This window comes from Psychrobacter sp. JB385, from assembly GCF_900163785.1.
Lineage (GTDB): Bacteria > Pseudomonadota > Gammaproteobacteria > Pseudomonadales > Moraxellaceae > Psychrobacter.
Window position 1 is genome coordinate 692,056 of record NZ_FUKN01000013.1, and the last position, 57,671, is coordinate 749,726.

44 protein-coding genes (2 of these 44 only partly in view) are annotated in these 57,671 nt (G+C 44.5%); 20 read left to right on the top strand and 24 right to left on the bottom strand.

Annotation, left to right across the window (positions count from 1 at the left end; translation table 11 throughout):
• The 4 genes from CZ794_RS10175 to CZ794_RS10190 form a co-directional block, all read right to left on the bottom strand.
• On the bottom strand, window positions 1–1,419 hold the 5' portion of the coding sequence (locus tag CZ794_RS10175; RefSeq protein WP_087041477.1) for an AMP-binding protein. 273 nt of this gene lie to the left of the window's left edge; only the first 1,419 of its 1,692 coding nucleotides appear in the window; its start codon is at window positions 1,417–1,419; its stop codon lies beyond the left edge, outside the window.
• Between the two features lie 483 nt (window positions 1,420–1,902).
• Window positions 1,903–2,694: an iron export ABC transporter permease subunit FetB gene (fetB, locus tag CZ794_RS10180; protein ID WP_087041478.1), complete on the bottom strand. Its 792-nt coding sequence runs from the start codon at window positions 2,692–2,694 to the stop codon at window positions 1,903–1,905.
• A 108-nt stretch (window positions 2,695–2,802) separates the two neighbouring features.
• The gene (locus CZ794_RS10185; protein ID WP_087041479.1) at window positions 2,803–3,627 is read right to left on the bottom strand and encodes an ATP-binding cassette domain-containing protein; all 825 of its coding nucleotides are present in this window, start codon (window positions 3,625–3,627) and stop codon (window positions 2,803–2,805) included.
• A 36-nt stretch (window positions 3,628–3,663) separates the two neighbouring features.
• A complete protein-coding gene (locus CZ794_RS10190; RefSeq protein WP_087041480.1) occupies window positions 3,664–4,233 on the bottom strand; it encodes a thioesterase family protein in 570 nt (189 codons plus the stop codon).
• Between the two features lie 186 nt (window positions 4,234–4,419).
• Between CZ794_RS10190 and xthA the strand changes: the two genes are divergently transcribed.
• The 3 genes from xthA to CZ794_RS10205 all read left to right on the top strand — a co-directional run bounded on the left by xthA (window position 4,420) and on the right by CZ794_RS10205 (window position 7,355).
• Window positions 4,420–5,244, top strand: coding sequence for an exodeoxyribonuclease III (gene xthA / locus CZ794_RS10195; RefSeq protein WP_087041481.1), 825 nt, complete (start codon window positions 4,420–4,422; stop codon window positions 5,242–5,244).
• A gap of 95 nt (window positions 5,245–5,339) precedes the next feature.
• Window positions 5,340–6,563: a bifunctional glutamate N-acetyltransferase/amino-acid acetyltransferase ArgJ gene (gene argJ, locus CZ794_RS10200; RefSeq protein WP_087041482.1), complete on the top strand. Its 1,224-nt coding sequence runs from the start codon at window positions 5,340–5,342 to the stop codon at window positions 6,561–6,563.
• Between the two features lie 393 nt (window positions 6,564–6,956).
• Complete coding sequence (locus CZ794_RS10205) at window positions 6,957–7,355, top strand: DUF4377 domain-containing protein (RefSeq protein WP_087041483.1); 399 nt, start codon at window positions 6,957–6,959, stop codon at window positions 7,353–7,355.
• 95 nt (window positions 7,356–7,450) lie between these two features.
• Here CZ794_RS10205 and CZ794_RS10210 read toward each other — a convergent pair whose 3' ends face one another.
• Window positions 7,451–8,884 (bottom strand): L-serine ammonia-lyase, encoded by a 1,434-nt coding sequence (locus CZ794_RS10210; RefSeq protein ID WP_087041484.1) that lies wholly within the window; start codon window positions 8,882–8,884, stop codon window positions 7,451–7,453.
• A gap of 569 nt (window positions 8,885–9,453) precedes the next feature.
• Here CZ794_RS10210 and CZ794_RS10215 point away from each other — a divergent pair.
• Window positions 9,454–10,902, top strand: coding sequence for a solute carrier family 23 protein (locus CZ794_RS10215; RefSeq protein WP_256958938.1), 1,449 nt, complete (start codon window positions 9,454–9,456; stop codon window positions 10,900–10,902).
• Window positions 10,903–10,998: 96 nt separating this feature from the next.
• On the opposite strand, the gene CZ794_RS10220 is transcribed toward CZ794_RS10215, so the two are convergent.
• Window positions 10,999–11,931, bottom strand: a complete 933-nt coding sequence (locus CZ794_RS10220) for a DMT family transporter (RefSeq protein ID WP_087041485.1) — start codon at window positions 11,929–11,931, stop codon at window positions 10,999–11,001.
• Window positions 11,932–12,230: 299 nt separating this feature from the next.
• On the opposite strand from CZ794_RS10220, the gene CZ794_RS10225 reads away from it, so the two are divergent.
• The gene (locus CZ794_RS10225) at window positions 12,231–13,259 is read left to right on the top strand and encodes a WG repeat-containing protein (RefSeq protein WP_087041486.1); all 1,029 of its coding nucleotides are present in this window, start codon (window positions 12,231–12,233) and stop codon (window positions 13,257–13,259) included.
• A gap of 134 nt (window positions 13,260–13,393) precedes the next feature.
• Here the strand turns inward: CZ794_RS10225 and CZ794_RS10230 are convergent, their stop codons facing one another.
• Both CZ794_RS10230 and CZ794_RS10235 read right to left on the bottom strand, forming a co-directional pair.
• On the bottom strand, window positions 13,394–14,437 hold the full coding sequence (locus CZ794_RS10230) for an alpha/beta fold hydrolase (RefSeq protein WP_087041487.1): 1,044 nt from the start codon (window positions 14,435–14,437) through the stop codon (window positions 13,394–13,396).
• Window positions 14,438–14,469: 32 nt separating this feature from the next.
• On the bottom strand, window positions 14,470–14,634 hold the full coding sequence (locus CZ794_RS10235; RefSeq protein ID WP_087041488.1) for a rubredoxin: 165 nt from the start codon (window positions 14,632–14,634) through the stop codon (window positions 14,470–14,472).
• Between the two features lie 353 nt (window positions 14,635–14,987).
• Here CZ794_RS10235 and CZ794_RS10240 point away from each other — a divergent pair, with 353 nt between their 5' ends.
• Window positions 14,988–15,554, top strand: coding sequence for an adenine phosphoribosyltransferase (locus CZ794_RS10240; RefSeq protein ID WP_087041489.1), 567 nt, complete (start codon window positions 14,988–14,990; stop codon window positions 15,552–15,554).
• Window positions 15,555–15,675: 121 nt separating this feature from the next.
• Here CZ794_RS10240 and CZ794_RS10245 read toward each other — a convergent pair whose 3' ends face one another.
• The gene (locus CZ794_RS10245) at window positions 15,676–16,194 is read right to left on the bottom strand and encodes a hypothetical protein (protein ID WP_087041490.1); all 519 of its coding nucleotides are present in this window, start codon (window positions 16,192–16,194) and stop codon (window positions 15,676–15,678) included.
• Between the two features lie 123 nt (window positions 16,195–16,317).
• Complete coding sequence (locus tag CZ794_RS10250) at window positions 16,318–17,259, bottom strand: transaldolase (RefSeq protein ID WP_087041491.1); 942 nt, start codon at window positions 17,257–17,259, stop codon at window positions 16,318–16,320.
• Between the two features lie 393 nt (window positions 17,260–17,652).
• Here CZ794_RS10250 and pheA point away from each other — a divergent pair, with 393 nt between their 5' ends.
• The 6 genes from pheA to CZ794_RS10280 all read left to right on the top strand — a co-directional run bounded on the left by pheA (window position 17,653) and on the right by CZ794_RS10280 (window position 24,678).
• Entirely contained in the window at window positions 17,653–18,834 is a 1,182-nt protein-coding gene (pheA, locus tag CZ794_RS10255) for a prephenate dehydratase (RefSeq protein WP_087041492.1), read from the top strand.
• A gap of 84 nt (window positions 18,835–18,918) precedes the next feature.
• Window positions 18,919–20,061 carry a histidinol-phosphate transaminase gene (gene hisC / locus CZ794_RS10260; RefSeq protein ID WP_087041493.1) on the top strand — a complete coding sequence of 381 codons (1,143 nt, stop codon included), beginning with the start codon at window positions 18,919–18,921 and terminating at the stop codon, window positions 20,059–20,061.
• Window positions 20,062–20,201: 140 nt separating this feature from the next.
• Window positions 20,202–22,505: a bifunctional prephenate dehydrogenase/3-phosphoshikimate 1-carboxyvinyltransferase gene (locus CZ794_RS10265; RefSeq protein ID WP_256958953.1), complete on the top strand. Its 2,304-nt coding sequence runs from the start codon at window positions 20,202–20,204 to the stop codon at window positions 22,503–22,505.
• A 220-nt stretch (window positions 22,506–22,725) separates the two neighbouring features.
• Window positions 22,726–23,676: an EamA family transporter RarD gene (rarD, locus tag CZ794_RS10270; RefSeq protein ID WP_087041495.1), complete on the top strand. Its 951-nt coding sequence runs from the start codon at window positions 22,726–22,728 to the stop codon at window positions 23,674–23,676.
• Window positions 23,677–23,768: 92 nt separating this feature from the next.
• On the top strand, window positions 23,769–24,155 hold the full coding sequence (gene folB / locus CZ794_RS10275; protein WP_087041496.1) for a dihydroneopterin aldolase: 387 nt from the start codon (window positions 23,769–23,771) through the stop codon (window positions 24,153–24,155).
• Window positions 24,109–24,678: a 2-amino-4-hydroxy-6-hydroxymethyldihydropteridine diphosphokinase gene (locus CZ794_RS10280; protein ID WP_256958939.1), complete on the top strand. Its 570-nt coding sequence runs from the start codon at window positions 24,109–24,111 to the stop codon at window positions 24,676–24,678. The genes folB and CZ794_RS10280 overlap by 47 nt, the downstream gene beginning before the upstream one ends.
• 130 nt (window positions 24,679–24,808) lie before the next feature.
• Here the strand turns inward: CZ794_RS10280 and cysE are convergent, their stop codons facing one another.
• From cysE to dnaE, 4 genes are all read right to left on the bottom strand, one after another.
• Window positions 24,809–25,723 carry a serine O-acetyltransferase gene (gene cysE / locus CZ794_RS10285; RefSeq protein WP_087041497.1) on the bottom strand — a complete coding sequence of 305 codons (915 nt, stop codon included), beginning with the start codon at window positions 25,721–25,723 and terminating at the stop codon, window positions 24,809–24,811.
• Window positions 25,724–25,971: 248 nt separating this feature from the next.
• Window positions 25,972–26,880 (bottom strand): RNA methyltransferase, encoded by a 909-nt coding sequence (locus tag CZ794_RS10290; RefSeq protein WP_087041498.1) that lies wholly within the window; start codon window positions 26,878–26,880, stop codon window positions 25,972–25,974.
• Entirely contained in the window at window positions 26,880–27,260 is a 381-nt protein-coding gene (locus tag CZ794_RS10295; RefSeq protein WP_087041499.1) for an Hpt domain-containing protein, read from the bottom strand. Before CZ794_RS10295 ends, CZ794_RS10290 begins: the two co-directional genes overlap by 1 nt.
• A gap of 73 nt (window positions 27,261–27,333) precedes the next feature.
• Window positions 27,334–31,023: a DNA polymerase III subunit alpha gene (gene dnaE, locus CZ794_RS10300; protein ID WP_087041500.1), complete on the bottom strand. Its 3,690-nt coding sequence runs from the start codon at window positions 31,021–31,023 to the stop codon at window positions 27,334–27,336.
• A 341-nt stretch (window positions 31,024–31,364) separates the two neighbouring features.
• Here dnaE and CZ794_RS10305 point away from each other — a divergent pair, with 341 nt between their 5' ends.
• Entirely contained in the window at window positions 31,365–32,495 is a 1,131-nt protein-coding gene (locus tag CZ794_RS10305) for a restriction endonuclease (protein WP_087041501.1), read from the top strand.
• Window positions 32,496–32,592: 97 nt separating this feature from the next.
• Here CZ794_RS10305 and ggt read toward each other — a convergent pair whose 3' ends face one another.
• A complete protein-coding gene (gene ggt / locus CZ794_RS10310; RefSeq protein WP_087041502.1) occupies window positions 32,593–34,545 on the bottom strand; it encodes a gamma-glutamyltransferase in 1,953 nt (650 codons plus the stop codon).
• 328 nt (window positions 34,546–34,873) lie between these two features.
• On the opposite strand from ggt, the gene CZ794_RS10315 reads away from it, so the two are divergent.
• The gene (locus tag CZ794_RS10315; protein WP_087041503.1) at window positions 34,874–36,871 is read left to right on the top strand and encodes a hypothetical protein; all 1,998 of its coding nucleotides are present in this window, start codon (window positions 34,874–34,876) and stop codon (window positions 36,869–36,871) included.
• A 44-nt stretch (window positions 36,872–36,915) separates the two neighbouring features.
• Window positions 36,916–38,517, top strand: a complete 1,602-nt coding sequence (locus CZ794_RS10320; protein ID WP_087041504.1) for a hypothetical protein — start codon at window positions 36,916–36,918, stop codon at window positions 38,515–38,517.
• A gap of 211 nt (window positions 38,518–38,728) precedes the next feature.
• Here the strand turns inward: CZ794_RS10320 and CZ794_RS10325 are convergent, their stop codons facing one another.
• Window positions 38,729–39,250, bottom strand: a complete 522-nt coding sequence (locus tag CZ794_RS10325; RefSeq protein WP_087041505.1) for a Spy/CpxP family protein refolding chaperone — start codon at window positions 39,248–39,250, stop codon at window positions 38,729–38,731.
• 228 nt (window positions 39,251–39,478) lie between these two features.
• Here CZ794_RS10325 and CZ794_RS10330 point away from each other — a divergent pair, with 228 nt between their 5' ends.
• The 4 genes from CZ794_RS10330 (at window position 39,479) to CZ794_RS10345 (ending at window position 49,393) form a co-directional block, all read left to right on the top strand.
• Entirely contained in the window at window positions 39,479–40,165 is a 687-nt protein-coding gene (locus CZ794_RS10330; RefSeq protein WP_062844450.1) for a response regulator transcription factor, read from the top strand.
• 14 nt (window positions 40,166–40,179) lie between these two features.
• Window positions 40,180–41,778, top strand: a complete 1,599-nt coding sequence (locus CZ794_RS10335) for an ATP-binding protein (RefSeq protein ID WP_087041506.1) — start codon at window positions 40,180–40,182, stop codon at window positions 41,776–41,778.
• 405 nt (window positions 41,779–42,183) lie between these two features.
• Window positions 42,184–48,132, top strand: a complete 5,949-nt coding sequence (locus CZ794_RS10340; RefSeq protein WP_087041507.1) for a YadA-like family protein — start codon at window positions 42,184–42,186, stop codon at window positions 48,130–48,132.
• Window positions 48,133–48,337: 205 nt separating this feature from the next.
• A complete protein-coding gene (locus tag CZ794_RS10345; RefSeq protein ID WP_087041508.1) occupies window positions 48,338–49,393 on the top strand; it encodes an energy transducer TonB in 1,056 nt (351 codons plus the stop codon).
• 73 nt (window positions 49,394–49,466) lie between these two features.
• Here CZ794_RS10345 and CZ794_RS10350 read toward each other — a convergent pair whose 3' ends face one another.
• From CZ794_RS10350 to maiA, 5 genes are all read right to left on the bottom strand, one after another.
• Window positions 49,467–50,612, bottom strand: coding sequence for a HupE/UreJ family protein (locus CZ794_RS10350; protein WP_087041509.1), 1,146 nt, complete (start codon window positions 50,610–50,612; stop codon window positions 49,467–49,469).
• Window positions 50,609–51,865 (bottom strand): lipopolysaccharide assembly protein LapB, encoded by a 1,257-nt coding sequence (locus tag CZ794_RS10355; RefSeq protein WP_087041510.1) that lies wholly within the window; start codon window positions 51,863–51,865, stop codon window positions 50,609–50,611. The genes CZ794_RS10350 and CZ794_RS10355 overlap by 4 nt, the downstream gene beginning before the upstream one ends.
• Window positions 51,866–51,940: 75 nt before the next feature.
• Window positions 51,941–52,216, bottom strand: a complete 276-nt coding sequence (locus tag CZ794_RS10360; protein WP_087041511.1) for a hypothetical protein — start codon at window positions 52,214–52,216, stop codon at window positions 51,941–51,943.
• 27 nt (window positions 52,217–52,243) lie between these two features.
• Entirely contained in the window at window positions 52,244–53,743 is a 1,500-nt protein-coding gene (locus CZ794_RS10365) for a DUF4331 domain-containing protein (RefSeq protein ID WP_087041512.1), read from the bottom strand.
• A gap of 155 nt (window positions 53,744–53,898) precedes the next feature.
• Complete coding sequence (maiA, locus tag CZ794_RS10370; RefSeq protein WP_201513022.1) at window positions 53,899–54,546, bottom strand: maleylacetoacetate isomerase; 648 nt, start codon at window positions 54,544–54,546, stop codon at window positions 53,899–53,901.
• A 68-nt stretch (window positions 54,547–54,614) separates the two neighbouring features.
• Here maiA and CZ794_RS10375 point away from each other — a divergent pair, with 68 nt between their 5' ends.
• On the top strand, window positions 54,615–55,607 hold the full coding sequence (locus tag CZ794_RS10375) for an IclR family transcriptional regulator (RefSeq protein WP_227681607.1): 993 nt from the start codon (window positions 54,615–54,617) through the stop codon (window positions 55,605–55,607).
• A gap of 60 nt (window positions 55,608–55,667) precedes the next feature.
• On the opposite strand, the gene CZ794_RS10380 is transcribed toward CZ794_RS10375, so the two are convergent.
• The 3 genes from CZ794_RS10380 to fahA form a co-directional block, all read right to left on the bottom strand.
• Window positions 55,668–56,720: a TRAP transporter substrate-binding protein gene (locus CZ794_RS10380; RefSeq protein ID WP_087041514.1), complete on the bottom strand. Its 1,053-nt coding sequence runs from the start codon at window positions 56,718–56,720 to the stop codon at window positions 55,668–55,670.
• Window positions 56,721–56,872: 152 nt separating this feature from the next.
• Window positions 56,873–57,448, bottom strand: coding sequence for a VOC family protein (locus CZ794_RS10385; RefSeq protein ID WP_087041515.1), 576 nt, complete (start codon window positions 57,446–57,448; stop codon window positions 56,873–56,875).
• A gap of 115 nt (window positions 57,449–57,563) precedes the next feature.
• Window positions 57,564–57,671, bottom strand: the 3' portion of a protein-coding gene (fahA, locus tag CZ794_RS10390; RefSeq protein WP_087041516.1) for a fumarylacetoacetase. Its footprint extends 1,182 nt past the window's final position; 108 of the gene's 1,290 nt are visible here — the last part of the coding sequence; the start codon falls outside the window, past its right edge — the gene reads right to left on this strand; it ends in the stop codon at window positions 57,564–57,566.

The following is a 57,671-nucleotide window of genomic DNA, read 5'->3' on the forward strand; positions in this document are numbered from 1 at the left end:
ATTAGGAAATACGTTAAACCCTGAGACCAAAATCATGTCTTTTTTGCGATCAAGTAAGGTGAAGTAGCCTTTTGAATCCATGCTGGCGATATCACCGGTTCTAAAATAACCATCACTGGTGAAGTCATCACTACTTTCTCTGTTGAGATAACCTGAGGTGACATTTGGTCCTTTGATACACATCTCACCTGCTTGGTTGACGCCCAAACGGTTGCCGTCCTCATCAATCAGAATGATATCGACACTGGGTACAGGTATGCCAATAGTGCCATTGAACTTACGATCAGTAATAAGGTTAGCAGTTCCACCCGCGACGCCTTCAGTCATTCCCCAACCTTCGACCATCGGACAACCTGTGATTTCTAACCAACGTGTTGCTGTTTGTTCGGTTGCTGCCATACCACCTGCTTGTGAGATGCGAAGCGAGCTAAAGTCCAGCTCTTTGAAGCTTGGCTGCTCCAATAATGCTTTAAATAGCGTGTTTACTGCTGGGAAAATATGGAATGGTTGCTTTGATAAGGTTTTGACAAAACCTGGCATATCACGTGGGTTTGGCACCAATATAAACGTGTAGCCTGAACGCATGCCTAACAGGCTGAGCGAAAAGGCAAAGATGTGATAAAGCGGTAGCGCCATGACCATGTTGATATAGACCTCATTGATTTCTGAGGTAACAGGGCGATACCAAGCTTCTGCCATCAAGGCGGCAGATACGATGTTGCGCTGAGTGAGTATCGTCCCTTTAGACAGTCCGGTAGTACCACCTGTGTATTGCAAAATAGCAAGCTGATCTAAGCTCATCTTTGGCGCATGGAAAGGGAGGTTTTTACCCCTCTTAAGTACATCAGGGAACTTGGTCACTTCGTGTTTTGGATCGTCAAGCTTGTATTTTGGGATCAAACGCTTGACCTGACGAACAATGGTATTGACCAACATACCTTTGAGTCCCATCATATCACCCAGTTTGGACAATACAATGCGCTTGATATTGGTTTCGTCCACGACTTGTTCGAGGGCTTGAGCGAAGTTGTCGACCACAAAAATAACCTGAGCGCCAGAATCGTTCAACTGATGGCGTAGCTCACGGCCGGTATACAATGGATTAACTGGCGTACAAACATAGCCTGCTCGCAAAATACCAATCATGATCGGTAAGTACTGTGGAATGTTTGGCATCATTAAGGCCACAACGCTGCCTTTAGGAATATTTTGCGATTGCAACCATGCTGCTACTGCAAGTGACGCTTTATCAACATCGCCATAAGTATGAGTGACGCCCATACAGATTGTCATAGGGTGCATACGAAAGCGCTCGAAACACTCTTCGTATAGCTCCATTATGCTGCTATATTTGTCTGGATTGACAGTTTTGGGTACACCATTCGGATAATGGGCAAGCCAAGGTTTATTTGGCGTCATGGTCAGCGTCCTTGAATTCAAAATAGATTAGAATTTGTGGTAAAGCAGTCATATCCGTGTCAATAAAACACATCAGCGCTGACGTAGCATTTATCGCTGATAGAAGTAGTATCCTTACTTATTGACTGGCTGCTATATTTTATTGCCGTACATAGGTCTTCTTGACCCAACCAACAATGGCACTGGTCAGAAGGTATAAACGGGTAAATTGGCGATAAAAAATACACCGTATCAAATATACATTATCTAATGTTTACCACTAAGGTATTAAAAAATAATACATTTAAGCAATACATTAGCATGAATAGATTTTAATGTAATACCAGTATGCAAGACTGAGCAGTGCACAAATAAAGCTGAAAAATTCAATTTCTTTTTTATCAGATTTGTAACGTGGGTACTTAGAGGTTCATTGTTAATAACGTAATAGTGTTTATTAATCAAAACTGTGACTATTGAACATAAAAATTATCTTAACCGTGATTAAGGCAGGATTAATTGCTTGTGTTTATTAAAGAATCGACGATAAATGAGTAAAGCGCTGATGGTGCAGCCAAGCATGCTACTCACACATATCAAAAACATGGTGACGATTTGATAGCGAACCGCTTGAGTCGGATCGGCACCTGCCAGTATTTGCCCTGTCATCATACCAGGTAGACTAACAATACCGACGACTAACATGGAGTTTAGCGTGGGGGTCATGCCATTAATGATTGCTGATCGTATAGGATCGTGTACGGCCTCGAAAGGACGGGCAGACAGACTTAGCATCATCTCAATACGTCCTTGCTGTTCATGAAAGGCATTAATCAGCTGATTGCTGGTCAATGAGATAGCAGTTAAAGAGTTGCCCAGTATCAAACCCAATATAGGAATGACAAACTGCGGAGTATACCAAGGCTGCACCTGTAAAATCATCACAATAGCGATGGCAGTCACCAATATGCCAGAAGCACTCACTGCGATCAGAGTATCAGCCAATAAACCTTTGTAATGGCGTTTGACACGGTTCTTAGCAGCGCTTCCTGCAATCAGCGTCATGATGGTTAAAATAACCAACACTTCGTACCATTGTTCGCGAGCAAAAATCCATGCCAGTATTAGGCCAATAAAACTCAGCTGTACGATCGTACGAACAGCAGCTATCAATAAAGTTTGGGTGAGCTGTAAGCGCAGGCGGCACGATAAAATGATGACGATAATAATGAGGCTGCTGGCAAGAGCGATGTCGCTATACGTTAGAAATATCTGCATGTCGGCCGTCGCGCTCATAGGTGCTCATCATAAAAGTAACTGGGAAAAGTAGAGTCGAGCAGAAAATAACCCATTTATATAAATGAGGGTTTGTATGAATGGGTAAGGGATATTTTGGTTATATCATTAAGAGATATCGCTCAATATACCTGCCTGCATGTGCCAATGTCTATCGGCCAATGGCATAATATCTTGGTTGTCATGTGTCACCCATAGCAAGGTGCGATGTGGGTCAGCTCGCAACCAGCCAATGAGCAAACGTACCAGCTGGGCTGATGTGTCACTGTCCAAGGCGGCTGTTGGTTCATCTAATAATAATACCTGTGGATTTAGTTGCAAGAGGCGCAACGTATTGACCAGTTGGCGCTCACCACCTGAGAGGTGAGTGGCTTCTTGGTATAAAAAATCAGTACGACGTTCTAAATGGTTGAGCTGTTCGACGTGCCAATCGATATCAAACTTACGATGCTGGTGTGCTTGCAGACGATAAGGCAATTGTAAGTTATCAATAACACGTCCTTCTAGCAGTTGAGGATGTTGTGCAAGCAGCGAAACTCGCGAGCGCCACTCTGTAGGGGCTATCTCATGAATACTCTCAAGAGTGCTAACATGACTAGGGCTGTTTGAGTGTCTTTGACCTTGTAATCTCACCTCACCACTGCTCATCGGTAACAGACCTGCCAACACACGCAATAATACAGATTTTCCACTGCCAGATGATCCTGTTAAGACCGTTATCTGTCCTGCTAGCAGTTTTCCGCTAACCCCATTTATTAAAGTGCGCTCCTGAGTGAGCATAGCGTGATCTGGCGCTGACCGATTTGTTATTTTCTTGAGCCAATAGCGGTATTTTTCAGACAATATTGAGTCAGTGGTAGAAGCACTTTTTTGGTTCGGATCAGATGTCGTAGCGCGCTTGCTATATACCCAAAGGTTATCGAATGCTAGCATGAGGCGCTTCTGATATATGCCAGCAGGGTCGCGTCATCATTCATGGGTCTGCTGAGTAATGGCGTTTTGAATCGCATCATGTAGTGCTTTTGGAACACGAATAGGGCGCATGGGAGCGTTATAAGCAGCGACATGGTCATTTTTAGACGCTGAGTCAGGTTTGACCTGATTTTGCACGCAAGCGATGACAATTTTAGCACGGCTTAATAGGCTGTCATTGACTTTGCTAGTGGTGTTATTGTCAGGTAAATGGCGATGGATGCTTTGGTAAAAAATCATGCTGGCAGGTTTGAGCTCAACTTTATCAATGCGCACATTGATGACTTCATCCAACAAAATGGCTCTTTTATATTGTAAGTCTGCTTGGCTCACAACAAAATGTTGTATATCACCAGCATCACTCTGCAAAAAATACCCATTTAGCCCAAGATGAGTAAACCAATCACGGCGGCAATTTTCAAAGAACACCAGATGATTGGCATGATAAACTATACCGCCAGCGTCAGTATGGTTAATATAGACGTTATAATCAGTCGCAAATAATGGCAGGGTAGCGTTGTCAGATTTTGAAGATGCATCTGTATGGTTATTTATAGGGGTCGTCATAGTGGGACTCAGTAAAGTTATTTAATAAAAAGCGATGTATGTGATAATAAGGGTTACTCTAACTTAAGATACAAAGGCGCGCAACAGAGAGGCGGCCTGTGTCTGTTATCATAGTCATTTATTTGTCATGTGTTCGTTTATACCTTCTCTAGTCAAATAGTCTAATCAATCAGTATAGGATGGTTTATGCCTCGTTTTGTCAGTTTTAATATCAATGGTATTCGCGCCCGCCAACATCAGCTTGAAGCTGTACGAGAAGTCATCGATCCTGATGTGATGGGTCTACAAGAGACAAAAGTACATGACGAGCAGTTTCCATTAAAAAACATAGAAAGTCTTGGTTATCATATTGAGTACTTCGGCCAAAAAGCCCATTATGGGGTGGCATTATTGTCAAAAGTCGCGCCTATTTTTGTACAAAAAGGCTTTCCTGGTGAAGATACAGAGGCACAGAAGCGCTTTATTCATGCCCGCTACGTGATAGAAGGTCGCGAGATTGATGTGCTTAACGGTTATTTTCCGCAAGGCGAGAGTCAAGACCATCCTACCAAATTCCCAATGAAGCGTGCTTATTACGCAGATTTGATGGCTTATATCGATACCTTAAAATCAGAAGGACGTTCACTTGTCATTATGGGGGATATGAATATCGCCCCAGAAGATATTGATATCGGTATTGGTGAAGCCAATGCAAAACGTTGGCTAAAAAACAGAAAAACCTCGTTTTTACCAGAAGAGCGTGCATGGTATAGCGACTTGATGTCGCGCGAGTTGACCGATACGTATCGTCTGCACTATCCAGAGAGTACAGACTTATATAGTTGGTTTGATTATCGCAGTGGGGGATTCAATGACGATCCTAAGCGCGGCTTACGTATCGACCATATTTTATGTACCGCTGATTTGGTCAAGGCGTGTGTCGATGCTGGTATCAGTTATGAGCTGCGAGGCATGGAAAAACCCTCTGACCATGCGCCCATTTGGTCAGCATTTGATTTAAGCAAACTTTAATATATACATGACTTTTAATAAAGCAGTACGCATACCGTATTGGCTAAAATTTTTTATACCCATAACACTAAAAATTGAGACATAAGGATTCAATAATGGCTGTCGGAAATGTTGCAGTACCTAATACCGTTTATCCTATTGAAGGCATCAAACTAAGCGCCACCGCCGCAGGTGTACGCTATAAGAACCGTGATGATCTTGTGATTATTGAGATTGCTGATACAGCCACCACTGCGGTTGTGACCACTAAAAATACGTTTTGTGCGGCACCCGTGCGTATATTGCGTGAGCATTTTGCCAACGCCGCTCCGCGCTATTTGATCACCAATACAGGCAATGCCAACGCAGGCACGGGCGCTGATGGTAAACGCCGTGCTATAGATATCTGTCAAGCGTTGGCAACCAAAACAGGCGTCGATACCAGCGCCGTATTGCCATTCTCTACTGGCGTGATTGGCGAGCCACTCAATAGTGATGCTGTGATTGCTGGTTTGGACACAGCGCTCGCCAATTTATCATCTGACAACTGGCTGGCGGCAGCGAACGGTATTCGTACTACTGATACTATTCCTAAGCTTGCGAGCCAAAAAGTCGATGTTGACGGTATCAGTTATCATATTACTGGTATGTCAAAAGGCTCAGGTATGATACGACCTAACATGGCGACTATGCTGGGCTATGTGGCAACAGACGCCAATATTGCGCCTGACTTATTACAAGAAATGCTAAGTGCCATCAATGAGCAATCCTTTAACCGCATCACCGTTGATGGGGATACGTCAACCAATGATTGCTGTGTATTGATCGCGACAGGTAAGGCCAGCTCGGATGTGATTGACAGTCCAACGCATCCGCATTATCAGGCAGTTTTTGCCGCCTTGACAGAGGTGTTTGTACGTCTGGCGCAGCTGATTGTACGTGATGGCGAAGGCGCGACTAAGTTTATGACGGTAAAAGTGACTGGCGGTAAGACCACGCAAGAGTGCTGCGATGTGGCATATGCAGTCGCGCATTCACCGTTGGTCAAAACAGCGTTCTTTGCCAGTGATGCTAACTGGGGACGTATCCTAGCAGCAGTAGGCTATGCTGGTATTGAAGATTTGGATACAGAGCAAGTCGATGTCTATCTAGATGAGGTGATGATTTGCCAAAATGGCGGCGTTGCTAGCACTTATACAGAGGAAGCGGGCAAAGCTGTGATGAGCCGTGCTGAAATTACCATTCATATTGATTTGGCACGCGGTGATGCCAGTGATACAGTCTATACGTGTGATTTGTCATACGATTATGTCAAAATCAACGCGGACTATCGTAGCTAATATCTTTAGAGCGAAGCATTTAATCAATGTTATTAGGAAGCCAGAGTATAGATTGCTCTGGCTTTTTTGCGATTTGTGGATTATCAATTTATACCATTATCTTATACGTTTTATTAACATCAGTTGCAAAAGCTGACGTTACTTTACAAAGCAGTCATAGAGAGAACGCAGTCTTGCGTCCTATACTAGCCTCAGTAAACAATAGACGACATTGTTGATATTGCAATGAATTTTATTTCATTTGGTATTGATAATATTGTCAGAATAATCATTAAAAACTGCCTATAAATTTTGAGTATGTATTAAACAATACAGGACGTTTATAACAATAAATTCAATCTGGTAGGCGCTAAAGTACATACAAACATAGATTAATTCACTGAGGATTTGATAATGAAAAAATTAGCACTTGCAGCATTGATGACGACGTTTGCCCTTTCAGGTTGTTCAACGATGGGTATGGACAATGAGCGTACTATGGTTGTTGAAGGACAGCCTATGAATGTTAAAATTGTGAACATTCCAAGCTTTGAAGTAGAGATCGCTCCACGTAAAGCAGTATGTGATCTAACAGCCACTGATGGTAGCAAAGTAGAATCACAGTGCCTACAGTATCGTCAGACTCATCAGAAAAACTTCAATACACTAAACGGTAACATCCAAGGCTTTACTTATGAGCCAAACTACCGCTATGTACTTGATGTTCGTCAAGAAGCCGTGACTGCTGAAGGCTCTAACATGGTACAGCCAGTTTGGATTCTAAATGAAGTGATTTCAAAAACAGCTGAATAGTACTATATTGACTTGCATTAATGAGTCAGGCGTAATAAAAAAGCCTCTAACATGTTAGAGGCTTTTTTGTATGTATAGCAGAGCAGTGATTGATACTAGCATTGACTGTAGTTAACTGTAACACCGCGAGTCGCAGTAGGAATGCGATTGTCTGCATAGACAGCTAAGCCACCACGAGCCGTTTCTTTATATTTATCAGACATATCTGCACCTGTCTGTTTCATGGTTTCTATTGCTTTATCTAAAGAAACAAAGTGCTGACCATTACCTCTACAAGCAAGCCGTGCTGCATTGATGGCTTTGACGGCACCCATGGCATTACGTTCGATACATGGTACTTGTACCAAGCCGCCAATTGGGTCACAAGTCAAACCTAAGTTATGCTCAATACCAATTTCAGCAGCATTCAAACATTGTGCCGGCGAGCCATCCATGATTTCTGCCAATGCCGAGCCTGCCATAGCACAAGCCGAACCCACTTCACCCTGACAGCCAACTTCAGCACCAGAGATCGACGCATTTTGCTTAATTAAGCTGCCGATTGCCGTGGCATTTAATAAAAATTTACGTACGCCATCTTGGCTATAATTGGGCAGAAAATCCCGATAGTAATGCAACACGGCTGGAATGATACCGGCAGCACCGTTGGTTGGGGCAGTGACGACTTTACCACCGTTGGCATTTTCTTCATTGACGGCAAGCGCATACAAATCGACCCAATCCATAGCGGCAAGTTTATCTGTCTTCGATATAGGCTGATCTTTTTCGGTACATAGCTGCGAGTACAAGCCTTGTGCACGGCGCTTTACATCCAAACCACCTGGTAAGATACCGCCATTTTCACAACCTTGCTTGACACAATCTTGCATCACGTCCCAAATGCTGTCCAAGTAAGCAAAGATTTCTTCTTTGTCATGGAAGTAGCATTCGTTTGCTAAGACCAAGTCACTGATGCTAAGGCCGTGCTGAGAGCATTGATCCAAAAGCTCTGCGGCGTTGTTGAAGGGATAAGGGACTCGATCAATCGTTGGGCTGGCTTGATCTTCATCAGGATTGGTAGCATCTTCTTCATTGATGACAAAGCCGCCGCCGACTGAGTAATAAGTCTGCTGATATCGAGTGCCATCTTGCAATATTGCTCGAAGGGTCATTGCATTAGGATGATAAGGCAAAACGGTATCATCGTACCAATAAATATCTTGCTCTGTATCAAACGCAACGGTATGCACGCCCGAGACATTCAACGTTTTATCAGAAAAAATAGGGGACAGATAACGACTGGTCATACGGGTATCGATGGTACTAGGCGTATGACCAAGTAATCCGAGCAGTATCGCTGTATCCGTGGCATGTCCTTTGCCTGTGGCAGCCAAAGAACCATAAAGCTCGATTTCTATTTTTTCAACTGTCTGTAATTCTGCTTGTTGGCTTAGTGAGGCCAAAAATAAATTTGCCGCTACCATTGGGCCGACGGTATGAGAGCTTGATGGGCCAATACCAATTTTGAATAAATCAAAGACACTAATCATAATAAATTACCGAAAATTTGGAGCGCTTGAGTATGGGACATCCATTCCCAAAAGCACTTTTACGAAAAATATGAGAGACAGCGGGCACTTTTATGCAATCGTAAAAATAGGCATAAGATGCTGTCTATGAAAATGTGTAAATCAAAGAGTGTACATGGTGACTGAATAATAACTTTTATTTATTTTGAAACTCCGTTATCATGCTCGGAGTCAGTAGTTATGTAACATCCTGTAAGTGCTCATCGCCATAGTGTACATCGAGTCGTAGACGATTAAAACCAGTTCCAGTAGAACACATCTGACCTTATACCTCTATCAAAGAATGACCATCATACCAAATCGTACTTTTGGTTTGTTATATGAGAACATAAATGAATGAATAAATAAGGATGGCATATTATAGATGGGAATATATAGAGTTGCTATGGATAAAATAGCCAATGACATAATAATCCTATCGACTGTCCCTGTGGCTGACTCAATACATTTTTATTCAAGACAGTTTTATTCAGTTTCTATTTCATCAGTTATTTTAGCCTATTACTTTAGCCAACATAGGACAAGCGCGCATGCCCTCTCAAACAGATCCTTCCATACCTGCAGAAAACAGCGCTAAAAACCAGTCGGCTCACAATGCCTTGGAGGGTGCAGCTATAGACTCAGCCTCTAGCGTTTACTCACATAATCCAGATTTTGAAAACGGGCGCTGGTTTCCAACATGGCAGCCTTACAAAGGCAATCTAGACCGTGACCCAGTGGGTATTAATGAGTATTTGCCACCATCAAAAAGTGTCCTATTGGGGGTGCAACATACGTTTGCAATGTTTGGCGCGACCGTACTCGCGCCGCTTTTGATGGGGTTTGATCCTAATCTGGCAATCTTGATGTCTGGTATTTGTACAGTGATGTTTTTTGTGATCACTGGTGGACGCATGCCAAGTTATTTGGGTTCAAGCTTTGCATTTATTGGCCCAGTTATCGCTGTGACAGCTTACGCGGGGGCAGGATTTAATGACAACTTGAATGTCGCTTTGGGCGGCATCATGGCTTGCGGTATCATTTATGCCTTGATCGGGCTACTGGTAATGAAGACGGGCACAGGCTGGATCGAGCGATTGATGCCACCAATTGTGACAGGTGCCATTGTGATGATTATTGGTCTAAATTTAGCACCAGTCACTATTCAAGGTGTCTCTACCAATCAGTTCGATGCGTGGATGGCCACGTTGACGGTATTACTCATCAGTGTCGTGGCTGTATTTACTAGAGGTATGTTACGTCGTTTGTTGTTGCTTGTGGGGTTGGTGCTGTCTTATATTGCCTACTTTGTAATGACCAATATACTAGGCTTTGGAGTAGCCATTGATTTTAGTAGTGTGGCAGCGGCTTCATGGTTTGGACTGCCAAGCATTCATACGCCGCGATTTGAGATGAGCGCTATTATTTTAATTGCTCCAGTGGCCTTTATTTTGGTTGCCGAAAACTTAGGACACTTTAAAGCCGTTGAGGGGATGACCAAGGCACGAGTAACGCCTTATATGGGTCGCGCCTTCTTTGCGGATGGTCTTGCGACGACGTTTTCGGCAGGGTTTGGTGGCACAGGTGTCACCACGTATGCTGAAAACATCGGTGTAATGGCGGTGACAAAGGTGTATAGCACCACAATATTTGTGGTTGCGGGTTTGGTTGCCATCTTACTAGGACTGTCACCAAAATTTGGTGCCATTATTCAGACCATTCCAGCGGCATTGTTGGGCGGTGCCTCTATCGTGGTGTTTGGTTTGATTGCGGTGGCAGGGGTAAAAATCTGGATAGACAGTCACATTGATTTTAGCAAAAACAGCAACCTAGTTATCGCTGCTGTCACTGTCATCATGGGTACAGGTAACTTTAGCCTGCACTTAGGTGGTTTTGATTTGGGCGGTATCGGTACGGCTACTTTGGCCGCTATTATACTCAATGCTTTATTCAATTATGGATCTGAGGCAAAAGATATCAAAAAATCACTGGCCCAGTAATCAGGCTTATAGCCGTCGGTTATTGATGAAGTTCACATAGTTAAAAGGGCGCTTCTTTATATAAGAGAAGCGCCTTTTTTACAAAAAATATTAAGCTTATTTGTAATCGCGCTTATAAAACCGTGAAAAGAATCGATAGCGGCGTAGGGCGCGCGGCTTAGGTTTTAAAGAGCCCAAATAAATGGCAAACATGGTTAATAGCGCACCGCTCCATTGTAAGGTATTGATGGGCTTATCCAGCCAGCTGTAGTCGATGACCAATGCAGCAATAGGCTCTGTCAATAGCAACAATCCAGTCAATGCCAAGGACAGCTTAGGGATGGAGTAAGCGATAAGACCCCAAGCTAAGCATTGCATCACCGTGCCATAGATCAGTATCCAGCCAATCTCCGACCACGTATTGGGTAAAATATTGCCCATATCAAATACTAGCATTGGGACAATCATTGCTAAGACGCCGCCAATGCTAATCAATTGCATGAGCATAAATATGGGTGTTGGTTCCGTATCATGTGTTTTTCGGATAAAAGTCATGGAGGCCGCCAGCATTGCCCCAGACAAAATACCACTGACAAACCCCCACGTGGCCGCTGTATTGTGTGCAAATTCAGGACTGCCGATCATCGCAACCCCAATCATGGCCAAAAATAAGCTGATGAGCTGAATGATGGATTGACGCTCATTGAAGTATAAAAACCCAATCGCCGCTAAGAAAAAGATCTGGAGGCTATTGAGTAGCGTCGAGATACCAGGGCCGACCGCATAAATACTCTCGTGCCAAAGCGCCAAATCCAACCCTAAAAAGACACCAGACAATAAGCTGTAAAAAATAGCGCGCCTTGAGCGAGGTAGACGTTGGCCCATCATTTTGGCCAAAGCGGCAAATACGATGCCAGAAATTAATAATCGCCAAAAAGACATCGCCCAGCCACCGACATCCACGTGAGCGACAATCAAACTACCCAGTCCAAATATGACACAACCAATGACTAAGCCAATAGGTGCAGAGCGTGAAGAAGCGATAGTCATAGACTGTCCTTAAATCAGTATTATTTTTTTAGTGGTTTAACGGTACTATCAACGTAGGGCATATTGTCGAGGGTTTGATCCTAAATTGAAATGCCTAAATGCTCATTTCTGTTTATTTTTTAGATGACAGCTCATCATATTTAGTTTTTAAGGGTCAAGGGATGTATACAGTCTGGTCACGTGCGTGCAGGAATGATAGTCGCGTAGATAACAGTGTTTATCGCTTTAGTGGTTTATAATGAGGGTAGGTTATCTACATTTGTATTAAAAATTTTCATATCATCAGTCTAGGTTTACTTATGTTTCGACGTTTATTATCAAAACGCCAGCCTTCTTTGATACTCGGTTTGCCGCGAACATTGTCGCACTCTGGTTTAACGCTGAGTATTTTATCTGGCGCTCTACTTATGATGCCAACTGCTCAAGCGGCCAGTTGTAAAATTCCCAAAAGTTACTATAAGAATGTTTCTTGCACCGCAAACAGTGGCTATTTTTTAGCTATAAAGGATTTCGGCGCGCCCGTGGCATTGCTCAACAATAAAGGCAAAAGCGTGGTGGATCTGTCACGCTATCAAAAAGTCGATGCCAATAAGTTGTCAGGTGGCCTGCTGCCAGTACAGCGTAACAATCGAGTCGGTTATCTTAATATGAAGGGCCGCGAAGTCGTTCCTGCAATGTATGATGTGCTCTCAGAGAGTCAAGATTGGGCGCGTCCAGTATCTGATGGGCGCATTGTAGTAAAAAAAGACGGTAATTATGGCGTCATTAATACTGCCAACAAAACTATCGTGCCATTTTCGGCAGCCATTAGTGATATTGATGATTATCAAAATGGCATGGCACGGGTACGTAAAAACCGAGCAGTCAGCTGGCTTGATAAAAATGGTAAGACAACAAGTGAACCAAGTAATGCTGATGGGGACGAATTTGCGGCTAAATCGTCGGCGAATAAAAACAGTAGTGCCTCCGCCCAGACCAAGCAAGCTGCGTCCAATCGCTTTACAACGCTGGATGCGCGTCAGCAGGATGGCAAATGGGGCTACGTCGATGACAATAATGTGACTATGATTACCTATTCATTTGATGAAGCACGGCCATTCTCTGAAGGATTGGCTGGCGTACGTATCGGTAAGGATTGGGGGTTTATCAATCTTGGCGGTGAGCTTGTGATACCGTTTCGATTTTCTAATAGCGGTGTGTCAGCCAAAGGCAGCTATAAAGGTCAGTCGGCATTTATATTCAAAGACGGCAAGGCTTGGATTGGTAATTTAAAGAACGGTAATAAGATGTGCGTTGACACAAAAGGGGAAGGGGTTCGCTGTGAATAAAACCTGCATCTATGTAGACGATTTACTATGAGATAACCCCTCTGTTATTGGTATAAAAAAGAGTGTAACGCCTATTAATATATCAATAGGTTTTACACTCTTTTTTATTATCGATTTGCTCAGACAATCAAATACTAAGATGACTTAGCCAATAAGTGATTACTGATCAAGTCAACCATATAAGGCTGATAATACTCAGGGATATCGTGTGCCATCCCTTCAATTAAGTGGAATTTAGCATTGGGAATGGTTTTGGCTACCACGCGTCCTTGTGAGGGAGGTAGCAATCCATCTGCGCTACCATGTAGGACGATAGTAGGCGCTTTGACTTGTTTACTAAAGCGGCTGATAGAGCCAGATGCCAAAATGGCGTTAAGCTGCTGCACGGTACCAAGCGGATGAAAATTGCGCTGATAACGTAGCTTAGCAATCTCACGCACCATACGTACATTGACATGCCCAGGCGTACCAACCGTCTTCATGAACCAAACACTATGGCGTACAATGTCGCGCTCAGAGTGGCTTTCAGGACGGTTGATGAGGGTATAAAGCTGCTTGGGTTTTGGTGGACGCAAAAATGCACGATTGGTTGAGGTAAACATCAAGGCCATGCGTTTGACAAGGCTTGGATAACGCGCGGCCACAATCTGTGCAATCATCCCGCCCATAGAAGCGCCAAGCAGATGCGTCGGACCGAGGTTAAGAGCCTTTATCAAACGGGCAGTATCTTCTGCCATATCTGTCAGGTTGTAAGCAACGGGCGCGCCTTTATTAGAAAGCCCTGTTTGCAAGCGCATCATCATTTTGAATTGGCTGATACGCGGCAGTCCCTCAATCTGGACTTTAGAGGACAAGCCAATATCGCGATTGTCAAAGCGAATGACAAAAAACCCTGCATCAATAAAGCGCTTGATAAAGTTGTCTGGCCAAAATACCATTTGAGAACCAAGTCCCATCACCATCAATAGAGGAGGGTTATTGGGATTGCCACCCGCTTCCACACAAAGCTCGATACCATCACCAATATCAATCATTGCTTGGTAAAGATGCTCGCTCAGGTCAGAATCACCCCATTGATGTTCACCAAATTTCTGCCACTCAGGTGTTGGGTAGCTGCTCGCAGGTTCAGCCAAGCTCTCAGACAATTTGGTGTCATTGCTATCGTTTGATTTTGTCATGAAGTATCCTAATTAGAGGAGAGGGTCATCTACTAAATCTCAAGCATCTCAAAATCTAGCTTGCCAACACCGCACTCTGGACAAGTCCAGTCATCAGGAATGTCATCCCATTTGGTGCCGGGTGCGATGCCTTCTTCAGGACAGCCGAGCTCTTCATCGTATATCCAGCCGCAGACAATACATTCATAACGTTTCATAAATAGTCCTATCGATCATTACCAGTCTTACAGTAAATTGTTAATGCACATGTTTAGAATCACAGTCACCATATTGGACTGCAAAAACGCACGTAGTTTAGCATATAACCTTTGCTATATGGCTAGGGTTTTCGTAGTTAAGTTTACACTTGTATATTGAGATAAATAGTCTTTTATCAAGGCCATTGATTGTAGATTTTTAAAATCAATGGCGCTATGAGACGGCTGATGACTCAACATCTCTATCAGCTGTGATATAATCATCACCGAAAAATTATCGCGATTGTTAGCACTTAAGATCGTTATAGTATTACTTTATACTGTTATCTAAGCCATATACATTAAGGGTTATTATGAGCAGCAATGCCGCTATATCCGCGAACAACGACACTAAACCTTCTGACCTGCTCAATACGGACCATCAGTTTTGGCAAATCATCCGTACCGTACCAGACTTCCCAAAAGTCGGCATTGACTTTTATGATATTACGCCGTTATTGCGCAGTCATATCAATGAGGTCATTGATGCATTAATCGCAGCTTTGCCAGAAGGGTTGTTGGATGAAGTCGATTGTTTGGGCGCCGTCGAAGCACGCGGTTTTGTGTTTGCAAGCTTGCTGGCAGGTCGATTGGGCAAGGGCATGATTTTGCTACGCAAGCCTGGTAAGTTACCACCGCCAGTGGCGAACAAAGCGTATGCATTAGAATATGGAAAAGACACTCTTGAGATGCAAAACAATTTGCCACCTGAGCGTGTCTTGCTTGTTGATGATATCTTAGCCACGGGTGGCACGTTGACCACGGCTTATGAGCTTTGCCAATCAGCAAGCCACACTGTGGTCGGTGCATTGGTGTTGCTAGATTTGGTCGATTTACACGGTGAGTTTCCTGTACCCGTGTATACGGTACTAAAGGCTTAAGCAGATCGTTGCGCTATTTTTATGAACTAAGATTATTCTTATAAACTAAGATGACTATAAGAAAAAAGCGCGCTGATATCGCTCAGCGCGCTTTTTTATTGACTCATTTAAACTCAAACCATTAAACCGATTTTTGGCCATCTTGATAGCTTTTACAGGCTTGATCGACGATGAGGCGACCAATCGTTTTGGGAGTAGTAACGACAAAATCTTTGGTCGTTAGTATGGGCTTTTCTGATTGCCAAGATTTGATGACTTTATCGTCAGCGCCATAGTCCACATAAGCTCTTTTATAGTAGCTTGCATCTTTGCAGGAAATCAATAACTGCTGATCGCTATGATGAAGTGTGGTGTCTTGACTGGCCTTATCTTTGATTGCCTTGGTTTCTTTCGTTGCTGCACCATCTTTGCCATCATTTTTCTGTGCAGAGTTTTTTTGAGTCGGGTAGGTTCTACGAATCGAAACCGTGATATTGTCCATAGGTTTTTTATCTATGACACTGATGTCAGAGCTTTCGATGGAGTTCAAATCGACACTAAAAATAGTTCCAGTAGGACTTTCTGATACTTTTGACCAGTTCACTGCATTTGCGCTGACTGCTAGAGCACTCCCTGCCAATAATACTGATAGCCGTTTCATAATAAAGCCTTGAATAGGGTTGTGAAAAGTAGGCCATAATAGCCAACTTACTGTGAGCAGGCAAATATCTTTTAAGAAGATTGCCTACTCCTAGTATATCGTCAATGACCCTATGTGCTTGTATTAATTGCGCATCGCTGCCAGCATTTGAGCAAGCTCGTCACGAGCGCCAATGAAGCCATCAATACCTTTTGGCAGTAAATCTTGTGTGACGGTATCTTGTTGATAGGCAGTACTGAACTCTTCATGCGTTAAGCTGACTCGTGCCATATCTGCCATTTCTAGTGACATACTCGGTGATAGCTCTCGCGTAACATCGGCATCCATTGCTGCTAACTCATCGATAAGATCGGGCGCGATGGTTAATAAGTCGCATCCTGCTAATGCTAGTATCTGCTCTGTTGAGCGAAAGCTGGCTCCCATTACCTGTGTGCGATAATCATGCTGCTTGTAGTATTGGTAAATACGTTTTACGGACTGTACGCCCATATCGTCTGAAGCCGGGACGTTTTGACGGTTTTGTTGACGTTTTTGCCAATCCAAAATGCGACCAACGAAAGGCGATATCAGTGTCACGCCAGCATCAGCACAAGCGATTGCTTGGTGCTGTCCAAATAGCAAGGTCAAATTACAGTGAATACCTTGGGTCTCAAGATAGCGAGCGGCTTCGATGCCTTGCCAAGTGGCCGCCATTTTAATCAAGACACGCTCTGAATCAATGCCTGCTTTTTGGTAAGCTTCCATAAATTCCAAGGCTTTATCGATGGTCGCTCCAGTATCATAAGACAAACGGGCATCAACTTCTGTAGAAACCCGACCCTCAATAAGCGCTAAAATATCACAGCCAATTTGTATGGTAAGGGCATCAATCACCGCATCTACATTGCCATTATGACGGCTCATGGTTTCAGACAGCATGCCTTGATTGTCAGGATGGATCAGTGCTTTGGTAATAAGGCTGGGGTTGGTGGTTGCGTCGATAGGCTTTAGGCGGGCAATCGCATGTAGATCACCAGTATCAGCAACAATAGTAGTCATGGTGCGAAGTTGTTGTAAAGCGCTCATCAAATATCCTTTTTTGGTTATAAATTTATATTCTTATTGATAAAGTGGTTGGCTATCGGCAGTAAACTGTATCATAGTTTTGAGCCTATGTTACTTCATAGTTGCACTAAGCGGCGCTGACATAGGTCATAGTTTTGCTGATATTGATGAGCTTATCTATTTTTATAACCGTTTACATCCATTTACGCATGGGCACTGAGCACAGTTTTTGTTATAGTAGACCCGAGCGGATTTCTGTCTGCCGTATTTACCATTTATAGTATGGTGCGTTTAAGATAACCATAAAAGATAAGACTGGTAGGGCACAATATTTTTGATAGACTGGTCTATTGCATATTAAAATCAACACAGTAATACTTAACAGATTATAAAATCTAAGAAGGATGGGCGGTAATGAGTGAGCAGTCAACAGAGCAAAACATGGATAATTTGAATCAAGCCATCGCAGGCACTAACGACGCTGCAACTGAAAAAGAGTTTTTGGATAATATTCGTCAAAATATTGATGCAGTAGATTGCGAAATCCAAACATTAATCAATAATCGCGCGAAATTGGCTCAGCAAGTGGCGGCCGTGAAAAAAAGCCATACAGCCAATAATTCCTCTACTGACAATAGTAACCCTATTTTTTATCGTCCAGAGCGAGAGGCTCAAGTCCTAAAAGCGGTCATGGCACGTAATACTGGGCCGATTGCTGATGAAAAAATGGCTCGCTTATTCCGTGAGATTATGTCGGTTTGTTTGGATTTAGAAGCGCCGCAGCGTATTGCTTTCTTAGGACCTGTTGGCACCTTCACACATGCAGCTGCCCTCAAGCATTTCGGTAAAGCGGCTGATACAGTCCCTATGACAACTATTACGGATGTCTTCCGTGAAGTCGAAGCAGGAACCGCCATGTATGGTGTGGTGCCTGTCGAAAACTCGTCAGAAGGCGTGGTCAATCACACTTTGGATGGCTTCTTATCCTCTAGTCTCAAAATCATTGGTGAAGTTGAATTGCCCATTCACCAAAACTTTTTAGTGGCAGAACACACCAAAATCGATGGCTTAAGCCGTATTTATTCGCATCAGCAGTCATTGGCTCAGTGCCGTCATTGGCTGGATGTGAATTTTCCCAATGTTGAGCGCGTGGCGGTATCGAGCAATGGAGAAGCGGCACGTCGCTTGAAAAACGAATGGCATTCAGCAGCAATCGCAGGCGATGTGGCAGTTGCAGAGTATGGCTTACACAAGTTGTATTCCAATATTGAAGACAACCCAAGTAACACTACGCGCTTTCTTATCATAGGACATGAAGCCATTGCGCCGTCAGGTCAGGATAAGACCTCTATCGTGGTATCAGCGCATGATAAAGCGGGCGCATTGATCGAGATATTGAAGCCGTTGTCTTATCATGGTGTCTCAATGACTAGTATCGAAACCCGTCCTGAACGCCCTAATAAGTGGGCATACGTCTTCTTTATTGATATGAATGGTCATATCGAGGACGCAAACGTGAAAGCCGCCATTAATGATATTCGCCCATTAGTAAAAGATGTACGTATACTGGGCTCTTATCCGAAAGCCGTTTTATAGTTTGATGTAGCGTTTGTAATAAGCATTACCTAATCCAGCAGGCTTAACCCATAATAGATGTCTGACCACGTCTAAGGATAATTCATGAAGTCTACTCAAGCGACAGAGTCAAACTTATTACCGCTAGTGCCTGCCTATGATAGTATTCTAGAGTTGGCACCTTATCAAACGGGAAAGCCCGTTGAAGAGTTGACGCGTGAGTATGGCATCGCGGATGTGGTAAAACTTGCCAGTAATGAAAATCCAATGGGATGCTCGCCGCATGTGACGCTGGCTGTAACTGAGCAGCTGGGTCAGCTGGCGCGTTATCCTGATGGTAATGGCTATTATCTCAAGCAGGCATTGGCGGATTTTAATGAGGTCGACGTTAAGCAGATCACATTAGGTAATGGATCAAATGATCTATTAGATATTTTGGCGCGCAGTTTTGCCGGTACTGATGATGCGATTGTGTATAGCCAATATGCCTTTATTATTTATCCGATGCTGGCAAAAATGCAAGGCGCAACAGGCATAGAGGTGCCTGCTCATCGTTTTGGACATGATCTAAAAGCCATGACTCAGGCAGTGCAAGACAATCCCAATACTAAGATGGTATTTATTGCCAATCCTAATAACCCAACGGGTACGCAGCTTGAGCACAAAGCATTGCGTGAGTTTGTCGCTAGTGTGCCACGCGCTGTATTGGTGGTGTTAGACGAAGCCTATATTGAGTACAGTCCCGAGAGTAACAATCGTGCCTTGCTGGACGAGTTTGATAACGTCGTCATCGTGCGCACTTTTTCTAAAGCCTATGGGCTAGCAGGATTGCGTATCGGCTATGCATTAAGCTCAGTGGCAGTGGCAGAATTGTTAAATCGTATCCGTCAGCCATTTAACGTCAGCCGTATTGGTTTAGCCGCTGCTGCTGCTGCTCTTGCTGATCAAGATTTTATTGAAAAAACCCGTCAGATGAATGATGAGCAAATGCGCTGGCTTGAAAAGCAGTTCGATGCGTTAGGACTGGGATTTATCAAATCGCATGCCAATTTTATCATGGTCGAGGTAGAAGTTGAGATGGAGGACACAACAGCCGCCGTGATTTATCAAGCGCTGCTTGAGCAAGGCGTTATCGTCCGTCCATTAACAGCTTATGGTCTGCCTAATTGGCTACGAATCACCGTCGGCGTGGCAGAAGACAATCTACGCTTGATTGATACCTTGCAATCTATCTTGACGGAAGATTGATACAGTCGTCAAAATTTTTAAGAGTCAGTCATTAAATTTTATACCACAAACATTGGATGGCTTTATCCATCTGGATGTTTGTTTGTACAATGAGAACAGTCGTGAGTCGTCAGCAAAAAAATCAAAAGAATAACAATCAAATCCTCTTAAATACTCAGCCGCCGTTGTTCAAACAAGTTTGTGTGATTGGACTTGGACTTATCGGCGCCAGTCTTGCGCAAGCCATTAAAGACAATGGTTTGAGTGAGCGGTTGGTGGCAGTTGATAGACATGCGCCAAGTATAGAAGAGGCCATCAAACAAGGTCTGCTAGAAGCCGGCAGCTCCACTTTGGGTGAGGTAGCAGCTGGTAGTGATTTGATCATCATTGCTGTGCCAGTACAGGCGGTACAAGCCGTATTCGCTGATATAAAACAAGCAATGGATAACGGACAGCTCGCATCTGATTGTATGATTACCGATGTCTGTAGCACAAAAGCCAATATCATTGATGCCGCCAAAGCAGTATTTACCTCGCTGCCTACAGGTTTGGTGCCCGCACATCCGATTGCTGGGGCTGAAAATTCAGGGTATCATGCCAGACGCGCCACTTTATTTGCCAATCATAGTGTCATTATTTGTGAGCTACCTACGACCAATCATGTTGCTATTGCTAAGCTGCGATTGTTGTGGGAGGCTGTGGGAGCAAAGGTGATGCCGATGGAGGCAACTCACCATGATGCCATACTGGCGCATACCAGTCATTTACCGCACTTACTAGCGTTCAATCTGGTGGAGCAGTTGGCCAGTCATGATGATAATTTGGATATGTTTCGCTACGCTGCTGGTGGATTCCGCGATTTTACGCGTATCGCCGCAAGCGACCCTAAAATGTGGCACGATATATTTTTTGCCAATCAAAACGCGATTGTCAGTGCGCTTGATGAGTATGGTGTCTATTTACAAACCATGCGTCAGCTGATCATCGATAAAGATTCAACCGCCCTGATGGGACTTTTGGGCCGTGCGCAAGCCGCGCGGCGACATTTCGGCCATATGTTAGCCAGCACCCCTTATACGGATACTTCTGCCATGTCAGCTTCTTATATTATTACGCCAAGCAATACCGTTTCGGGCACAATCACCATTCCTGGTGATAAGTCTATCTCTCATCGCAGTATCATGCTTGGTAGTCTTGCGACAGGCGTTACCCATGTCACTGGATTCTTAGAAGGCGAGGATGCGCTTGCGACGTTGCAAGCATTTCGTGATATGGGCGTGACCATTGAAGGGCCTGATAATGGCAAGTTGACCATTCATGGCGTTGGCATGAATGGCTTAAAGCCCAGCAAAACACCCTTATATATGGGCAACTCAGGCACCAGTATGCGCTTGCTGGCAGGTATTTTGGCAGCCCAACCATTTGACAGCGTGATGCTGGGTGACACCAGTCTCAATAAGCGCCCAATGGAGCGTGTGGCAGCACCATTACGTATGATGGGCGCTGTTATCCAAAGTACAGGCCATAGCGGCACTGCGCCACTCAGCATCACAGGTCGAGACACCGCGGGTAAGCCATTGCAAGGTATAAATTATGAGTTACCAGTTGCTTCTGCTCAGATTAAGTCTTGTCTATTGCTGGCAGGTCTGTGGAGTGAGGGTACAACAACCATCACTCAACCAGAAGTGAGCCGCGATCACACCGAACGTATGCTGTCAGCTTTTGGTTATCCTGTCACGGTTGATGGCAATCGCATCAGTGTAAAAGGAGGCGGTGCATTGGTAGGTGGGGATATCGCTGTCCCTGCCGATATATCATCAGCGGCTTTCTTTATGGTGGCGGCAGCGATCAGTCAAGGCAGTGAGTTGACTTTGACACAAGTGGGAATTAACCCCACGCGTACTGGCGTGATTGATATTCTAAAATTGATGAATGCAGACATTAGCCTAAGCAATGAGACATATGTGGGCGGTGAGCCAGTTGCAGACATTACTATTCGCAGCTCAAACTTGGTTGGTATAGAAATACCAGAGCATCTCGTACCGCTAGCAATTGATGAATTCCCAGTATTGTTTATTGCTGCTAGCTGTGCGCAAGGCCGTACGGTATTGACTGGTGCCAAAGAGCTGCGTGTCAAAGAATCTGATCGTATCGCAGTGATGGCTGAAGGATTACAAACACTTGGTATTGATTGTACGGTGACTGAAGATGGTCTCATTGTTGAGGGCAAGGGTGTGGTCAGTCAAAACGATCAAATAGACAATAGCCAACCTGTTTTCGGTGGTGGTCAGATTACCTCGCATCATGATCATCGTATTGCCATGAGCTTTGCGGTTGCGAGCTTACGGGCATCAGAGCAAATCATCATTGAGGGGACCGAGACGGTCAATACCAGCTTCCCAGGATTTGCTGAGCTTGCTAATCAGATTGGTATGTCCATCCAAGTTGAAGATACCAGCATTTAAGCTGATATCATTTTGAAGATGAGAGCACATTCTAATCTTTACATGAATGTATTTTAAAAGAGTGGTTATTTTTAGCAATGTGTTGATGTCTATGTAGGCATCAACACATTGCTTTTTAACTTGTATTTTATCTGTAGTAACCCTGCGTGCTTGCCTTTATCAATATAAGAAATCATCATGAGGTGAGGGCGCGCTTTGCTCTAAAACGTTGTACTGTATTATGGCTACTCAAGACGTTACCAAAAAACCCGTTACACCCATCAAAACAACCAGAAGTGGTATTTTAACTGCTCTTAGTGCTTTTTTTATCTGGGGTATTTTTCCATTATATTTTAAGCAGCTGGCAGCCTATGATGCGACTGAAATTATCGGTCACCGTATCGTTTGGACATTCGCATGCTTACTTATGGTATTGGTAGTGACCAAACGGTGGCAGTGGATTGATACGCTGAAGCAAAACCCTAGATGGATCGCGTTTTCTTTTATATCCGGTTTGATCATCGCCACCAATTGGCTTACGTATGTATGGGCGGTCAATCACGACCGTATACTCGAAGCCAGTTTGGGATATTTTATTGGCCCCTTAGTGGGTGTGGCGTTATCAATGATCTTGTTCAAAGAACGGTTGCGACCTTTGCAATGGATTGCTATTGGCTTTGCCCTTCTGTCTGTAGTGATTCAGGTGGTCATGCTTGGTAGCTTGCCTTGGATATCCCTGATACTGGCATTTAGTTTTAGTACTTATGGAACAATTCAGCGTCAAACGCCCCTAACGGCGGTCGATGCTATGTTTGTTGAGACAACCTTATTAGTGCCGATTTTCTTATGGTGGTTTTGGCAAGCAGATGTGGTCAGTAGTCAACTGAGCTTTTGGTTTAGTCCAAGCATTTGGCTATTGATGCTGGCAGGTCCTATTACATTGATACCGTTATTGCTGTTTAATAAATCGACTAAGATGGTGGCATTCAGTATCTTAAGCTTTATGAATTATCTGACACCGACCTTTATTTTCTTCTTGGCAGTATTTTATTATAAAGAGCCTTTTGATTTGCATCGCTTAGCAGTTTTTGGGCTGATTTGGCTCGGTCTATTATTATTCAGCATTGATTTGTGGCGTCATCGTCCCAGCAAAGCGCTAAAAGCCAAGCATTTACGTGAAGCCGCGTTGTAAGTATTTAAGTAATAAGGATTTGAGTAAAACTATCATAAACAAAAATTTTGGTAAAAATCTGAATTAAAGATTGAGCCGACAAGGATGAAAGCATGTTTCATACCCAATCTGATGTTGTATTTGTAAAAGGCTTAAAAGTAGAGGCCGTCATTGGTGTTTATGAATGGGAGCGTGTGATTACGCAGCCGCTGCTGATTGATATCGCACTTGAAACCGATATCAGCCGTGCTGCTATATCAGATGATGTCAACGATGCGCTGAACTACAAAGCTGTGTGCGATGATGTCAGCGCATGGTGTCAAACCATTCAAGCAAAGCTTCTTGAACATTTGGCAGGGCAGATTGCTGATAATCTACTGGCAAAATACGCGACTCAAAAAGTCACGCTCAGTATTGCCAAACCGACGGCCATCAAACCGGCGGACGCGGTTGGTGTACAAATCACTCGTCACGCCGAAGCGTCATCCAATGATGCATAAAGCACTGATAGATTTGCAGGATTTTGAGCGTTTGCAGAGAGAGGAGCCTGAAGCGTTGCAAGCGCATTCGGTGACGGCAGTGCTATTGGCTTTGGGCAGTAATTATCAGGCAGAAACGTATCTGCCAGTTGCGCAAGCGCAATTGGCAGCGTTAGGTCAGATACAATTATCGACCGCTTTTCAAAATCCTGACTTTACGGCCACTGTTGAACATCCAAAGCCTGATTACACCAATCAATGTGTACATCTAGCATTGACAATACCGATGACATTGCAGCAGCTACAGCAAACATTTAAAGATCTTGAAGGAGATTGCAATCGGTGTCGGCAGACTGATGTCAATCAGGTACGGTTGGTGACAATGGATATTGATATCCTGCTGATCAAACTGGCTGATAAAAAAAATAGCCTAAGCAAAAATGATAAATCCAAATGGATCATCATGAAAGATCGTTATCCATTCAAATCACATGAAACGGCAGGCATTAACGAGCTGATCGCAGAAGGGTTATGTGGAAAATAAACAAGCGATTAATACCAAAAAAGTATTGTCGAACATTTATATAAAAAAATAGCGATATAGAAAGCGTCATAATGACCATCTATATCGCTATGAAATTCCGTAATCTAGTCTTGATAAATCAAAGCGATGCTCACTTTGAAGCAGCATCAGTCTTATCTAAATCGTCATTACCAATCACATCGAAATCTTCTAGACACAGTTTATCGTATTCTTTTTTACAAAAATCAGGATCAATTTGGCACATTGCGGCCTGTAATTGGTCCAGACGGTTTTCTGATTGCTGAATGTGCTCAAGCATCTTAGCAAACGCTTCTGTGACTGGATCTTGTGAAGAAGGATCAACCCCATATGCTTGGAAGGTAGTGGTACGCTTGGTGTTTGAAGCGGCTTGCTTACCATGGTTTTTTTCAGGATTGCCTGCCGCTTGCGCTACTTTTTCTTGTTGTTTGGCATCTTGTACTTGGGTGGTGATGGGATTGCCTTTTTCATCATGATGATCTGAAATCATACGAGCGGCGCTGCCGACCATCGTTGCGCCAGCTGGTACTGGCTTTACCACCACGGCATTTGAACCGATTTTGGCATTTTTACCAACGGTGAAGGGCCCCAAAACTTTTGCACCAGCACCAACAGTGACACCATCCTCTAATGTCGGATGACGCTTGCCATTATTCCAAGACACGCCGCCAAGCGTTACGCCGTGATACAGGGTCACATCGTTACCAATCTCCGCAGTTTCACCAATAACAACGCCAACCCCATGGTCAATAAAGAAGCGCTTACCGATTTTGGCAGCAGGGTGAATCTCGATACCAGTAATAATGCGTGAACCATAAGAAATCACACGGGCTGCCAGTTTTTGCTCTTTATTCCAAAGGCAATGCGCGCCGCGATGCAAGATAAGTGCGTGAAAGCCAGGGTAGGTCAGTATGATTTCTAAACTATTACGTGCTGCAGGATCACGAGTGAACACGGCATCGATATCTTCTTTTAAGTCTTTTTTGATGGTGGCAAGCGACTTAAACCATTTGGATGGGAATGACATAAAGCGTCCTATCTATTTGTCGGTAAAATGTCTTGATCAAGAATGCTGTGATAAAAACAGTCATCTCTTAATTTGTCATTATTATATTTCCATGAATATTGAGATTTATTGATACCCATTTCTCTCAAGTTATATCAGCTTTGCATCATAAAATATAGTGATGAATCATCATATCAACGCTGATTGATCAATGGGTACTGACGCACTGGCGTCAGATTTTTACCCATTTTTAAAAATATACGTGCTATCTATACTTTTGAGAGTTTGGCGATGAGCGAGCTTAGTAACTGATACTCTTTTTGATCAAGTTGCAGGCGAGAGCCAAGTCTCGATAGTCTCGACGGTAATGATTTTAAATGTTCGCTATCTGCTAGGCCACGCTGAACCATCAAATCAGTCGTACGCTGGGTAAGCTGTTGTAGCTGCTGCTGCGTGATGGCAGGCTCATCCCATTGCTGGCGAAGATGGACATCGACAGTTGGCTGAGTGGTCACGCTTTTATTATCGTCTAAGCTGATATCATCAGTCTTAGCATTGGCCTGAACATGGCCTTGTGTATAAGCAAAAATAAAGCTTGCGATGACTTGAACGGCTGATGCCACATTGAGAACAGGGTAGTTGGGATTGGCGTCTATTTGGATATGATAGTCTGCACAAGCCAGCTCTTCATTGGTCAGTCCTCGGTCTTCACGACCAAACAAGATAGCAATGTTTGGCTTATTTTTGCTATCGTCCGCTTGATCGATATCAAGATCCTCTTTACCTTGAGTATTCAATGCAGATTGATTGTCAATAAAGGCCAGCATGATCTGAGCTGCCTGTGTTGGCGTGACGACCGGCCGTGGCAAATGACGGCTACGACTACTGGCCGCAAACACGAGCTGACAGTTGGCAATCGCTGATTCCAGCGTTGGCGCAATAATGGCAGATGCCAATAAGTCACTACCACCAGCGGCATGTGACACACTAGACTCATCGATTGGCAGTTTAGGATCAACAACAGTTAAGCGCGACAAACTCATCGTATGCATGGCGCGCGCCGCCGAACCAATATTGGCAGGCAAGGTTGTATTGACCATAACCACTTGCATGCAATCAAGATAATCACTCACGCTATGAATAGGTGCTGAGGCTGATGACAAAGAAGTGTGACTCATTATTGCCCCAGTCTTTGATTGATTTCTTGTTCAGCACGTTGTAGAGCGACAGCGATATTTTCAATAAGATCAGTTTGCTCGCTGATCAGTTGCTCACGGCAGCGCTCTTGCAACTGACTACTCAAAGTCATTACTTGCGTTGCACCCAAATTAGCACTAGCACCTTTTAGGGCATGAGCAATCTCAAAACCATTAGTATTGTTTTGTTCTTGCTGCGCTGCGCGAAGCGCTGATATACGCTGGCGACTGTCAGCGAGATAGACTTGTATCAAATCGGCAAAATCCTCTTCTAATAAGTCGCGCATGTCTTCAAATTGCTCATGATTGATGATTTCTTCATCAGTCTGCACAGTCGTATTGCTATTGGGTATATTATTCATAGTTTGTTATCCGGTTTTTTGAAATTAATACAATAAAATTACTATAATGAATTTTTCGACCGTAAAGTACGTTTTAGCTGTAATGAAAGTGTAAGCTGTCCTCATTAACCATGGTTTTTAATTGCTGTAAATTGTCATCGTTGGGGTAGATACGCCAGTGCTCTGATAAACTGACATTGGCAATACCAAATTTTTCGTAAATACTTAACCCAAGCGGCAGACAGTTATCATTGATAGACGTGTCTGTATTGCTCAGTGCATTATTGGCATATTGACCCATCTCATTTTCTAAAGCCAATAAATCATTACCATCTTCATCGTATAAACTTCCGCCCATAGCAGGGTCATAAGCGCCATCGCTGCCATAATTGTCAGATTCGTTTTGCTCGTCACTGTACCCTAAGCGCGGCGCAGGTATGATGTCTGCTTGTGCTGATTTAAGTAAAGGTTGCAGACGCATGAGCAAATTAATGTCACTCGCTTGAATCTTGATGCTGATTTTTTTGAGCCAACGCAAGCGCGCATCAACGATGCTCATGGCATTATCGAGACGGGCAAATAAACGACCATCGCGCTCACGGATACTGCCCTTGATAATCACCACTTCGTCAACTTTTAACTGCTCTTTAACGCGGTTGAAACGCTCTGCATAGCAGCTAACTTCCAGACGAGACGTACCGTCATCTAACGTGATGACATTGCGATTACCAAAATTGGCAATATCTATAATCAATCCTGAAAAATAACAGCTGCCATTGTAGCCAGTGTCCGTCAGCTTGTTCAGTCGAGCGCCTGAGGTATAGCGTTTTAGCTCATCTAAGTATTCATTGATCGGATGACCTGTTAAGTACAGACCTAAGGTGTTTTTTTCAGCTTTGAGGCGATGCTTATCTCCCCAAATCAGCTCTGGCGTCATCACAAGTGGCGGCGCGGCAACCACGCCATCCATTTCACCGAACAGATCCATCATGCCAAGCTCATTGTTTTGACGATCTTGCTCAGCGGCTTGTACAGCGTTTGGCAATTGACTCATCAATGCACCGCGAATCTCATAAGCGGCATCTGCTGGCAAGTCGGGTCGAAGAGTGGCGGCAAAATCATCAAAACAGCCAGCACTCACCAAAGCTTCAAGCGTACGTTTATTGACTTTTTTGATGTCTACGCGGCGACAAAAATCGTATAAGTCTTTAAAAGGACCATCCGTGCGCCGTGCTTCCACGATGGATTCAACCGCGCCTTCACCAACCCCTTTAATCGCACCCAGACCATAAATGATATTGGTCGGTGTGTCAGCGACGAAATGCCATTCACTGCGGTTAACGGATGGATTGACCACAGTCAAACCGAAGTTTTCGCGGCAGTCATTGATAAAGAACACCACGTTGTCGGTGTTGTTCATATCAGAGGTCAATACTGCGGCCATAAATTCAGCAGGGTAGTACTGTTTTAAATACGCCGTTTGATACGCCAGTACACCGTAAGCGGCGGAATGTGAGCGGTTAAACCCGTACCCTGCGAACTTCTCCATCAAGTCAAACACACCGCCTGAGGTAACCTCATCGATACCCTGAGACGTCGCGCCTGTCACAAAAATATCGCGCTGCTTGGCCATTTCTTCAGGTTTTTTCTTACCCATGGCGCGGCGTAGCATATCAGCGCCGCCCAAGCTATAGCCTGCCATGACCTGCGAGATTTGCATGACTTGTTCTTGGTACACAATAACGCCATTGGTGTTTTCTAATATGGGCTCAAGATTGGGATGATCGTAGATGACTTCTTCGCGGCCGTGCTTACGGTCGATATACATCTCTACCATGCCAGCATCAAGGGGCCCTGGACGATAGAGCGCACACATGGCGATCACATCTTCGATATTGGTCGGCTGTAATTTGGCGAGATACTTTTTCATGCCCATACTTTCTAACTGAAAGACAGCCGTGGTCTTGGCATCTTGCAGTAGTTTATAAGCTTTGGCGTCATCTAAAGGCAAGTCTTCTAACACCAAGGCATCCACGCCTTCTTTGGCACGGCGTAGATTGATGTTTTCAACCGCAGCATTGATAACGGTTAAGTTACGCAAACCTAAGAAGTCAAACTTGACCAGCCCAACAGCTTCCACATCATCCTTGTCAAATTGGCTAACGCGATGCCCTTCATCATCACAATAAATGGCACTAAAATCGGTAATCTTATGCGGAGCAATGAGAACGCCACCAGCATGTTTACCGACATTTCGGCAAACGCCTTCAAGCTTGATCGCCATCTCCCAAATCTCAATGGCATCCTCATAATCCATATTATCAGGATTGGAGATTAAGTCTTTGAGCTGCGGCTCTTGCTCTAGCGCTTGGCTAAGCGTGATGCCTGGTGTTTTAGGAATAAGTTTAGAGATCTTATTTGCCAAAAAATATGACTTACTTTGGACGCGCGCCACATCACGCACCACCGCTTTTGCCGCCATCGTACCAAAGGTGATAATCTGCGAGACCGCCTCACGTCCATAAGTTTGGGCTACATAGTCAATGACACGGTCGCGCCCCTCGATACAAAAATCGATATCAAAATCGGGCATAGAGACACGTTCAGGGTTTAAGAAGCGCTCAAATAATAGATCATAATGAATCGGGTCAAGGTCTGTGATGTTAAGCGCATAGGCGACAAGCGAGCCAGCACCAGAGCCACGACCTGGCCCCACAGGTACGCCATTGGCTTTTGCCCAGCGGATAAAGTCCATGACGATTAAGAAGTAACCAGGAAAGCCCATGGATAAAATAACTTCTAACTCGTACTCTAGACGCTCATCGTACTTTTGGCGAATGTCGCTCCAATTATCACGGCGTGTCTCAATAGGAAATAGCTTGTCTAATCGATGATCAAGACCACGCTGCGACTCTGAGCGAAAAAACGTTTCAATCGTCTCTCCCTCAGGCACTGGGAAGTCGGGCAATACATTAATACCAAGGGTCAAAGACACATTACAGCGCGTTGCCAAACGTAAGGTGTTGTCAATCACCTGCGGAATATCAGCAAACCGCTGCGCCATTTGTTCTTGAGTTTTTAAATACTGCTCATCGGAGTAGGTCTGCGGGCGACTTGGATCAGCCAATACGTAGGAGCCTGCAATACAAACACGCGCTTCATGAGCATCAAAATCGTCTTGCTGTAAAAAACGCACGTCATTATGCGCAATAATAGGAATGTTGTGCTTGGCACCTGATTGGATAGCCGCCTTAATAAAAGCATCTTCTCCTGCGCGATTGGTACGTTTGATGGCAAAATACAGGCGATCATGAAATTGCGCTTGCCATTCTGCAAGTAGCTCGTCGGCCTTTTCTGGCATAGAACCAACCAGCGCCTGACCCACGTCTGATTTTTCAGCGAGCAGTACAATCACGCCGGCTGCGTGCTCTAAGATATGACGACGCTTAATGACAGGCGTACCATGATTGACAGGGTCAGCACGGCCTTCAGTAAAGCCAAGCGATACGATACGAGTGATGTTTTGATACCCTTCGTTGTTCATTGCGAGCAATGTCAGGCGCGTGTCTTCATTGTCCATGATGACTTCGCTGCCGATAATCGGCTTGATACCAGCGCTTAAACAGGCACGATAGAACTTCACTGTCGCATACAAATTGGACAAGTCAGTCAGTGCAAGTGCACGCTGATTGTCCGCTGCCGCAGCTTTAACGAGCGGCTTGATACGCACGATAGAATCAGTGATGGAATATTCGCTGTGAATGCCAAGGTGTACAAATGCCATAGAGGACTCTTACGGATACGATTAAAAATATCGATATTAAAATAAATTTAATATTATCAATGCTTTAATCTGGTATATGAGACAAAAAATACAGAAGGAATCGTATTTATTCGTTTTAAATCAGGTCGTTAATAATAGCATTATTTGCCGTAGACAGCCACCGATTGCATTTACTAATGACCGTCGGATCGGCTGCTTTCTCATTAATAAAGCAAATGCTGAACGTTTTATTGTGAATAGGTGGTATCAAAAGCATTTATCTTCAAGTTATTATGATATAAATAAAGTTAAATCCATTTTCATAAACTATTGTTCATGCAACCCAAAACGACGGTAACACTATGAGTAATATTACAAAGCTGCCAGCATTTGGCGATATGTTAAATGCTGGAATACAAACTGTAAAAAACCTCAGTACACGCAATACGATTGGTCGCACTGTGTTTTATAGAGAGTTTGAAAAGTTAGCGCAGATTGTAAATGATCACAAAGAAATTAATTACATGAGCAATTATGATATACGGCATGAATGTCACAATGGTTCACCTTGTTATGATGAAATTGTCGATTTAATTCTATTGTGTCTATCGGCAATGGGTCTGGTCCAAGAAGGTAAGTTCAGTTTGGTACCGAATTTAAATCAAAATTTTGCTAATTTCATTACTTTTGATGAAAAGGTGACACCCAAAAACATGATACGTTTAGATCCTTTTGGCAAAGTCTACTTTTGGCTAGCTGGAAACAATTTCAACCAATATATTAGTGACGGTATTCCAAATAGTGATTATATTGCCAATTTAAACCGTTTTGATAATAAAGCGTTTGCTGATCTGCAAAAAGTCAATATTGCTGCTTACGGAAAAAATGGCGATACGCTTATTAATCATTTAATAGAAGAAACACAGCGCCGAACGTCTATATTTATGAATAATTATGCAGACGCGGCTGTTGGTAATGACTTTGTCAAAGTCACACCCAGTATGATTATGACTCAAATTGAAAGTTTGTCTCCCTTACAGTTTGAATGGTTTTGTCTAAAATTGATTGAACGTTCGCTAGAAATTGAAAGTCCTGAGAGTAATTTAACGTCCCGTCATACTGGTCGCTCAAACGACAATGGTATTGACGGTCTCATCATTCAAGATTTCCCAGATGGAGAAGTGCATAACTATTACATTCAAGCCAAACAGTACAGTGCAGGTAATAACATATCTAATGGCGATTTGAGAAATTTCATAGGTGCTTATCCACCGCAAAAAACCAATCATCACGGTTTATTTATTACCACGACAAGCTTTACCAAGCCTGCACAAGATTATGCAAATTCAACTGATTCGCACAGTCTTATACTTATTGATCAAATGAATTTGATTGAGCTAATGATGCAACATAAAGTAGGTTTAAAAGAAGTAAATGCCCGACCAAAATTATTACTAGACAATGAATTTTTCGAAAAAATAAAACTCTACTAATTGCTATTTTCGAAAGCAAAAGATAAGCAAACTTTCTGAACAATAAAAAGCCTTCTATATCCATTTGATACAGAAGGCTTTTACTCCAAAAACTAAATTAATAACCAACCACGGCTGCATCAACAATTCGTGGATCAGAAGATCCATAGACGCCATCTGGCGTAATCATGATTGACTGGGTTGAACCCATGGTGGCTTGTGGACTGACGGTATGTCCCATAGATTCGAGTTTTTTGATGGTGTCTACGTTGAGGGCTTTTTCGATACGAATCTCATCTGGCAACCATTGGTCATGGATACGCGGCGCGTGAGTTGCCTCAGCGATATTCATATCATGATCGAGTACATTTGAGATAACTTGAGTGACGGTTGTAATGATACGGCTACCACCTGGGCTGCCTGTGACGATATAAGGTTTGCTGTCTTTGAACACCAGTGTCGGACTCATTGAGGATAGCGGGCGCTTATTGGCTTCAACGGCATTTGCCTCACCGCCCAATAATCCATAACCATTCGGCACACCTGGTTTGGCAGAAAAATCATCCATTTCATTGTTGAGTAAAATCCCCGTACCCTCAGCGACCAAACCAGTGCCGTAAGAGAAGTTTAGGGTATAAGTATTGGCGATCGCATTGCCGTCTTTATCTACGATAGAAAAATGCGTGGTCTGATCACTTTCGTAAGGAAGTGGATTGCTCGCTTTAATCGTGGACGCTGGGGTGGCTTTGTTTGGATCGATCAAACCGCGTAATTTATCGGCATAAGCTTGTGAGGTTAAACCACTTGACGGTACGTCAATAAAGTCAGAGTCGCCTAAGTATTCAGCGCGGTCTGCATAAGCCAGCTGCATAGCCTCAGCCATTAAGTGAATGGTTTGGGCGCTGTTTTGTCCGTAGTCTTTTAGCGGATAGCCTTCTAATATGTTTAAGATTTGAATGATGTGAATACCGCCTGAAGAGGGCGGCGGCATAGAGACAATTTCATAGCCACGGTAGTCGCCTTTGACGGGCACGCGAGCGATGGCTTCGTAGTTGTCTAAATCCTCTAAACTCATCCGACCGCCTGCATCAGTGACAGCTTTGACCAATTTTCTGGCGGTTTCGCCTTTATAAAATCCATCTGCCCCTTGAGCCGCAATCAGTTTTAGTGAGCGGGCAAGCTCGGGTTGTTTCAAGCGCTCACCAGGTTGATAGGCGCTGCCGTCAGGTTTAAAAAATATCTTTTTGGTGCTCGGCCATTTTTGTAAGCGATCACTTAGGGCTTCTAGTGACTCGGACAGTCCAGCGGTGACTTCGATACCATTCTCTGCCAGTGCAATGGCAGGAGCCATAACTTGTTCACGGCTCATTGTGCCATGATCTTCTAATGCTTTGAGCAATCCTGCGACAGTGCCTGGCACACCAACCGCTAAACCATGATAGCGTGATAAATCGCTCACGGCGTTGCCAGCGCTATCAAGGTACATATCACGTGTGGCACTGCTTGGTGCTTTTTCACGATAATCGAGCGCCACGGTTTTGCCTTGTTTTGCGTCATAAATCATCATAAAACCGCCACCGCCAATGTTGCCTGCGCGCGGTAACGTAACGGCAAGGGCGAAACCAACAGCGACCCCAGCATCAACGGCATTGCCGCCATCCTTTAGAATTTGAAGTCCGATATCAGAAGCCAGCGCTTCTTGAGTCGCGACCATGCCGTTCTTTGCCCATACTGGATGATGAATAGCATCGGCTGAGTAGATGGCTTGGTCGGTTTTGGCAGTTTTAGTTGTCGGTGTAAGGCTATTGGTTTTTGCGCGAGTGATTCGTTGGTTTTCAGTCAAAACGGTTGGTGCGTTGGTCATGATCGGTAGATTGATCGCACTGGTATTGAGTGAAGAATCACTCATCGTACTATTATTGACTGAGTTGGTGGTTTCTAATGCATGAGCAGAGACAGACAGTAATAGAGCACTACTGATGAGCAAGGCAGATTTTTTTAAGGAGGTTGTATGATGGGTTTTATTCTGTTCAGTCTTGTGCTGAATAAGACGGGATGATAGCGGCGCCATTGCAAATTCCTTTTTACGTGATTAAAAATTGGAGTAGTCAGTTTTATGAAACAATTGAGACACATGAATAGTAACGAAAATATTGAGTAGTAGAAAGTTGTTTATTGAGTATTATTTTTAGCCGTCGCTGCTCATAGTTATAATACGCTTGGTGTTTACATAATTACTATCATGGTTACCCTGATGTTTTTATTAAGAAAAATTCAAAAAAATATAAAGCGTCCTTAAATACTCATTGTTAATATTACTTAAGTGTAACTTTTTGTGCTATAAATATGCACAATAGTAGGCATTTATTATTGGCTGTTTATCTGATAAAGGGGCGCTCATGTTATTCACTCATCAAAAAAATCCCAAGCAACCACATTGCTCTAAAATCGCGTTGCGTCATTCCTCTATCCATCGTGAAAACAGCCATAAGCCTTATAAGCTGGTCTCTATTGCTCGTTGTGCACTACTGCTGGGTAGTACTTCGCTGATGCTGGCAGGTTGCCAATCCAACCCGAGTAGCTCATCATCTACTGCTACATCCAATAAAATGATAGATTTTAATATCGCAAATACTGCACAAAACCAAGCGCAGGGACGTGCACTTAATGCCAGTTTGGCTGCTGACTCTGAGCACTATGAACAGCTATTCAATCAAGACAAATATCCCAATACTGAGAGTCAGGCCAAAGCGCACTTATTGACCGCTATTCGTCAGCATTTAGCCTCAGAGCACGTTGCTGTTGCGAAGGCCAATTATCAAGCCGTACCCTTTATTGATCCAGACAGCATTGATGCAGGCTCTAGCAGCTTACTGAAGACGATTATAGAAACATACATGTATCAATCTGGGTTAGAGAGTGATTATAGTGAAAATAGCTATGATGAGAATGGCTACGATGAAAGCAGCTATGACTACACTGATGCCGATGAAGTCGTTGTCGATGAAGAAAATGTATCGGATACGATGCCTGAGGATGACTCTGAAGAAAACGCAGCAGCAGAAAGCGCCGCAATAGCCATGATATTGGAAGAGGCGGGCGAAAATGATGAGTCATCATACGACGACAACTACGATAATGAAGAAGACAGTGGCACTGATTATGGGCGAAGTAGTAGGTTCTCAGGCTTAAAAGCAAAAAACCTTCTACAAAACTATGAAGCCATGCAAATGGTAAAGCAACAGCCAAAGACAACCAGTGAAGCGCCCATATCATCCACAGGGCTGGTTGGTAATATCTTTACCATGTTCCACCGTACACCAGAGCAGATAGCGGCTTCAAATGCTTATCAATATAAACATCTAACATTCAATAGCGTCAGTCATTATCAACCTCAAAAAAGACAACTACAAAGTGTCTATAGCTATGATTATTTGACACCAACCATCGCCTCATCAATACAGATACCACTGGCGTTCGATTTTAATAACAGCAAGATCAAGGTTGATCCATCGGCAATCATGCCTATCATGGCGATTGTCAATCCTGAAAGCACTCCATTACCCAATCAGATGATTTCACATACGGTGAGTTTTGGTTTGCCCGACAGTATCACATCGCAACTACCGTCAGCGGTGCTCTATGATGCGGCAATTTCTGCCATACAAAATAGTATGGCGGAGCTTGCGCCCGAGCATTTTAGTGCGGTAGACATCGGTCAAGATCGGTTTGCTAAAGAAGTTGGCGCTAGCCGTGCGGTAAAAGTCTATTTCGGCAGTCAGCAAAGCGGTGAGATGATTGGTAAAGTACTCAAATACATGACCCAATCACTTCAGCAGTATGTCGATACTCATCCAGAAAAATACCCTGACGGTGCGCCGCTAAAAGCTGCGCTTGATAAAGCGGCATTGTATAACAAAGGCTATCAGAGTGCCGATGTAGGAGCGCTACTACAGCTTATTGAAGCCATTGGCCCTATCACATTTAACCAGATAAATTATTATTATTTGGACAGCGCCGATCGTCTGCTTGCCAAACAACAGCGTATGAATATCGGTGGGGATTTATTAGGTTCGACAACCACTGTATTGAACCAAGTACGCTACGACAAAGCCAGTTTTGATAAACATGCACTAACGCCCTTGTTGGCTGAATCTCTTGGAGACAATGCCAAACCTGCCATTGATGGCAACGCGTGGATGACCGCCCAGCGTCAACAAGAAGATAGGCTACAAGCGGCACATTACGCTCGCTACGACTATAGTGATCACCGCTTAGATGATGACTATCCGCGTGATTATGATGACAGTGAAGACAGCTATAACGACGATAGTAATGAGGACTATAGCATTACGCCGAGTGACGATGAGGCTGATAACAGCATAGAGGCTTGGTAGTACTGTCTTGTCACGTTTAAGCGAATATTTATTAAGGATAAAATATGAAAACAAATCATCAAGTTACTAAGCATTGTCTATCGTCGTCTATCAACAGCAAGACCTTATTTGCGAGTGCATTTTTGACAGCTGCCCTGTTATTGACGGGTTGCCAATCTACCAATCTGTCTAGTCACCCAAATCCATCTAGCACCATGACCAAAAACCAAACGTCAGCGGCAGCTAAAACCGCCTTAGCCACAGCATTGCAAAAACAGCGCCGTCAATCGTTTAGCTATCATAGTAATATTGAAATTAATAATGAGCAGCAATTTGCCAATGTAACAACAAACGATCAGGTCGCATCAGACTATCCAAGCGAATACTGCGAAGACACTCACGATCAAGCTTATGCGGCTTTACTTGAGCAAGCAGAAGGTCAAAATAAGGATGTCTTAAATACTGAGTATGATGCTCAGCGTACGGCATTAAAAAACAATTATCTTGAATGCAATGCTGCGTATGAAGCGTGGGTAGACCATCAATACGACAGCGACATCGCTGTGCCGCCCTCTTACCAGCAGTTATTTGACAATTATGACAGCAAGATAAAGCCGCTAGAAATCAAAAAATCAAAACTGTTAGATGCTTATTGGTTCAAGCCTCTATCTTTCAATGCTCAAGGTATCTATCAGCCAATGGCTGGCAGGGCAACCATGCTCGCCAGCGCCCAGTATCAAGCGCGTAATCATCACAGTAGCATCAACCAGCCTATCTATATCGATTTTAAGAATGGCGATATTTATCTATGGGCAGATAATGTTGCGATGTTTAACTCCTCGATGTTAGATGATGCACTTGGTACAAAATGGCAAAATAAATGGTTAAAAATAGCCATGGATGATGGCACCTTGCCCAAAGGCTTTGGTCGTGAAGTGATAAAAAGTCACTTTGCGGCCATGGATGAGACATTTGAAACGGTGCCTGTGAGCCAATTTGACTATGTGGCGCCCAATACGCTAGCGTCGCTTTCTCCTAAATTACCAGCGTATCAGCTAACCCCAATGCTAGCGACTGATACCATCATTAGGCGTGTACAAAGTGCTGAGAGCTATGAGCAATTTTATCAAGACTATATGCGCGTTTTTTATGACCGCATCAGCAAACAATATCCTGAGCTGACTCAAACAAATGCCTCTGATCAATCAGAAAACACAACGTCTGATAAGTTCACCAGTAAAGCGTTGGTGCAGCAAGTGTTGGCCATGATAAAAAGTCAGGCGGAAGGTGGGGATGAAACAGAAGAGGGAGCACTGCCAGAGAACACAGAGGTGCAAGAGCTTTACGGATTTGATAAACGCGGTCAACTTAAATGGCAGCATCTGCGCAATGAGTTACTGAGTAAAACCAAAGCCGTTTCTGGTACGTCAAGTAAGGGCGTGACTGTAGATATGTTGCAGCAATATTCTGCCATAAGCCATCAAGACATGGCGTTTCCTACCTTGCCAAGTGATGTGCAAGTGCCAAATGCCAGCAATAGTATTGATGCAAGAAAGTATGGCAAAGAGCTGATGCAGTATTACCGCGATGGGAATGGTACTTTTATGGGTAAAATGATATTCAGTAGATTTCCCACGTCTATAGAAGCGAGTGGGGCGGTTGATTAAAGAGCGTGATTGAGATCTCAGTAAATTGAGAGCCCAGTAAGTTGAGATCTTAATAAATTGTTAGACAGTTTAATCATCCATAAAAAAAGTGCACCGTTGATACGATGCACTTTTTTATATGCTTATATTGCAGACTGAGTATGACAAGATACTAAGTATGACAAATAGTATAACAAGACAGAGCGCTGTACCACACGTTGCCTATTAAGAATTACATGCCTTGCTGTTTTTTACCTGCCATTTTGTGATGGCCTGGACCTTTATGTCCTTTAGCCATTCTTTCAGCTTCTAATTTTGCCAGTTTTGCACGCTGCTCGGGTGTCAAGACTTGGGCAATAGCATGCTGAGTTTGTACACGTTCAATAAAGCGCTGCTTTGTTTTCGCGGCTTGCTGATCAGCCAAACGATTTACGGCAGCAGTGTTGAGCGTACTTGCATTGGTCAAAGCTTGCATTTGCTGATGCATCTGCATACGCTCTGCTTTATTTTCAGCGCGATCAGCTTTGTAGTCACCATGTTTTGCTTCCATAATTGCTTTGATTTGCGCTTGTTGCGTCGCTGTCAGATCCAACTGAGACATAGGGCCTCTCATACCGCCCTTTTTCATGCCGTCTTTGTGCTGCATTTTGCTAGACGTTGGTGCCGTGTCAGTAGTTGCATTAACGCTGGTACATGCAGTCACAGTAAACACGCTAGACATTGCCAGTACTGAGCCCAATAGTAGTTTTTTCATAGTGTAATCCTTTATGTCGTTTGGTTGAATGATAATGAACAGCAACGTTTGATTTTGCCAATATGACCATGGCAAAGTGCAGTACTCGCTGTTGATGAGGCTATTCTACGACAGCTAAAGGTTACGAACATTTATGAAATATTAAGAAAGGTAACGGTTATGGCGTATCGATCAGTAATTGCCTGATAATATAAGTAACAAAGCTATTGACCGCTTAAGGAGACAACGGTGCCGAATATACTGCTGGGCGATGATGATGAAGAGCTGACTCAGTTATTACAAGAATATCTCCATAATCATGGCGTGACTTGCGACTGTGTTCATGATGGTGAAGCCGTGATTCAAACACTAAAAGCGGCGAGTAACAATGCGTCTGCTTATGACTTGCTGGTGCTAGATATCATGATGCCAAAAATTGATGGATTAAGTGTGCTGCGCCAACTGCCAAACATCAGTGATGTGCCTGTTATCATGTTGACTGCCAAAGGCGAAGAGATTGATCGTATCATTGGCTTAGAGCTTGGGGCTGATGATTATATCACCAAACCCTGCAATCCTCGGGAGCTGCTGGCGCGTATCAATGCGGTGATTAAACGCACCAACGCGGTTGCATCAGAGCACACGCCGTTACCAGAGAGCCGACTGCATCTTGATCAAAATCAGAGGCTGTGTCAGATAGATGGTGTCGAGCTGCAAGTGACTGGTACAGAGTTTGATCTGTTGGTTGCATTGCTCAAACAAAAGGGTGAGGTCGTGAGTAAGACGTGGCTGTCAGAGCACATTTTGCAGCGCGAATTGCAGCCATTTGATCGCAGTTTGGATGTTCATATTTCGCGCTTGCGTAAAAAACTTCAACCCTTTCACGATGAACCGATTAAAGCGGTTCGCGGTAAAGGCTATCAATTGGTACTGTAATAGTAGATTTACCGATGAAAAATGCCACGTTTAAAGTGCGAGTTACGCTGTTTTGGCGTCTGTTTTTGAGCCTGTTATTAACGATTTTGATGACCTCTGTATTATCCATTATGGTGGAGCGCTGGCTGGTCGAAAAAGAGCTAACAGCACGCATGGATGTACAAATTGACAGTTTGTTGATTAAACGTCAGAACATAGTTGAAGCGTTAAAGGTAGGAGACTTTGCAGCCGTTAGAGAGATGTATCGTCAAGACCGGCGGCTCATGAATCAGATTAGAGTCTATGATGACCAAGATGCCATCATATTTCCGCGTTATCGAGACAAAGACGATCAGCGTAAGCCAGAACGTAGGCAAGAAGATGAGCAGGCGATAGAGCAATCAGCAACACAGATCAATTCAACACAGATAAAGCCACCCGCACCTCACCTAGATACTAAAAAAATGGTCAATGGTGAGAACAGAGTGCATGACACCCCATCTATGTTAGATCATATTTTGCAGCCAATAATGCCGCGTGGGGCTAAGATGGCTGATCCTGACACTCGCCCTGAGTTGGCTGATGTAACGGTTGCTTTGCCTGATAAAAAAACAGTTCTTATCCAATTGCGCCCGCATTTGCGTTTTTCAGATGTGGTAGAGCTGCAACGTAGCAATTTTCCAATACGGTTATTATTGATACTTCTTTTTAGTATTTTAGTCTGCGTTTGGCTCAGTCGCACGCTGACTTATCGTATTCGCCGTGTACAAAGCACCGTACACCGTATGATTGATGGCGATTATCAGGCAAATCCAGATTTGTCTAAAATGGGTGATGATGAACTGGGTTTACTGGCCAAAGACGTTGCCAAACTGTCGACAAGGCTGGCTGAGAGTGAGTTGGCACGCAAACAGATGCTCAGTGATATCTCGCATGAGCTACGTTCACCGCTGGCGCGTCTGGAAGTGGCAACCGAGCTTACACGCGACTTTGCTCCCAATACCAGTCGCTATCTGGATCGCATCGATAAGGAATCAGCACGAATGAATGAGTTGATTGAGCAAATCATTCATATTCAATCGTTACAAATGCAGCAATATACCATCGACAATTTAGAGAATGAGGCAGTCAACCTTTCTGAGATTATCAGTGAGATAGGGCAAGATGTTTGCTTTGAGTTTCAGCATAAAAACGTGCGCTGGCAGTGGCAGCCGTCTCGTTTTTTATCAAAGAGAGATACCGATTTTTCTTGGACAGTCCTTGGCAATCAAGAGCAGCTACATAGCGCCTTTGAAAATGTGATTCGAAATGCTTTTATGCATACAGCGGCGGGCTCCACAGTCAGTGCCGAGATGAAAGAAGTGGAGATGGATAATAAGGCACATGCTATCCAGATCACCATAACAGATGAAGGCGGCGGCGTTGCAGAAAAGGATTTAGAGCGAATCTTTCAGCCATTTGTACGCCTTGATTCGGCACGTCATCGCGAAACAGGCGGTTATGGACTGGGTTTGGCAATCGTCCATGCAGTGGTAATAGCGCATAAAGGCTTGATCAAAGTTTACAACAGACAAGATGGTATAAAAGGTTTGATGATGCAGATAACGTTGCCAACTGAGTATAAGGGTCGCTGACAACCGTTGAAAAGAACAAAAGCGCACGTATCAGATGTTTATGACGTCTGTATACCTGCGCTTTTTTTGGCTTAAAAATAGAAATTCTGATAAACGCGCATAATTTGGTATGGGCGGACAATGGATAGAGGCTTATATTCTTTTATGTGAATATAATAGATTGATGGTGGTAAGCGTCTGACCAGCTGCGTTGTCACTCTCTATATATTCGTTAATACTAATATATAGAGAGTGATAAAAATATCGCAAGACAAAACGTCTTTTACCTCAATACCAGTAACATAGTGAAAAGGATGTCCCATTACCAGCTCATAAACCGTTTTATTCTGCGATATCAACTCTCTGCAACATAGATTGTATCTCTGATTTTTTCAAATCTGACAATTCTATAGGGGAGTACATATTATGAACCGCATCTACAAGGTGATATGGAACGAAGCCTTAAACTGCTTTACGGCCGTCGGTGAATATGCCAAGGCACATGGCAAATCTTCCAAATCAAGCGTTAGTTCTAACGCTACTATCAATACCACTTCTAACCTATCTTCTATCAATACATTACGCTTGAGTACAATAGGACTTGCGCTGTTAGCCGCTGGCTTTGTCGTACAGACAAATGCTGAGGTCAGTTACTCCAATCTCATCAATATCACTGGTCATCAAAGCCAAGGTAATGGTCATGACACCCATGGCAACGGTAATGGGTATGGCCACGAAACTCATGGTAACGGTAACGGGTATGGTCACAATGAAGATGGCAACAACGGTAACAATGGTTTTGGACTGAAATTTGCTGGTGATACTGGTGGAACGATTATACGGAACCAAGGCGATACGCTGAATATTAAAGGCGGCGAAACTAATGCCTCAAAACTAACCAGCGGTAACAATATCGGTGTGGTGTCTAATGGCACCAATACTTTGACTATCAAGTTAGCAAAGGATTTGACGGGTTTAAACAGTGCAAGTTTTAACAATGGCGTTGTGATTTCCGCGACTGGCATCAATGCTGGTAACAAAGTCATCTCAGGCGTCGCTAACGGTGTGGCTGGTAATGATGCGGTCAACGTCAATCAGTTAGCCACTAGCATTGCCACCAACAAAACCAAATACTATAGTGTCAACTCAACTGCGACTGGCAATAGCAATAACGATGGGGCAACCGGACCAAATGCAATGGCCATGGGTGGCAATGCAACGGCTGCTGGTGGACAAGCGATTGCCATTGGCAGTGGTCAAAGTGGCCAAAACACAACAGCAAGCGGGCAACAATCCATTGCGATCGGTGCCAATGTGGTCTCAAAAGGTCACTCATCTATCGCACTTGGCGGTGATGATCTAGATGACGCTTCAAAAACAAATATCGGAAGCAACTCAGCCAGTGCTACATTGAATGGCGGCACCGTCAATACGGCCTTCAATAGCTATGCAGGCAAAAACCTTGTCGAACCCAATCGGTATGATGTCAATACAGAATCGGGTGGGGCTGCGTCTATTGCAATGGGTGTAAAAGCCTTATCTAAAGGTGATTTATCTACCGCTGTTGGCGTACATGCTAGCTCGGAAGGTACCGCCTCCTCAGCCTTTGGTATGGCAGCCTCTGCTACCAAACAAGGATCGTTAGCGCTTGGCGCAGGCGCTAAGTCTGATGTTCAAGACGGTGTGGCTCTAGGGTCGAGATCTGTTGCTAATGTGGCAGGTGGGGCGACTGGATTTGTACCAGCAGGGACTTTGACCATTGATGAAAATGCCATTATCGCAACGAGAAGTGTGGCACTGGGCGCTGTATCAGTGGGTACAGGTGCACAAGGTGGTAATCGTCAGATTGTAAACGTTGCTGCAGGTACCAATGACAGTGATGCTATCAACGTCGCTCAATTGGTTGGTCTCCAAAATGGCATCAACGGTACGCTAAACCAAGGTATAGATTTTGGCGGTGATAGTGGTACCAACGTCAATCGTAAGCTTGGCGAAAAATTACTGGTGAAAGGCGGTGAAACTGATGCCACAAAACTCTCCAGTGGTAACAATATCGGTGTGGTTGCTGACGGTAATGACACCTTAACCGTCAAATTAGCAAAAGATTTGACCGGGCTAGATAGCGTCACCGCAGGCAACAGCCTACTTAACACCAATGGTTTGAGCATCACCGGTGGTCCAACATTCACCGCAACCGATATTAACGCCAACAACCAACAGATTCAAGGCGTAGCAAGTGGCGGTACAACGGTGTCTAACGCTGCCAACATCGGTGATGTCAACACAGCGATTACTGGCGTCACCACTTTAGGCTTTGGCCTAAAAGCGGCCGATGGTAATACCGTACAAAAACCCCTAGGACAAGCGGTTGAAATAGTCGGCGCTAACAACAATATCGGCACGCGAGTGAACAACGGTAAAGTAGAAGTGCAACTTAACAACAACCTTGACCTTGGCAACAACGGTAGTGTCAGCACAGGCAACCTTGCCAGTGGCACCAGCGTCAACCGCCTAGGCATCGTCACAGGGGGGCTTCTTACAGGTGGCGTCACCAGCGTCAGTGGTGCAGGGGTTAGCGTCACCGGCCTTAACCCCTTCAACCCAACCAGTGCCGCCTTAACCAATGATGGTCTCACCATCTTAAATGGACCAAGCGTGACCAAATCGGGTGGTGTCAACGCGGGCAATAAAAAAGTAGTCAACGTCGCCAATGGCGTACAAGCAAAAGATGCCGTCAACGTCAGTCAACTCACCAATGCCTCGGCAGCAGCGCGTACCAAAGTACTGAGCGGCACCAATGTCGCCAGTGTTGACTTCTCAACCGACAGCGTTACAGGACAAGACGTCTACACTATCAATGCCGATGGCACCAGCGCCTCAGCTGGCTCATCAGCCGTCACCGTCACGCAAGGTGCCAAAGATGGCGCAACCAACCTGACGGACTACGCAGTGGACTTAAGTGACGCCAGTAAAGCAAGCTTAGTCAAAGCGGACAGCGCCATGCAAAGCGTGGTCACCCAGATCGATGGGGCGGATGTCAAAACCCTAAACCGCACCGACAATAGTGCCAACTTCCTCACAGGTGACAACATCGTCTTAACCGCTGAGGATGGTGGTATCAAAGTGGCCACGGCACCAGACGTGTCTTTCACCAGTGTCACCGCAGGCAACAGCCTACTCAACACCAATGGTTTGAGCATTACAGGTGGTCCAACATTCACCGCAACCGATATTAACGCCAACAACCAACAGATTCAAGGCGTAGCAAGTGGCGGTACAACGGTGTCTAACGCTGCCAACATCGGTGATGTCAACACAGCGATTACTGGCGTCACCAATTTAGGCTTTGGCCTAAAAGCGGCCGATGGTAATACCGTACAAAAACCCCTAGGACAAGCGGTTGAAATAGTTGGCGCTAACAACAATATCGGCACGCGAGTGAACAACGGTAAAGTAGAAGTGCAACTTAACAACAACCTTGACCTTGGCAACAACGGTAGTGTCAGCACAGGCAACCTTGCCAGTGGCACCAGCGTCAACCGCCTAGGCATCGTCACAGGGGGGCTTCTTACAGGTGGCGTCACCAGCGTCAGTGGTGCAGGGGTTAGCGTCACCGGCCTTAACCCCTTCAACCCAACCAGTGCCGCCTTAACCAATGATGGTCTCACCATCTTAAATGGACCAAGCGTGACCAAATCGGGTGGTGTCAACGCGGGCAATAAAAAAGTAGTCAACGTCGCCAATGGCGTACAAGCAAAAGATGCCGTCAACGTCAGTCAACTCACCAATGCCTCGGCAGCAGCGCGTACCAAAGTACTGAGCGGCACCAATGTCGCCAGTGTTGACTTCTCAACCGACAGCGTTACAGGACAAGACGTCTACACTATCAATGCCGATGGCACCAGCGCCTCAGCTGGCTCATCAGCCGTCACCGTCACACAAGGTGCCAAAGATGGCGCAACCAACCTGACGGACTACGCAGTGGACTTAAGTGACGCCAGTAAAGCAAGCTTAGTCAAAGCGGACAGCGCCATGCAAAGTGTGGTCACCCAGATCGATGGGGCGGATGTCAAAACCCTAAACCGCACCGACAATAGTGCCAACTTCCTCACAGGTGACAACATCGTCTTAACCGCTGAGGATGGTGGTATCAAAGTGGCCACGGCACCAGACGTGTCTTTCACCACCGTCACCGCAGGCGATACCTTGCTAAATACAGAAGGTGTCAGCTTCCTTGGTGGTAGCAGTGTCAGACTCAGCCAAAGCGGTCTGAGCAATGGCGGCAATCGCATCACCAATGTGGCTGATGGCGCAGATGATACCGATGGTGTCAATGTTAGACAGTTGAAGGCAACCAACAGTACCGTTGACTTGGGACTCGACTTTACTGGAGACGATACTGCAGTAATCGTCAACCGTAAGTTAGGTCAAACGTTAACGATTCAAGGAGGTGCGACAACCTTAACAGATAACAACATCGGTGTCGTGGCTGATGAAGATGGCAGACTAAACGTAAAATTGGCTGAAGATGTGGTGCTTGGCAGAGCAGGTAGTGTCAGAATGGAAAACACCGTGCTCAACAACGCAGGTGTCACTATCACTGATGGACCCAATCAAACCGTGACGCTAAGCAATGAAGGTCTTGATAATGGCAATAATAGAATTATCAAGGTTGGTGAAGGTATTGCACCAAGTGACGCTGTCAACTTCGCACAGCTCACAGTCACCAATAATGAAGTGGCTAAAGGCATCAAGATTGGTGATGGTAATAGTGACAATGATCAGCAATTTGCATTAGGCGATACTATCAATGTGACAGGAGACAGCAATATCACTACGGTTGCTTCTGCGACTGGTGTCCAAGTGAAGCTTAACAATCAGTTGGATCTAGGACAAGAGGGTAGTATTCAAATAGGCAATAGCATCATGAACAATAATGGTTTCACCTTTGTTGATAATGGCTCAGGTAGAACGGTTGCACTAAGCAGCTTTGGTCTTGATAATGGCGGCAACACGATCCGCAATGTTGGCAAAGGTGTACTAAATACTGATGCTGTAAACGTCGAGCAATTAAAGGAGGTTGCTACTGTCTTGGATCAAGGTTGGGGTATCAGAGCTCAAGGCGATGTTGCGACTCAGGTAAAACAAGGCACTGCTGTTGATCTTAATAGTAGAGACGGTAACATCAAAGTGTCTAGAACTTTAGCCAGTAATGGCGCTGGGTCTAGTGCTGGCTCAGGTGTAGCCGCGGCGGCTGGTGCTAATGATATCAGCTTTGATTTGAACCCAGACATCAATGTGGTTAGTGTCACAGCTGGCGATACGACAATCAATAGCAATGGTCTCACGATTGCGGGTGGTCCAAGTATCACTAAAAGTGGTATTAATGCCGCTGATAACAAAATCATCAATGTCAAAAACGGTGAAGTAACAGCAACGAGCCAAGACGCTATCAATGGTAGCCAGCTCTATGCTCAAGGCAGTGGTGTCAGCAGTATCATCGGTGGCAACACGGTTTATAACGCTGAAAACGGTACTTTTACCAATAGTGATATTGGTGGAACGGGTAAAGGCAGTATTGATGGTGCGATTGCTTCTATTAGACAAGGCACAGTTGAAATTAACGAAAATGTGCAAGCCAATACAACCAATATCGCCACTAATACGACCAATATCACCACGAACACAAACAATATCGCGACGAATACCAGAAACATCACAACCAACACCACTAACATCAAAGCCAATACAGATAGGCTTGATACAGGACTTAATTTTGGTGCAGATAGTGGCGCTAATATTAACAAACCTGTCGGTGATGGTAGTGTTCTGAAGTTCACTGGCGGTAATAACATCACGACCACAGCACAAGGTAGTGCTATCAAGTTTGATCTCAACAGTAACATCACCGTAGATAGTATCAAAACAGGCAATACCACGGTGAATAACAATGGGGTTACCATTGCTAATGGACCTAGTATGACGGCAAGCGGTATCGATGCTGCTAGCAACAAAATTACCAATGTTGCGGATGGTATGGCACCTAGAGACGCGGTTAACTTCGGTCAATTAGATGCGGTTAGTAGACAACTTGGTGACAACATGAACCAGTTAGGATATAAGATCAACGAGGTCGAAGACGATGCCAACGCTGGTATCTCAGCAGCCATGGCAATGTCGGCGCTACCACAAGCCTATCTCCCTGGTAAATCGATGATTGGAGGCGGTGTTGGTACTTATAATGGAGAAAGCGCTGTTGCTATCGGCTTCTCCAAACTGTCCAATGATGGTCGTTGGGTCATGAAGATAAATGGTACCGCAGATACACAAGGTAATGCTGGTGCTTCGATTGGTGCAGGCTTCCATTTCGATTAACGAAAAAAGCCAGACCAAGTATGACGCTAACTAACAAAACAAAAAAGCAAGACACGGGCTGTCTTGCTTTTTTATGGGTGACACTATCATCTGAATAGAGTGGGTATAGATAAAATAAGAAGATTAATCACTCAAGTTTTATCTACCAAATGACTAAATAAAATCGTATAAAAGTTTGTTTTTTAAGCGTATTCTAATAGTTATTATGATACCAGCTTTCTTTACTCGTCCTGCCACTACTTGGGTCACCATTCTTGTTATCGCACTGCATGGTGTCATCGCGTGGGCAATGGTATCTGTCGATAGTCCGCCGCCTATTGTCATCAAAAACAGCCCCAAGGTTATTCATTTAGAATTGATAACATTGGCCTCCGCCGCTGATAAGACACCATCATTGACTAAACCATCGCCGACTAAGCCTGCGCCTACGACTCAGCCTACAGCAAAACATCCTGCACAGCCCAATATCCAGCCCATTATTGCCATAGAAAGGACTGAAACGGCCAAACCGCTGCCAGCGCCAAAAACAGAGCCACCCGAATCGCTTCAAACTCATACAAATCAGCAAACAACGCAGATAAAAAATCAGACGTCGGGCAAAGCAATCATTGAACAAGACACTGATGTTGAGAACGAGCCTAAAAACCTGCCATCAGAGCAGAAATTGACGATAGTAGAATCCAGAAAAATAGTGAGCAGGTCTGACGAAGAAGAAACCGAGGATGACCTATCTGCCATGATTCGCGCCGTGACAGCCCAGTTCAATCGTGAGCAAACCATTCAGCAGCGAGCCGCCAAAAATCAAGCCAACAGACAGCTTATGGAGCAAGAGCAATGGCGCATACAAGCTGCCAATGAAGCAGTTATTAAGATGCTCGCATTAGCCGCTGCTCAAGCCGAAGACCAAAACAATGATGAAACCGATTCAGAAGATAGCGTTGATAAACAGGATGAGGAAACCACGTTTTTGGCAAATGATGGGAGCTGGATGGAGAAGCAAGAACCCATAACCAGTGTACCAGCGCTTGTATGGCGCAACATTAATACAAGTTTGGGTGATGTGTTTATCGTCCTATTAAAGTTGCATGTCGATAAAGAAGGCCATATTACCAAGGTGCAAGTACTTGAATCATCAACCAGTCCAATCATCGATGCCATCGCCACCACACAGGTAAGAGCAGGGCAACTTAACCCGCTTATACATAATGGTATGGTAGTAGATGGCATTGTACCGATGTCACTGGTTTATGAAAGACCTTAGCTTCAAATATCTTTAACACCATAAAAGGTGGTTAAAAGCTAGCCCCACCTTTTTATAGCGCATTTCATTGACTTTAAAAAGCACGCTCAAAAAACCACCATAGTGCCACCAAAATACTGATCAGTGAGCCTACGTAAAATATAACGTACTTATAAAATTGTGTGTGGCGCAATAACAGGGCTAGAGGAAACACTAAAATAATAAAGAACAGTTGTCCCAACTCAATGCCGACATTGAAGCTCAATAATGCCAATACACGCTCGCTGGTCGCAAGTGGCAAATCGACCAATACATTGGCAAAACCAAAACCATGAATCAGTCCAAAAAAGAAGGCCAAGTAGATGGCGCGTACCCGTAGCATTGGTATCACGTTATTCAAGGCGGCAAAGGCAATAGATAGCGCAATCACAGACTCAATCAACCAAGCAGGGATGCTGACAATTTGTAGTGCGGCCAAACTTAATGTAATGGAATGCGCAAGGGTAAAGGAAGTCGCAATCCAAAAAACCTCAAGTAAAGCTGCTTTTGGGTTGGAGACAGCAACCAATTGTTTTTGTTTGCGCATATAAACTGCAGGAATGAGCAAAACAAATAAGAACAGCAAATGATCCCAGCCAATCAGTAAATGATGTATGCCGCTTTTGAGAAAGTTTGTTGCTATAGATAGCAAGCCTGCATTTGCTTCTGAACCCAAAGGACTTTGACCAACGGCAAGTACTTGTAGCGCTGCACCTGCATCCGCTTGCGTCATAATCAAGCGATGATTGGCATCAACACCTGCCAAAATTTGATAATCGAGGTTATCAATTGGCTGTTCACAATTGAGCTTAAAATTGGTGTACAAGTAATTAAAGCCGCTACGTGTATTGATGGCGAGCGGTTCAAAACTGGCTACTTGACAGGTTTTTGCTGCATTGTCCAATTTTACCTTGGTCGTTATCAACTGCTCTATGAGTGGCGCTTGTGACTTTACTTCCGCCCAGCTGACTTGTTGATCTCGGTTTGGATCGATATCTATTAGCAATGCTAAGTCGCGAAGTGACAACTCATATTCAGCATTATATATAATGCCTGTTGTCTCTTCAGAGTTGGCCTTACTGAGATTCAGGTAGGCGGTACTGGCCTCATGGGCTTGTGCTAAGGTGCCAGTCAGTAGTAAGACTAGCAGCATCAAGTAACGGTAGGCATGACGACAAATAAATCCACTAAGCGCACTCATAAAGCCTCCTCCTTGTTTTGAGTTTGCTCACCTGACGTGTCGGTCGGACTGTTGGCGGTTCGCGCCATTTGCGAGGCGTTTTGATCATGGATGGCTTGGCAATGCAAACAATCGCTAATTTTACCTAAGCGCAGATCACGCTCTAGTGCTGGATACTCGAACTGAGTATCTGCTATAAACTGCCGTACAATCTCGATGTCTTTTTTGCTATTGGCTTTGAGCGCTGCTGTCGCATAGAGTACGATATCAGCAGTTTCGCGCTGCTGTTGCCAGTTCTCTTGAGCCAGTTTTAGGGCGTCTTCAATCTGATTGGCAAGCAAGGCATAACTGGCTTGTTCGCGCATGTGAGCGTTTTCTTGACGTATTTGCCACACCTCAATGCGCTCTTTCATCAAAGCTAAGTTTTGCTTGGCTTTTGGATCGCCAAGCTTCATTTGAGCCTCAATGAGACGTAGTAGTAGGGCGTCTTTATCCGTATGGTCTTGCAGCAACTCACGAACTTGTTCGTATTGACCAATACTCAATAACCAATCAGCGCGCGCCATCAGCGCAGGTACTGTTTGATCATCCATCGCTTCAAATACTTGCTTAGAAAGGGTGGCGTCTTGGCTACGTAAGGCCGCATCCGCCTGAATCAGATAAATCCAGCGTGCCGTTGATGGATCCAGTCCGGGCGCAACGGCGGCCAATCCGCTGAGAGTCTGTTTGACAGGTGTGAGCTGTCCGGTCATGCTCTGTATTTGAGCGCTACAGGCCAATTGATAAACACGTAAGGCAGGATCGTCAAGCTTTTCGCAGTAGCTCAGCGCTTCTGTAAACTGACCTTGAGCAACCAGTAGTGAAGAGAGTGTTAGTATGGCATCTGGATGCGCTGGGTCTTGGCTGAGTATCTGTTGTAGTAGCGCTTTGGCTTCAGTAAATTTGTGATCAGATTGCAGCGCTCGGGCTTTTAGCATCAGGGTTTCTGTGCTTTGATTGGTTGTCTGATCTAGCTGCGCGCGCGCTTGTCCTAATGCACGTGGATCGCCTTGTAAGTAGGCACGCTCTAATAGTTGACCAGTGTCTTCTAAGTTGCTTGCATCCGTTTTAGACACAAAATCAGCGGCACTTAAATAGCGTGGTGGTGGTGAGTCATCAGGTAAGGTTTCGAGAATTTGTTGGTCGTTTGTAGGGACAAAAGAGGCGGCATGAACAAGCTGGCTACTGATAATGACGAATAATAACAGTTCGATAGGAAACTTAATCCAACGCATAAATTATCTCACTCAGAATATAAAGAAGCACCCAATCAGTAGGCTGACTAGGTGCTGGATTTATCTCACGTGATATTACAGTGAGGCATTGGCATTTGCGACCACAACAGGTTCTGCCAGATTTGCTTCAGGCAGTATGATTCGGTCAATGTCTTGAGGCTCATCACTGTCGACATTATTACTGGCGTCAATCACATCGGACGTTCTCTCAACTGCCACTTTGGCTTTTGCTTGGTCTAACGCAACATCGTCCTTCACTGGCTTCGATGAGCTGTTATTATCGTTATCACTGAAACAACCAGAAAGCGCTGCTGATCCAGTGATCAATACGGCTAATATTATATAGCGCATAGTATTTCTCCTTGGGTTAGAGTCAGCTTATCGGCTACCTGGATTAGGCGTTGTTAGATAAGGAAACACTGAGTCAAACTCAGTAGCGGGTTTGAGGGCACCATCAGTGAACAGCGCCTTACCAGCTTTGGCATCGGCTGGGACACAAGTAACAGCAGGTGGTAGGCCAGCATGACATAGCGCACCCATAGAGACTCTTAATGCAATATCGGTGACGTCATCACCAGGACGCCTGCCATTTGGAAACCCTGCAACGTCTTTGGCATTTGCATTAGGACGACCGTCATTTTGACCAGGAATGATACTGATGACACCCAAATCATTTTGGTTGGCGGCCGAGACAGCAGCTATGCTGGTATTCAAACGCAGCATATCGGCTGGTACCATATTAGGATTGGCAGGTTTATTGACTGTTGGAACGCCTGTCAAAAATGCCGTCACCAAATCTTGACGCGGGAAGTTCGTTGGTGCTGGTGCACTCGGATACAAGGTCTGAATCAGTGCTGGAAGCGTTGGATAAAAGACATAAGGCGCAAATTTTGCCACATCGTCTTTTGGTTCTGAGGCATTAAACTTGTCCTTGTCTTTTAGTCCAATCACGACTTCGTTGACCAATGGCATACCCAGTCTTGAAACCTGAGTCCATGCGCCGCCTTTTTTGGCTGTGGTACTGATACCAGAAGCTGGCGAAGGATTTACGAGGGTGGCCTGACGGACACTCGCTGTAGTCCAAGCACCAATCACAGGGTCTTTGCTGGTAGCGTTGACCAGACAAGCCTTCGGTACTTCCATCGCAATCGACGTGACGTTCTTATCTGCTAGCACGTTGTTACCGCTATCGCGTGCGCCTAGTGGGTTTAGGTTAACCAAGTCAAATACTCTACCCAAATCGATGGCAAACCCTTCAGCACGTTGACCGACAAAGACTTTACCTTGTCCACAGCTACCCAAATTCAGCGTCTTGATAAAACTTTTGGCATAGGTGGGATAATCGGCAAAAGACTTGGTGCCGATATAATCAAATGGTTTGTTAAAGTTGCCTAACGACGTACGCGTGCCACTACGGCGATCGCCTTTGACCATCGTGACATTATAGCTCTCGTTGGTTTGTACATTAGCAGAATTTGAGGCGTCGCCTGCATTAGATAAAGGAATGGCAACATTTGGCGTTGATGGATTGCCATCGGAGTCAATCTCAATACTGTTTAAGTTCTGCGTAAAATCAAATTGAAAAGTGATGTCTTCGACCGCGTCACCGTTGTTATCGATGTGAATCTCATAGAGTGCATCTGGGTCTAGGGCAAAATAATTGGGTCCACCGTAGGCATCTTGAAGCGGTAGATAATTGGCAATAATCGTGACGTAATCTGCCCGATTATTTTCGTAGCTATTAAACATATAAAAGTCAGAGGCATCGACTTTTGGGGTTTTAGTGATGGAGGGGGCTTCACGGTGACTTGAGGCAACGGCACTTGCGCTCACGCAAAGCGTCATGGCTGCTATTAGCGCCTTGGTAGTATGTTTCATAAACATCCTTGTAAAGAAACTTTAATGAATAAGACTGTTGGGTGTGGTGACGCTGATAATACAGATTAACTAAACAATATCTCAGTCAAGCTAATTTCACTATACACTCATTTAAACGAATGTATAGAACTTTTTTTGGTTTTAACTGCTCGTTTTTACTGATTTTTTGGCGCATCAGGCTGCATCATAGGGTCAGCGTCCACAAACGCTTGTAGCGTGCGACAATGCGTGTCAATTTCGACAATATTGGGGTAGGCGCTCAGGTCTACCCTGAAGCGTCGAGCAGAAGACACCTGCGGAATCAAATAGCAATCTGCAAAAGTAGGGTGGTTGCCGTAGCAGAATTTTCGGCGCGTTTTGTCATCGGCTAAGCGTTTTTCTAATGCGTCGAACCCTTCTTTCATCCAGCGACCGCACCATGCCAGCACTGCCTCTTCATCTACTGATAACTCATTACGCAGATACTGTAGGACACGGCGATTATTGAGCGGGTGAATGTCACAACCAATCATCGCACTTAGCGCTCGTACCTGCATACGACCAGCCGCATCCTTGGGCAATAATGGAGTGTCAGGATAGACGTCCTCCAACCACTCCAAGATTGCGGGGCTTTGATACAGGAGTAAGTCATCCGCTTGTAAGACAGGCACCAATCCTTGAGGGTTGATAGATTGAAAAGCGGCCTCTAGTTGCTCGTCTTGCGCCAGATTGACGGCGATATAGTTATAATCCAATCCTTTTAAGTTCATGGCGATACGCGTACGATAAGACGTGCTGCTACGAAAATAACCATAAAGTGTCATCATCATTCATTCCTTTTATTGTGTTATGTTATCAATGGGATAAGCGGTTATAATTAAAGACCGCGCTTATGTCATACGGAAAAAGAGTACGGTTAAATAGAGCGGTGCTGAGCCGTATTATTATTTGGCTGATACGCACCCTGACCAATCATTCATTAAAAACATCATTTATCGAGCACAGCATGCCAGCATCTGACAACCTTGTAGATAGCACATTGACCACTCATTCTGCCAGCAATAAAAACCAAAATGGCGTCCAATCCCTTGAAATTGGATTGTCCATCTTGGATGTACTTATCGAGCATAAAGAAGCTATGATGCTAAAGGACATCGCCCAAGTGATGCAAATGCATCCCGCAAAATGCCATCGCTATCTGGTCAGCCTCATTCGTAAAAACTACGCTCGCAAGCTCGGTGATGGTCGTTATGGGCTTGGTGATAGAATCAATGCACTGGCAGCACTTGGTCACACAGGATACAATCAAAACAATATCTTAGAGCGGTTGACACATATCGCGAATGAGATCAAAGACACGCTAAACTGCGCGGTACAAATCGCCAAGTGGTTCAATGAAGGCCCTATCATCATTCACTCTGTTGAGCCAGACAGTCCCATTAGTATCATTACTCGGATTGGTTCACGTATGCCGCTGACGACATCAGCAACAGGACAGCTGTTTGCCAGTTATCAACCTGATGCCATCATCGAACCATTGGTCATGTCAGAATGGCAGACAAAAGATAAAATGGCACTGACAGCACAATGGCAACATTTTACGCAGCTGCAAACTAAGATTCGTACTCAAGGTTATGCGACGGTCACTGGCGATATGCTAATGGGTATCAACGCCATCACGATCCCCGTTATATTGCCGCAACCAGCGAATGCTTTTACCACGTCATCTCTTCACCATGATGATAATGATAAGCGCCCGCTAGAAAACCTATCAGTAGAATATGCTATTACGATTATTGGAACCACAGAGCAGCTACCCATGAGCAAGCAGCATAATGTGGTTGAGCAAATTCTAGCCATCGCTCAGCGTTACCAAATCGCGTAGGTATGCCTTGAGTCATAACCGTATTAGGTATCGCAGTAGCTGCCTAATCATTTGAGTCTGTTAAACCGCACAGGTCTTACTGGTGGCTTTGATCTTCTCGTATACAGCATTGGCGTCTAATCCTGTGGCATTTACTTCATCTAGATATTTTTGTGAGCCTTCCATTAATGGTCCTTTCCAGTTGGGATCATTGAGTGGATCAGGAATATCAATCATCACATCGCCTTTTTCTTTGGCAGCCGCCATGGCCTTATCGTTACTCACATCAAAGACTTTGGAGACATTGGCCGCCAGTGCCGCCCCTGAATTATCATCAATGACTTTTTTGAGATCCTCTGGTAGACGATCATATTTGTCTTTGTTCATGCTGATAACAAAAGTGGAGTTATAAAAAGGGATGTTGGTATGAGTATGGATCAGCTCATCCAAACGAAACGCTTGAATGGGTTGCCACGTAAAGCTGAGTCCATCAATGACGCCGCGCTGAAGCGCAGTATAGGTGTCGCTGGCAGGCATGCCAACGGGTGCTGCTCCAGTTGCTTCGATGATGTGGCTTGCCACGGCAGATGGCTGTCGAATCCGTAAGCCTTTCATATCAGCAGGTGTACGTATAGGCTTGTCCACCGTATGCAGTGCGCCTTGACCTGTTCCGATAAGGGCAAGCAGATGCGTGTCTTTGTACTCGTCTGCAATGACGCCTTCATCATAAAGCTTATGAAGGATACAGCTTTGCTGCTGGGCGCTATTGGTGATACCGGGAAGCTCGGCAATTTGGGTTAAAGGGAATCGTCCTGCGGTGTAGCCTTGGGCTTGCATACCAATATCAACGATGCCTTTGGCAGTGGCGTCATACGTAGCCCCTGGTTTGCTCAGCGTGGCAGAAGGATAAATCTCAACCTTGATACGTCCGTTTGAGTCGGCTTCGATTTTTTTTGCCCATGGCTCTAGCGCCTCAGTGTTTATATTGTCATTGGCTGTCATAAAATGGGAAAATCTGAGAGTAGTCACGTCGGCGGCATCTGTCGAAGCCTTAACTGCCTCATTACTATTGCTACAGCCAGCCACCGCAATGCAAGTGGTTAGCAGTATTCCTAAGTGCATTTTTGTTTTCATCATAGAATCCTTTCATGATGGGGCGGTAATTATCAAGGGGCAATAGTCATCGCCAACAGGTTAGATTTCTGAATAAAGTCTCAATATTAAAAAGCTTACTGTTTTTTAACAACCCAAGTTAAATAAAACAGTAAGCGGAACAACGGTTGCATTTACTCGCCAGCAGGTGCAACCTCTTTTGCCTCGCTAAGCTCGTCACTGTGCAAAAACTGCGTATGCGTTGGTGCGCGTTTGGTACGTGACCATTCTTCTAGCATATCGTGTTTGATGGCTTCTGTGATCATAGAAACCTTATCGTGCGAGGTCGGATCATCATAGGTCAGCTCCAAGCGATGGCCGTTTGGATCAAAGAAATAGATAGAATGGAAGATACCGTGGTTGGTCACCCCAATCACATCGATACCCGCCTGTTCCAAATGGGCTTTGGCTCGTAGTAATTCATCGCGATCTTTGACCTTGAGCGCTAGATGCTGGACCCAGTTTGGTGTATTGGGATCAAAACCCATTTCTGGTTGGTTGGGTACTTCAAAAAATGCCAACACGTTGCCATTACCTGCGTCCAAAAAAACATGCATATACGGATCAAAGGCTTTGGTCGAGGGCACATGGTCTTCAGCAAATGCTAAGATGAAGTCCATGTTGAGGTGTTTTTGATACCATTCTACGGTTTCTTTGGCATCTTTGCAGCGATAAGCCACGTGATGAATTTTTTCAATTTTAAAGCTCATATCAAATTCCTTTTGATAAGGCGCGTGGCAAGTTGTTGGTATCTAACCTAACAGTGCCATTTACTTGCTTTCACGCCCATTTTACGATGGTTATGCCAATGCGGTTTGTTGAATGTTATTTGTCAAAATCAAACTGAATGGCGGGCAGGACTTTACCGCGTACCTCACCAAACCCGACACGGATGCCATCTTTTTCGCTATAGCCTTTCATAATGACGGTATC

Bases quoted from the DNA above. Each gene is read 5' to 3' on its own strand.
- fetB (WP_087041478.1), bottom strand. From the start codon at position 2,694: ATGAGCGCGACGGCCGACATGCAGATATTTCTAACGTATAGCGACATC.
- CZ794_RS10185 (WP_087041479.1), bottom strand. From the start codon at position 3,627: ATGCTAGCATTCGATAACCTTTGGGTATATAGCAAGCGCGCTACGACA.
- CZ794_RS10190 (WP_087041480.1), bottom strand. From the start codon at position 4,233: ATGACGACCCCTATAAATAACCATACAGATGCATCTTCAAAATCTGAC.
- xthA (WP_087041481.1), top strand. From the start codon at position 4,420: ATGCCTCGTTTTGTCAGTTTTAATATCAATGGTATTCGCGCCCGCCAA.
- argJ (WP_087041482.1), top strand. From the start codon at position 5,340: ATGGCTGTCGGAAATGTTGCAGTACCTAATACCGTTTATCCTATTGAA.
- CZ794_RS10205 (WP_087041483.1), top strand. From the start codon at position 6,957: ATGAAAAAATTAGCACTTGCAGCATTGATGACGACGTTTGCCCTTTCA.
- CZ794_RS10210 (WP_087041484.1), bottom strand. From the start codon at position 8,884: ATGATTAGTGTCTTTGATTTATTCAAAATTGGTATTGGCCCATCAAGC.
- CZ794_RS10215 (WP_256958938.1), top strand. From the start codon at position 9,454: ATGCCCTCTCAAACAGATCCTTCCATACCTGCAGAAAACAGCGCTAAA.
- CZ794_RS10220 (WP_087041485.1), bottom strand. From the start codon at position 11,931: ATGACTATCGCTTCTTCACGCTCTGCACCTATTGGCTTAGTCATTGGT.
- CZ794_RS10225 (WP_087041486.1), top strand. From the start codon at position 12,231: ATGTTTCGACGTTTATTATCAAAACGCCAGCCTTCTTTGATACTCGGT.
- CZ794_RS10230 (WP_087041487.1), bottom strand. From the start codon at position 14,437: ATGACAAAATCAAACGATAGCAATGACACCAAATTGTCTGAGAGCTTG.
- CZ794_RS10235 (WP_087041488.1), bottom strand. From the start codon at position 14,634: ATGAAACGTTATGAATGTATTGTCTGCGGCTGGATATACGATGAAGAG.
- CZ794_RS10240 (WP_087041489.1), top strand. From the start codon at position 14,988: ATGAGCAGCAATGCCGCTATATCCGCGAACAACGACACTAAACCTTCT.
- CZ794_RS10245 (WP_087041490.1), bottom strand. From the start codon at position 16,194: ATGAAACGGCTATCAGTATTATTGGCAGGGAGTGCTCTAGCAGTCAGC.
- CZ794_RS10250 (WP_087041491.1), bottom strand. From the start codon at position 17,259: ATGAGCGCTTTACAACAACTTCGCACCATGACTACTATTGTTGCTGAT.
- pheA (WP_087041492.1), top strand. From the start codon at position 17,653: ATGAGTGAGCAGTCAACAGAGCAAAACATGGATAATTTGAATCAAGCC.
- hisC (WP_087041493.1), top strand. From the start codon at position 18,919: ATGAAGTCTACTCAAGCGACAGAGTCAAACTTATTACCGCTAGTGCCT.
- rarD (WP_087041495.1), top strand. From the start codon at position 22,726: ATGGCTACTCAAGACGTTACCAAAAAACCCGTTACACCCATCAAAACA.
- folB (WP_087041496.1), top strand. From the start codon at position 23,769: ATGTTTCATACCCAATCTGATGTTGTATTTGTAAAAGGCTTAAAAGTA.
- cysE (WP_087041497.1), bottom strand. From the start codon at position 25,723: ATGTCATTCCCATCCAAATGGTTTAAGTCGCTTGCCACCATCAAAAAA.
- CZ794_RS10290 (WP_087041498.1), bottom strand. From the start codon at position 26,880: ATGAGTCACACTTCTTTGTCATCAGCCTCAGCACCTATTCATAGCGTG.
- CZ794_RS10295 (WP_087041499.1), bottom strand. From the start codon at position 27,260: ATGAATAATATACCCAATAGCAATACGACTGTGCAGACTGATGAAGAA.
- dnaE (WP_087041500.1), bottom strand. From the start codon at position 31,023: ATGGCATTTGTACACCTTGGCATTCACAGCGAATATTCCATCACTGAT.
- CZ794_RS10305 (WP_087041501.1), top strand. From the start codon at position 31,365: ATGAGTAATATTACAAAGCTGCCAGCATTTGGCGATATGTTAAATGCT.
- ggt (WP_087041502.1), bottom strand. From the start codon at position 34,545: ATGGCGCCGCTATCATCCCGTCTTATTCAGCACAAGACTGAACAGAAT.
- CZ794_RS10315 (WP_087041503.1), top strand. From the start codon at position 34,874: ATGTTATTCACTCATCAAAAAAATCCCAAGCAACCACATTGCTCTAAA.
- CZ794_RS10320 (WP_087041504.1), top strand. From the start codon at position 36,916: ATGAAAACAAATCATCAAGTTACTAAGCATTGTCTATCGTCGTCTATC.
- CZ794_RS10325 (WP_087041505.1), bottom strand. From the start codon at position 39,250: ATGAAAAAACTACTATTGGGCTCAGTACTGGCAATGTCTAGCGTGTTT.
- CZ794_RS10335 (WP_087041506.1), top strand. From the start codon at position 40,180: ATGAAAAATGCCACGTTTAAAGTGCGAGTTACGCTGTTTTGGCGTCTG.
- CZ794_RS10340 (WP_087041507.1), top strand. From the start codon at position 42,184: ATGAACCGCATCTACAAGGTGATATGGAACGAAGCCTTAAACTGCTTT.
- CZ794_RS10345 (WP_087041508.1), top strand. From the start codon at position 48,338: ATGATACCAGCTTTCTTTACTCGTCCTGCCACTACTTGGGTCACCATT.
- CZ794_RS10350 (WP_087041509.1), bottom strand. From the start codon at position 50,612: ATGAGTGCGCTTAGTGGATTTATTTGTCGTCATGCCTACCGTTACTTG.
- CZ794_RS10355 (WP_087041510.1), bottom strand. From the start codon at position 51,865: ATGCGTTGGATTAAGTTTCCTATCGAACTGTTATTATTCGTCATTATC.
- CZ794_RS10360 (WP_087041511.1), bottom strand. From the start codon at position 52,216: ATGCGCTATATAATATTAGCCGTATTGATCACTGGATCAGCAGCGCTT.
- CZ794_RS10365 (WP_087041512.1), bottom strand. From the start codon at position 53,743: ATGAAACATACTACCAAGGCGCTAATAGCAGCCATGACGCTTTGCGTG.
- maiA (WP_201513022.1), bottom strand. From the start codon at position 54,546: ATGACACTTTATGGTTATTTTCGTAGCAGCACGTCTTATCGTACGCGT.
- CZ794_RS10375 (WP_227681607.1), top strand. From the start codon at position 54,615: ATGTCATACGGAAAAAGAGTACGGTTAAATAGAGCGGTGCTGAGCCGT.
- CZ794_RS10380 (WP_087041514.1), bottom strand. From the start codon at position 56,720: ATGAAAACAAAAATGCACTTAGGAATACTGCTAACCACTTGCATTGCG.
- CZ794_RS10385 (WP_087041515.1), bottom strand. From the start codon at position 57,448: ATGAGCTTTAAAATTGAAAAAATTCATCACGTGGCTTATCGCTGCAAA.